General features: G+C 60.3%; 50 protein-coding genes and 1 tRNA gene (1 of these 51 running past the window's edge). 35 read left to right on the top strand and 16 right to left on the bottom strand.

The window, feature by feature from the left end:
* From NBH21_RS25020 to glpK, 13 genes are all read left to right on the top strand, one after another.
* A protein-coding gene (locus tag NBH21_RS25020; RefSeq protein WP_250912993.1) for an ABC transporter permease subunit crosses the window boundary here: on the top strand, positions 1–978 show its 3' portion. 27 nt of this gene lie to the left of the window's left edge; the window shows 978 of its 1,005 coding nt (coding positions 28–1,005); the start codon falls outside the window, past its left edge; its stop codon occupies positions 976–978.
* A gap of 119 nt (positions 979–1,097) precedes the next feature.
* Positions 1,098–2,006, top strand: a complete 909-nt coding sequence (locus tag NBH21_RS25015) for an ABC transporter permease subunit (RefSeq protein ID WP_250912994.1) — start codon at positions 1,098–1,100, stop codon at positions 2,004–2,006.
* 1 nt (position 2,007) lies between these two features.
* Positions 2,008–2,856, top strand: coding sequence for an ABC transporter ATP-binding protein (locus NBH21_RS25010; RefSeq protein WP_250912995.1), 849 nt, complete (start codon positions 2,008–2,010; stop codon positions 2,854–2,856).
* Entirely contained in the window at positions 2,853–3,716 is an 864-nt protein-coding gene (locus NBH21_RS25005; protein WP_250912996.1) for a dipeptide ABC transporter ATP-binding protein, read from the top strand. Before NBH21_RS25010 ends, NBH21_RS25005 begins: the two co-directional genes overlap by 4 nt.
* A gap of 169 nt (positions 3,717–3,885) precedes the next feature.
* Positions 3,886–4,650: a DeoR/GlpR family DNA-binding transcription regulator gene (locus NBH21_RS25000; RefSeq protein ID WP_250912997.1), complete on the top strand. Its 765-nt coding sequence runs from the start codon at positions 3,886–3,888 to the stop codon at positions 4,648–4,650.
* A gap of 120 nt (positions 4,651–4,770) precedes the next feature.
* The gene (locus NBH21_RS24995; protein ID WP_250912998.1) at positions 4,771–6,282 is read left to right on the top strand and encodes a glycerol-3-phosphate dehydrogenase; all 1,512 of its coding nucleotides are present in this window, start codon (positions 4,771–4,773) and stop codon (positions 6,280–6,282) included.
* Between the two features lie 61 nt (positions 6,283–6,343).
* Positions 6,344–7,426: an ABC transporter ATP-binding protein gene (locus tag NBH21_RS24990; RefSeq protein WP_250912999.1), complete on the top strand. Its 1,083-nt coding sequence runs from the start codon at positions 6,344–6,346 to the stop codon at positions 7,424–7,426.
* Positions 7,427–7,440: 14 nt separating this feature from the next.
* The gene (locus NBH21_RS24985) at positions 7,441–8,511 is read left to right on the top strand and encodes an ABC transporter ATP-binding protein (protein ID WP_250913000.1); all 1,071 of its coding nucleotides are present in this window, start codon (positions 7,441–7,443) and stop codon (positions 8,509–8,511) included.
* A 3-nt stretch (positions 8,512–8,514) separates the two neighbouring features.
* Positions 8,515–9,384 carry a carbohydrate ABC transporter permease gene (locus tag NBH21_RS24980; RefSeq protein ID WP_250913001.1) on the top strand — a complete coding sequence of 290 codons (870 nt, stop codon included), beginning with the start codon at positions 8,515–8,517 and terminating at the stop codon, positions 9,382–9,384.
* A 13-nt stretch (positions 9,385–9,397) separates the two neighbouring features.
* On the top strand, positions 9,398–10,213 hold the full coding sequence (locus tag NBH21_RS24975; RefSeq protein WP_099056034.1) for a carbohydrate ABC transporter permease: 816 nt from the start codon (positions 9,398–9,400) through the stop codon (positions 10,211–10,213).
* 12 nt (positions 10,214–10,225) lie between these two features.
* Positions 10,226–10,507, top strand: a complete 282-nt coding sequence (locus tag NBH21_RS24970; RefSeq protein WP_250913002.1) for a DUF2160 domain-containing protein — start codon at positions 10,226–10,228, stop codon at positions 10,505–10,507.
* A 79-nt stretch (positions 10,508–10,586) separates the two neighbouring features.
* Complete coding sequence (locus tag NBH21_RS24965; RefSeq protein ID WP_250913003.1) at positions 10,587–12,308, top strand: ABC transporter substrate-binding protein; 1,722 nt, start codon at positions 10,587–10,589, stop codon at positions 12,306–12,308.
* 180 nt (positions 12,309–12,488) lie between these two features.
* On the top strand, positions 12,489–13,985 hold the full coding sequence (gene glpK, locus NBH21_RS24960) for a glycerol kinase GlpK (protein WP_250913004.1): 1,497 nt from the start codon (positions 12,489–12,491) through the stop codon (positions 13,983–13,985).
* 3 nt (positions 13,986–13,988) lie between these two features.
* On the opposite strand, the gene NBH21_RS24955 is transcribed toward glpK, so the two are convergent.
* From NBH21_RS24955 to NBH21_RS24945, 3 genes are all read right to left on the bottom strand, one after another.
* On the bottom strand, positions 13,989–15,614 hold the full coding sequence (locus NBH21_RS24955; protein ID WP_250913005.1) for a cisplatin damage response ATP-dependent DNA ligase: 1,626 nt from the start codon (positions 15,612–15,614) through the stop codon (positions 13,989–13,991).
* A 7-nt stretch (positions 15,615–15,621) separates the two neighbouring features.
* Positions 15,622–16,632, bottom strand: a complete 1,011-nt coding sequence (locus tag NBH21_RS24950; protein ID WP_250913013.1) for a ligase-associated DNA damage response exonuclease — start codon at positions 16,630–16,632, stop codon at positions 15,622–15,624.
* Between the two features lie 201 nt (positions 16,633–16,833).
* The gene (locus NBH21_RS24945; RefSeq protein WP_250913006.1) at positions 16,834–18,579 is read right to left on the bottom strand and encodes a methyl-accepting chemotaxis protein; all 1,746 of its coding nucleotides are present in this window, start codon (positions 18,577–18,579) and stop codon (positions 16,834–16,836) included.
* Positions 18,580–18,892: 313 nt separating this feature from the next.
* On the opposite strand from NBH21_RS24945, the gene NBH21_RS24940 reads away from it, so the two are divergent.
* From NBH21_RS24940 to NBH21_RS24895, 10 genes are all read left to right on the top strand, one after another.
* Positions 18,893–19,213 carry an STAS domain-containing protein gene (locus NBH21_RS24940; RefSeq protein WP_250913007.1) on the top strand — a complete coding sequence of 107 codons (321 nt, stop codon included), beginning with the start codon at positions 18,893–18,895 and terminating at the stop codon, positions 19,211–19,213.
* Positions 19,210–19,578, top strand: coding sequence for a response regulator (locus NBH21_RS24935; RefSeq protein ID WP_250913008.1), 369 nt, complete (start codon positions 19,210–19,212; stop codon positions 19,576–19,578). Before NBH21_RS24940 ends, NBH21_RS24935 begins: the two co-directional genes overlap by 4 nt.
* A complete protein-coding gene (locus NBH21_RS24930; protein ID WP_250913009.1) occupies positions 19,575–21,611 on the top strand; it encodes a chemotaxis protein CheA in 2,037 nt (678 codons plus the stop codon). Before NBH21_RS24935 ends, NBH21_RS24930 begins: the two co-directional genes overlap by 4 nt.
* A 14-nt stretch (positions 21,612–21,625) precedes the next feature.
* A complete protein-coding gene (locus tag NBH21_RS24925) occupies positions 21,626–22,129 on the top strand; it encodes a chemotaxis protein CheW (protein WP_425340477.1) in 504 nt (167 codons plus the stop codon).
* Between the two features lie 18 nt (positions 22,130–22,147).
* The gene (locus NBH21_RS24920) at positions 22,148–23,851 is read left to right on the top strand and encodes a methyl-accepting chemotaxis protein (RefSeq protein WP_252759593.1); all 1,704 of its coding nucleotides are present in this window, start codon (positions 22,148–22,150) and stop codon (positions 23,849–23,851) included.
* 216 nt (positions 23,852–24,067) lie between these two features.
* A complete protein-coding gene (locus NBH21_RS24915) occupies positions 24,068–25,876 on the top strand; it encodes a methyl-accepting chemotaxis protein (protein ID WP_252759592.1) in 1,809 nt (602 codons plus the stop codon).
* A gap of 2 nt (positions 25,877–25,878) precedes the next feature.
* Positions 25,879–26,361, top strand: coding sequence for a chemotaxis protein CheW (locus tag NBH21_RS24910; protein ID WP_250912859.1), 483 nt, complete (start codon positions 25,879–25,881; stop codon positions 26,359–26,361).
* A gap of 20 nt (positions 26,362–26,381) precedes the next feature.
* On the top strand, positions 26,382–27,236 hold the full coding sequence (locus tag NBH21_RS24905) for a CheR family methyltransferase (RefSeq protein WP_250912832.1): 855 nt from the start codon (positions 26,382–26,384) through the stop codon (positions 27,234–27,236).
* 6 nt (positions 27,237–27,242) lie between these two features.
* Positions 27,243–28,334, top strand: a complete 1,092-nt coding sequence (locus NBH21_RS24900) for a protein-glutamate methylesterase/protein-glutamine glutaminase (protein ID WP_250912833.1) — start codon at positions 27,243–27,245, stop codon at positions 28,332–28,334.
* A gap of 160 nt (positions 28,335–28,494) precedes the next feature.
* On the top strand, positions 28,495–29,214 hold the full coding sequence (locus NBH21_RS24895) for a ParA family protein (RefSeq protein ID WP_250912834.1): 720 nt from the start codon (positions 28,495–28,497) through the stop codon (positions 29,212–29,214).
* A 45-nt stretch (positions 29,215–29,259) separates the two neighbouring features.
* On the opposite strand, the gene NBH21_RS24890 is transcribed toward NBH21_RS24895, so the two are convergent.
* The 7 genes from NBH21_RS24890 to NBH21_RS24860 all read right to left on the bottom strand — a co-directional run bounded on the left by NBH21_RS24890 (position 29,260) and on the right by NBH21_RS24860 (position 36,993).
* The gene (locus NBH21_RS24890; protein WP_250912835.1) at positions 29,260–30,690 is read right to left on the bottom strand and encodes a phosphomannomutase; all 1,431 of its coding nucleotides are present in this window, start codon (positions 30,688–30,690) and stop codon (positions 29,260–29,262) included.
* Positions 30,691–30,775: 85 nt separating this feature from the next.
* Complete coding sequence (locus tag NBH21_RS24885) at positions 30,776–32,086, bottom strand: ABC transporter permease (RefSeq protein WP_250912836.1); 1,311 nt, start codon at positions 32,084–32,086, stop codon at positions 30,776–30,778.
* A complete protein-coding gene (locus NBH21_RS24880) occupies positions 32,083–32,772 on the bottom strand; it encodes an ABC transporter ATP-binding protein (protein WP_250912837.1) in 690 nt (229 codons plus the stop codon). Before NBH21_RS24880 ends, NBH21_RS24885 begins: the two co-directional genes overlap by 4 nt.
* 4 nt (positions 32,773–32,776) lie before the next feature.
* A complete protein-coding gene (locus NBH21_RS24875; RefSeq protein ID WP_250912838.1) occupies positions 32,777–33,247 on the bottom strand; it encodes a hypothetical protein in 471 nt (156 codons plus the stop codon).
* 92 nt (positions 33,248–33,339) lie between these two features.
* Positions 33,340–35,094 carry an alkaline phosphatase gene (locus tag NBH21_RS24870; RefSeq protein ID WP_250912839.1) on the bottom strand — a complete coding sequence of 585 codons (1,755 nt, stop codon included), beginning with the start codon at positions 35,092–35,094 and terminating at the stop codon, positions 33,340–33,342.
* Between the two features lie 156 nt (positions 35,095–35,250).
* Positions 35,251–35,775, bottom strand: a complete 525-nt coding sequence (locus NBH21_RS24865; RefSeq protein ID WP_250912840.1) for a GNAT family N-acetyltransferase — start codon at positions 35,773–35,775, stop codon at positions 35,251–35,253.
* 468 nt (positions 35,776–36,243) lie between these two features.
* Positions 36,244–36,993: an SDR family NAD(P)-dependent oxidoreductase gene (locus tag NBH21_RS24860; protein ID WP_250912841.1), complete on the bottom strand. Its 750-nt coding sequence runs from the start codon at positions 36,991–36,993 to the stop codon at positions 36,244–36,246.
* Between the two features lie 204 nt (positions 36,994–37,197).
* Here NBH21_RS24860 and NBH21_RS24855 point away from each other — a divergent pair, with 204 nt between their 5' ends.
* On the top strand, positions 37,198–38,718 hold the full coding sequence (locus NBH21_RS24855; RefSeq protein ID WP_250912842.1) for an alkaline phosphatase family protein: 1,521 nt from the start codon (positions 37,198–37,200) through the stop codon (positions 38,716–38,718).
* Positions 38,719–38,848: 130 nt separating this feature from the next.
* On the top strand, positions 38,849–39,475 hold the full coding sequence (locus tag NBH21_RS24850; RefSeq protein WP_250912843.1) for a ribonuclease D: 627 nt from the start codon (positions 38,849–38,851) through the stop codon (positions 39,473–39,475).
* A gap of 48 nt (positions 39,476–39,523) precedes the next feature.
* On the opposite strand, the gene NBH21_RS24845 is transcribed toward NBH21_RS24850, so the two are convergent.
* Positions 39,524–39,880, bottom strand: coding sequence for a DUF6665 family protein (locus tag NBH21_RS24845; protein WP_250912844.1), 357 nt, complete (start codon positions 39,878–39,880; stop codon positions 39,524–39,526).
* A gap of 258 nt (positions 39,881–40,138) precedes the next feature.
* Here NBH21_RS24845 and NBH21_RS24840 point away from each other — a divergent pair, with 258 nt between their 5' ends.
* Positions 40,139–40,417, top strand: coding sequence for a hypothetical protein (locus NBH21_RS24840; protein WP_250912845.1), 279 nt, complete (start codon positions 40,139–40,141; stop codon positions 40,415–40,417).
* Between the two features lie 50 nt (positions 40,418–40,467).
* Here the strand turns inward: NBH21_RS24840 and NBH21_RS24835 are convergent, their stop codons facing one another.
* A complete protein-coding gene (locus NBH21_RS24835; RefSeq protein ID WP_250912846.1) occupies positions 40,468–41,874 on the bottom strand; it encodes a nicotinate phosphoribosyltransferase in 1,407 nt (468 codons plus the stop codon).
* Between the two features lie 280 nt (positions 41,875–42,154).
* On the opposite strand from NBH21_RS24835, the gene NBH21_RS24830 reads away from it, so the two are divergent.
* On the top strand, positions 42,155–43,885 hold the full coding sequence (locus NBH21_RS24830; protein WP_250912847.1) for a hypothetical protein: 1,731 nt from the start codon (positions 42,155–42,157) through the stop codon (positions 43,883–43,885).
* Positions 43,886–43,970: 85 nt separating this feature from the next.
* Here the strand turns inward: NBH21_RS24830 and rpsA are convergent, their stop codons facing one another.
* From rpsA to aroA, 3 genes are all read right to left on the bottom strand, one after another.
* Positions 43,971–45,674, bottom strand: coding sequence for a 30S ribosomal protein S1 (gene rpsA, locus NBH21_RS24825; protein ID WP_250912848.1), 1,704 nt, complete (start codon positions 45,672–45,674; stop codon positions 43,971–43,973).
* 160 nt (positions 45,675–45,834) lie between these two features.
* Entirely contained in the window at positions 45,835–46,473 is a 639-nt protein-coding gene (gene cmk / locus NBH21_RS24820; RefSeq protein WP_250912849.1) for a (d)CMP kinase, read from the bottom strand.
* Positions 46,470–47,837 (bottom strand): 3-phosphoshikimate 1-carboxyvinyltransferase, encoded by a 1,368-nt coding sequence (gene aroA, locus NBH21_RS24815; RefSeq protein ID WP_250912850.1) that lies wholly within the window; start codon positions 47,835–47,837, stop codon positions 46,470–46,472. The genes cmk and aroA overlap by 4 nt, the downstream gene beginning before the upstream one ends.
* Before the next feature lie 274 nt (positions 47,838–48,111).
* Between aroA and NBH21_RS24810 the strand changes: the two genes are divergently transcribed.
* The gene (locus tag NBH21_RS24810) at positions 48,112–48,498 is read left to right on the top strand and encodes a TIGR02300 family protein (protein ID WP_250912851.1); all 387 of its coding nucleotides are present in this window, start codon (positions 48,112–48,114) and stop codon (positions 48,496–48,498) included.
* Between the two features lie 153 nt (positions 48,499–48,651).
* Positions 48,652–48,727: transfer RNA gene (locus tag NBH21_RS24805), tRNA-Ala, on the top strand.
* A gap of 258 nt (positions 48,728–48,985) precedes the next feature.
* On the opposite strand, the gene NBH21_RS24800 is transcribed toward NBH21_RS24805, so the two are convergent.
* Entirely contained in the window at positions 48,986–50,116 is a 1,131-nt protein-coding gene (locus tag NBH21_RS24800) for a glycosyltransferase family 4 protein (RefSeq protein WP_250912852.1), read from the bottom strand.
* Between the two features lie 496 nt (positions 50,117–50,612).
* On the opposite strand from NBH21_RS24800, the gene NBH21_RS24795 reads away from it, so the two are divergent.
* The 6 genes from NBH21_RS24795 (at position 50,613) to NBH21_RS24770 (ending at position 57,248) form a co-directional block, all read left to right on the top strand.
* Positions 50,613–51,683, top strand: a complete 1,071-nt coding sequence (locus NBH21_RS24795) for an N-acetylneuraminate synthase family protein (RefSeq protein ID WP_250912853.1) — start codon at positions 50,613–50,615, stop codon at positions 51,681–51,683.
* Between the two features lie 82 nt (positions 51,684–51,765).
* Positions 51,766–52,269 (top strand): KdsC family phosphatase, encoded by a 504-nt coding sequence (locus tag NBH21_RS24790; RefSeq protein WP_250912854.1) that lies wholly within the window; start codon positions 51,766–51,768, stop codon positions 52,267–52,269.
* 1 nt (position 52,270) lies between these two features.
* A complete protein-coding gene (locus NBH21_RS24785) occupies positions 52,271–53,083 on the top strand; it encodes an SDR family oxidoreductase (protein WP_250912855.1) in 813 nt (270 codons plus the stop codon).
* A 12-nt stretch (positions 53,084–53,095) separates the two neighbouring features.
* A complete protein-coding gene (locus tag NBH21_RS24780; RefSeq protein ID WP_250912856.1) occupies positions 53,096–54,547 on the top strand; it encodes an aldehyde dehydrogenase family protein in 1,452 nt (483 codons plus the stop codon).
* A 1-nt stretch (position 54,548) separates the two neighbouring features.
* Positions 54,549–55,301, top strand: a complete 753-nt coding sequence (locus NBH21_RS24775) for an acylneuraminate cytidylyltransferase family protein (RefSeq protein WP_250912857.1) — start codon at positions 54,549–54,551, stop codon at positions 55,299–55,301.
* A 15-nt stretch (positions 55,302–55,316) separates the two neighbouring features.
* Entirely contained in the window at positions 55,317–57,248 is a 1,932-nt protein-coding gene (locus NBH21_RS24770) for a transketolase C-terminal domain-containing protein (protein ID WP_250912858.1), read from the top strand.
* Positions 57,249–57,671 lie beyond the last annotated feature (423 nt).

Raw genomic sequence — 57,671 nt, 5'->3', positions numbered from 1 at the left:
GCCGTCCTCATCCCGACATTCGTCGGGGTCTCGATCATAGCCTTCGCCTTCATCCGGTTGCTGCCGGGTGATCCGGTCGCTTTGCTGTCCGGCGAACGCGTTATGTCGCCTGAGCGGCATGCCCAGATCAGCGCCCAGCTCGGCCTCGACCGGCCGCTGGTCGTCCAGTATTTCGATTACCTGGGCGGTGTGCTGACCGGCGATTTCGGCTCCTCGATCGTTTCCAAGTCTCCGATCCTCAATCAGTTCCTGTCGCTGTTTCCGGCAACGGTCGAACTGTCCTTCTGTGCCATCGTCATCGCGATTGCGCTCGGCATTCCGGCCGGCGTCATCGCGGCGATCAAGCGCGGTTCGGTGTTCGACCAGTCGATGATGGGGGTCGCCCTCGTCGGCTATTCCATGCCGATCTTCTGGTGGGGCCTGCTGCTGATCATCCTGTTTTCCGGCATGCTGCAGTGGACGCCGGTGTCGGGCCGCATCTCGCTGATGTATTTCTTCCCGCCGGTAACGGGTTTCATGCTGATCGACTCGCTGCTATCGGGACAGAAGGGTGCTTTCACCTCGGCGCTCAGCCATCTCATCCTGCCGTCGATCGTGCTGGCCACCATTCCGCTCGCGGTCATCGCCCGCCAGACGCGTTCGGCCATGCTCGAAGTGCTGTCGGAAGACTATATCCGCACGGCCCGCGCCAAGGGTCTTTCGCCCTTCCGGGTGATTGGCCTGCATGCCCTGCGTAACGCCATGATCCCGGTCATCACCACGATCGGCCTGCAGATCGGCGTCATGCTCGCTGGCGCCATCCTGACCGAGACGATCTTCTCCTGGCCGGGCATCGGCAAATGGATGGTCGATAGCGTCTTCCGTCGCGACTATCCGGTGATCCAGGGCGGTCTTCTTCTGATCGCCGGCATCATCATGGTCGTCAATCTCGTTGTTGATCTGCTCTATGGCCTGATCAACCCGCGTATCCGCCACTAGCGCATCGGCCCGAAAATCGGAATCGATTTTCGAAAAGCTCGATGCGTAGATTCAAGATGTTAGAGCGTCCTTTGTGCGTCCAAATGGACTCACGGCGCTCTAAGAGGTGAAAAAACTCCATGGCTGAGACAACTCAGGGACAGACGGTTTCCAGCGCGGCGATGCGTCGCCAGATGCTGGCCGAATTCTGGTTCTATTTCTCCGAAAACCGCGGGGCGGTAATCGGTCTCTTCGTGTTCCTCGCGCTCGTGCTGATCGCGGTCCTCGCGCCGCTGGTCGCGCCCCATTCCCCGTTCGAACAGTATCGCGACGCCATCCTTGTGCCGCCGTCCTGGCTCGAGGGCGGCAACAGCACCTATCTTCTGGGTACGGATCCCGTCGGTCGCGACATCCTTTCGCGTCTGATCTACGGCGCCCAGTATTCGCTGTTCATCGGCGTCTTTGTCACCACGCTGTCGCTGACCGGCGGCATTCTCGTCGGTCTGATCGCCGGTTATTACCGTGGCTGGATCGATACCGTCATCATGCGTTTGATGGACATCATCCTGGCCTTCCCGTCGCTGCTTCTGGCGCTGGTGCTCGTTGCGATCCTCGGGCCGAGCCTGACAAACGGCATGATCGCCATCGCGCTCACCCTGCAGCCGCATTTCGTGCGCCTTACCCGCGCTGCGGTCATGGCGGAGAAGAGCCGTGACTACGTGACCGCCGCCCGCCTCGCAGGTGCTGGTCCCTTCCGGCTGATGTTCCGCACCATCCTGCCGAACTGCACCGCGCCGCTGATCGTTCAGGCGACGCTGTCCTTCTCCAATGCGATCCTCGATGCGGCCGCCCTCGGCTTTCTTGGCATGGGTGCCCAGCCTCCGGCTCCGGAATGGGGGACCATGCTTGCCGAAGCCCGCGAGTTCATCCTGCGCGCCTGGTGGGTCGTCACCTTCCCCGGTCTTGCCATCCTCATCACCGTGCTCGCCATCAACCTGATGGGCGACGGCCTGCGTGATGCGCTCGACCCGAAACTGAAGAGGTCCTGACATGGCGCTTCTCGATATTCAGAACCTGACCGTCGAATTCGAAACGGCCTCCGGCTGGTTCAAGGCGGTCGATGGCGTATCGCTTTCGGTGGAAGCCGGCGAAGTGCTGGCGATCGTCGGCGAATCCGGCTCCGGAAAGTCGGTCTCGATGCTGGCCGTCATGGGTCTTTTGCCCTGGACGGCGAAGATCACCGCCGACAGCATGGTCTTTCAGGGCAGGGACATCATGGGTATCTCGCCTGCCGAACGGCGCAAGCTAATCGGCAAGGATATCGCCATGATCTTCCAGGAACCGGTGGCGAGCCTCAATCCCTGCTTCACCGTGGGTTTCCAGATCGAGGAAGTTCTGCGCATTCATATGGGCCTCGGCAAGACCGCCCGTCGCGAGCGCGCCATCGAGCTCTTCCGGCTGGTCGGCCTGCCCGATCCGGCCGAGCGGCTCAACCACTTCCCGCACCAGATGTCCGGCGGCCAGTGCCAGCGCGTCATGATCGCCATGGCGATCGCCTGCAATCCGACGCTTCTGATCGCAGACGAACCCACCACCGCGCTCGACGTGACCATCCAGAAGCAGATCCTCGATCTTCTGATGGACCTGCAGGCGAAGAACGGCATGGGCCTGATCATGATTACCCATGACATGGGTGTCGTGGCCGAGACCGCCGACCGCGTGATCGTGCAGTACAAAGGCCGTAAGATGGAGGAGGCCGACGTGCTCTCGCTCTTCGAAGCGCCGAAGAACGCCTATACGCGCGCCCTTCTTTCTGCCTTGCCGGAAAACGCGACCGGGGATCGACTGACGACCGTTTCCGACTTCCTTGCAGGTTCGACCGCAGGAGAAAACGCATGAGCGACAAAACCACGACACAGACGCCGATGCTCGAGATCCGCAACATCAAGCGCGATTATCACGTGCCGACCGGCCTCTTCAAACCGGAGAAGGTCGTGCATGCGGTCAAGGGCGTGTCCTTCAAGCTGGAGACCGGCAAGACGCTCGCCATTGTCGGCGAAAGCGGCTGCGGCAAGTCCACCCTTGCCCGCATCCTGACCTTCATCGACGAACCCACAGCCGGCGAACTCCTGATCGAAGGCAAGACGGTCGACACCCGTCCGGGTCATCTTACCGCCGAGATGCGCCAGAAGGTGCAGATCGTCTTCCAGAACCCCTATGGATCGCTCAATCCGCGCCAGAAGATCGGCGATGTCCTGGGCGAACCGCTGGCGATCAACACGAGCATGTCGGCGGCAGAGCGCCGCGAGCGCGCAACCGAAATGCTGGTGAAGGTCGGCCTCGGGCCGGAGCACTATAACCGCTACCCGCACATGTTCTCCGGCGGCCAGCGCCAGCGTATCGCCATTGCCCGCGCGCTGATGCTGAAACCGAAGCTGCTAGTGCTGGACGAACCCGTTTCCGCTCTCGACCTTTCGGTGCAGGCGCAGGTTCTCAACCTGCTGGCTGACCTTCAGGACGAATTCGGCCTGACCTACGTCTTCATCAGCCACGATCTCTCGGTCGTGCGTTACATCGCCGACGAGGTGATGGTGATGTATTACGGTGAGGCCGTCGAATATGGCAGCCGCGACGAGGTCTTCTCTGATCCGAAGCACGATTATACCCGGACGCTCTTTGCCGCCACACCGCGCGCCGACGTGGACACGATCCGCGCCCGCGTTGCCGCGAAGCGGGCCGGTGCTCCGAAGGTCGCCTGATAGCGACCCAGCTATTGAACCGAAACTTGAAGGGTCGGTGCGAAAGCGCCGGCCTTTTTCTTCACCGGATCATATGCATTTCGCAATCCTCCCACGACGCACTTGTCCGGCTTTCGTTTTTCCGTAGGATGAAGAAAAACGAAAAAGAGAAATGAAAGGGAGGATCATCATGCTGCTTACCCCGCGTCAGGCGGAGATCGTCGCGCTCGCCAAGGAGCAGGGTCGCGTTCTGGTCGACGAACTCGCCACCCGTTTTTCGGTCACCCCCCAGACGATCCGGAAGGATCTGAATGACCTCTGCGACGGTCGGGCGCTGACGCGCATTCATGGTGGCGCGATCTTCCCGAGTGGCAACGAGAACGTCAAATACGAGGCGCGGCGGTCGATTGCAGCTTCGGAAAAACAAGCGATCGGAAGGGCCGCGGCCGCCCTCATTCCCGACAATTCCTCGCTCTTCATCAATATCGGAACGACGACCGAGGCCGTTGGCGAAGCGCTCACCGACCATCGGGAGCTTATGGTCATCACCAATAATATCAATGTTGCCAATCGCTTGAGGGTTTTCCCCTCGATCGAGGTGGTGATTGCCGGCGGCGTTGTCCGTGGCGCCGACGGTGGTATCGTCGGTGAGGCGGCTGTCGATTTCATTCGCCAGTTCAAGGTGGATTTCGCCGTCATCGGGGTGTCTGCCATTGATGGCGACGGCGCACTTCTCGACTTCGACTTTCGTGAGGTGAAGGTGGCGCAGGCCATCATGGCTAATGCCCGTCATGTCATATTGGTGAGCGATTCCAGCAAGTTCGAGCGCACGGCTCCTGTACGCATCGGTCATCTCTCGCAGGTGCACACTTTCATTACCGACCGCTGTCCGCTGGATGCCATCCGGACGATTTGCGCCGAAAACGACGTCAATCTCATCGAGACCGCGCCGTGAAACGTGGCCTTGTCAGGGGTCGATAAATCTTCGTTTGACATTCGATTTGATTTCGAATTAGATAATCACACTTTCGCAATTGCAAAAAATTGTGCAATGCGAAATCGGGTGGGGAAGATAATGTCAGGCGATACGGTTTTCGATCTGTTCGTGATCGGTGGCGGCATCAATGGCTGCGGCATTGCCCGCGACGCTGTTGGTCGCGGCTATTCCGTGGCGCTTGCCGAAATGAACGACTTCGCCTCCGGCACGTCATCAGGCGCGACCAAGCTCATTCACGGCGGCCTTCGTTATCTCGAACATTACGAATTTCGTCTGGTGCGCGAGGCGCTGATGGAGCGTGAGGTGCTGTGGGCCATGGCCCCGCATATCATCTGGCCCATGCGCTTTGTCCTGCCGTTCCAGAAGGGCGGCATCCGCCCCGCATGGCTGATCCGGCTCGGGCTTTTCCTTTACGATCATCTCGGTGGACGCAAGCTCCTACCGCCGACCAAGACGCTGGATCTTCGGCGCGATGCCGCCGGCAAGCCGCTGAAGCCGTTGTTCTCCCGCGCCTTCGAATATTCTGATGGCTGGGTGGATGATGCGCGCATGGTCGTGCTGAATGCCCGCGATGCCGCAGATCGCGGAGCCACCATCCTCAGCCGTTCCAAGGTCGTTTCCGCCCGCCGGGACGGTGATGTCTGGGTGATCGAGGTGCGCAGCGAGCAGACCGGTGCCGTGACGACCTTCCGGTCGCGCATGCTGGTCAATGCCGCCGGTCCCTGGGTGGATCAGGTTCTGGCCGGGGCTTTCGGGCGTAATAATGTCCATAATGTTCGCCTCGTGCAGGGCAGCCATATCGTGGTGCGCAAGAAGTTCTCCGATCCGCGCGCCTATTTCTTCCAGAATCCGGATAACCGGATCATCTTCGCGATCCCCTACGAGAAGGAATTCACGCTGATCGGCACCACGGACCGGGACTATTCCGGCGATCCGAAGAGCGTGAAGATCAGCGACGAGGAAACAGCATATCTTTGCAACGCCGCAAGCGAGTATTTCGCCGAGCCGGTCCGCCCCGAAGATATCGTCTGGACCTATTCGGCCGTTCGTCCGCTTTATGATGACGGCGCTTCCAAGGCGCAGGAAGCGACCCGCGACTATGTGCTGAAGCTCGACAGCGATGCGGCCGGTCCGCCGCTCCTGAACGTCTTCGGCGGCAAGCTCACCACCTATCGGCGACTTGCCGAGCATGCGCTGGAAAAGATCGGCGAAGCCATCGGCATTAAGGGTTCGTCCTGGACAGACAAAAGCCGCCTGCCGGGCGGCGATTTCGCTCCGACCGGCTACGAAGCGGAAGTGTCGAAGCTTGCGAAATCCGCGCCGTTTCTGACGCGACCGCATGCCGAACGACTCGTCCGCTGTTACGGCACGCTTGCGGGCGCAATCATCGGCGACGCGTCGCGGCCGGAGGATCTTGGCCGCTTCTTCGGAGGCACGCTTTACGAAGCGGAAGTGCGCTGGCTGATCGAGAAGGAATGGGCGCGCACGGCAGAGGATGTGCTGTGGCGGCGCACCAAACAGGGATTGCTCCTGACGGCCGGGGAGGCCGCGGGACTTGAGGAGTACATGGCGGGCGCCGTCGTTCACTGACGCACCCGCAGCAGGCTGATCTGCATCTATCACCGACGGTTGGAGGAGGCCCGAGGAAACAATGCTTGAATTGCGCAATGTGTCGAAGATGGCGGGAGGCGAATTCCATATTCGCCCCACCGACCTGACGTTACGGCGGGGAACGCTGAACGTCCTGCTCGGGCCGACGCTCTCCGGCAAGACCTCGCTGATGCGTCTCATGGCCGGCCTCGACAAGCCGACCGAAGGCACGATCCATTTCGACGGCGAGGACGTGACCGGCGTGCCCGTGCAGAAGCGCAACGTCGCCATGGTCTACCAGCAGTTCATCAACTACCCGGCGCTGACCGTTTATGAAAACATCGCCTCGCCGATGCGGATTGCCGGAAAGGATCAGACGACCATCGATCGTGAAGTGCGAAAGGCTGCAGATCTTCTAAAGCTTGCGCCCTATCTCGACCGCACGCCGCTCAATCTTTCCGGCGGCCAGCAGCAGCGAACGGCGCTGGCGCGCGCAATCGTGAAGAATGCCAATCTGGTCCTGCTCGATGAACCGCTGGCAAACCTCGACTACAAGCTGCGCGAGGAATTGCGCGAGGAACTTCCGAAGATCTTCGCAGAATCCGGCGCGATCTTCGTCTATGCCACGACGGAACCCTCCGAGGCCCTTTTGCTCGGCGGCAATACGGCAACGCTCAGCGAGGGCCGCGTCACCCAGTTCGGCCCGACGATTGAGGTCTATCGCCGTCCGGTCGATCTCCTGACCGCCAGGACCTTTGCCGACCCACCGCTCAACACCATCGAAGCCGTCAAGGCCGATGGCGTCTTCCGGGTTGGCGGACAGGCCGCATTGCCGGTGCCGCCGCATCTGCTCGGCGTGGCGAACGGCCCGGTGACCGTCGCATTCCAGCCGCACCACCTCGCGCTGCGCCGCCAGCATGATGGCGTTGTGAGGGTGACCGCCCGCACGCTGATTTCCGAGATCGCGGGTTCGGAAAGCTTCATTCACGTCGATTTCGCCGGTGCCCGCTGGGTCATGCTGGCCCATGGCATTCATGACATTGAGCCGGATCGCGAGATCGAGGTCTATATCGATGCGCGCCATCTGATGGCGTTCGATGCCGAGGGCCGCGCGCTGGGCGCTTCGGCTCCCGGGACGGTGTGAGGGAGGCGGGGATCATGGCACGTATCAATCTCAAGCATATCCGCCACGCTTATAACGCCAGGGCGAAAGCCGCGGGCGACTACGCGCTCAAGGAAGTGCATCACGAATGGGCCGATGGCGGAGCCTATGCGCTGCTCGGCCCATCCGGTTGCGGCAAGACCACTTTGCTCAACATCATTTCCGGGCTGCTGCATCCGTCCGATGGACGCATAGAGTTCGACGGGGTCGACGTGACCGAACTTTCGACCGAACAGCGCAATATTGCTCAGGTCTTCCAGTTTCCGGTCGTCTACGACACGATGACGGTGTTCGACAATCTCGCCTTTCCGTTGCGCAACCGGCATGTTCCGGAAGCGGAGGTGCAGCGCCGCGTCGCCGAAATCCTCGAAATGATCGACCTTGGCGGCATGGCGAAGCGCCGCGCGCAGGGATTGACCGCCGACCAGAAGCAGAAGATCTCGCTTGGTCGCGGTCTGGTGCGCTCCGACGTCAACGCGATCCTCTTCGACGAACCGCTGACGGTGATCGATCCGCACATGAAATGGGTGCTGCGTTCGCAGTTGAAGCGGCTGCACCGCCAGTCCGGCTTCACCATGGTCTATGTCACCCACGACCAGACCGAGGCGCTCACCTTCGCCGACAAGGTGGTGGTGATGTATGACGGCCAGATCGTCCAGATCGGAACGCCGGCCGAGCTTTTCGAGAAGCCGAGTCACACCTTCGTCGGCTATTTCATCGGCTCTCCGGGCATGAACGTCATGCCGGTCGCGGTTGAAGGCTCTTCGGCCCTGATCGGCGATCAGGTCATTCCGCTTGCCGGAGCGCCCAAGGTTGGCGCCGGCGGCAAGATCGAGCTTGGCATCCGCCCCGAATTCATCCGTCTCGGACGCGAAGGCATGCCGGTCCACGTGAACAAGGTCGAGGATATCGGCCGTCAGAAGATCGTTCGCGCCACATTCTGCGGCCAGTCGCTGTCGATCGTCGTTCCGGAGGATGACGAAGTGCCGACAGAGGCGCGAATTACTTTCGAACCGAAGGCAATCGGCATCTACGCCGACTCCTGGCGCGTGGGCACGGAGGGCTGAGTCATGGAAAAGACCTGGAACAACAAGGCCTGGTTCATGGTGTTGCCGGTACTGGTGCTGGTGGCCTTCTCGGCGGTTATCCCGCTGATGACGGTGGTGAACTATTCGGTGCAGGACACCTTCGGCAATAACCAGTTCTTCTGGGCTGGTACCGACTGGTTCACGCAGATGCTGGAATCCGACCGCTTCTGGGACGCACTGGCCCGAAACCTTTTCTTCTCGATGGTGATCCTCGCGATCGAGGTGCCGCTCGGCATCCTGATCGCACTCAACATGCCGAAAACGGGTCTCGGCGTCCCCGTCTGCCTCGTGCTGATGGCGCTGCCGCTGCTCATCCCGTGGAACGTCGTCGGCACCATCTGGCAAGTCTTCGGCCGTGTCGATATCGGCCTTCTCGGCCACACGCTGACGGCGCTCGGCATTTCCTACAACTATACGCAGGACCCAACCGCGGCATGGATCACCGTCATCGTCATGGACGTATGGCACTGGACCAGCCTCGTCGTGCTGCTCTGCTATGCAGGTCTCGTTTCGATCCCGGATGCCTATTACCAGGCCGCCAAGATCGACGGTGCTTCCCGCTGGTCGGTGTTCCGCTACATCCAGCTGCCGAAGATGAAGCGCGTGCTGCTGATCGCCGTGCTGCTGCGCTTCATGGACAGCTTCATGATCTACACCGAGCCCTTCGTCGTCACCGGCGGCGGCCCCGGCAACTCCACGACCTTCCTGTCGATCGACCTCGTCAAGATGGCGGTCGGCCAGTTCGACCTTGGTCCGGCGGCGGCCATGTCGATCATCTACTTCCTGATCATCCTGGCCCTGTCCTGGATTTTCTACACCGTCATGACCATCAACGACGCACCGCAGAAGTGAGGGAGGCAGGACCATGAACCACGATACCCGCGGCAAGCTCTCCTTCCTCGTTCCGACGATCTACATCCTCTTCCTGATCCTGCCGATCTACTGGCTGGTCAACATGAGCTTCAAGGAAAACAGCGAGATCCTCGGTGCACTGTCGCTCTGGCCCAAGAACCCGACGCTCAGGAACTATACGGTGATCTTCACCGATCCCTCCTGGTACAAGGGCTACATCAACTCGATCATCTACGTGGTGATGAACACCGTGATCTCGGTCACGGCGGCCCTGCCGGCGGCCTATGCCTTCTCGCGATACCGCTTTCTCGGCGACAAGCATCTATTCTTCTGGTTGCTGACCAACCGCATGGCGCCGCCGGCGGTCTTCGCGCTGCCTTTCTTCCAGCTCTATTCGGCCTTCGGCCTGATCGACACTCACATCGCGGTGGCCATCGCCCACTGCCTGTTCAACGTGCCGCTCGCCGTCTGGATCCTCGAAGGCTTCATGTCCGGCGTGCCGAAGGAGATCGACGAGACCGCCTATATCGACGGCTATTCCTTCCCGAAATTCTTCGTGAAGATCTTCATGCCGCTGATTGCCTCCGGTATCGGTGTCGCCGCCTTCTTCTGCTTCATGTTCTCGTGGGTCGAGCTCCTGATCGCCCGCACGCTGACCACGACGGATGCCAAGCCGATTGCCGCGATCATGACCCGTACGGTCTCGGCTTCCGGCATGGACTGGGGCGTGCTGGCCGCCGCCGGCGTGCTGACCATCATTCCCGGCGCGCTCGTCATCTACTTTGTCCGCAACTACATCGCCAAGGGCTTCGCCCTCGGCCGCGTGTGACAGGAGGCTGCTATGGATTTCTCATGGATGGCCTGGACGCTTCCGACGGCCCTCTTCTTCATCATCATCTTTACGCTGATCGCGGTGATGGGGGTGTGGGAGTATTTCTCGCCGGGCGGCAATCCGCGCGTCGGTATACTGCGCTTTGAAACCACCCGCGGCGACCGCCTGTTCGTGTCGCTGCTCGGTTCGGCGTTCATTCATCTTGCCTGGCTGGGACTTGGCGGTCCCAGCCTCTGGTGGGCTCTCGCCTTGTCAGTGGTCTACGCGATCGGCGTATTCCGCTTCGTGTGAGGCAGAAAGAACGGGTGGCGGGGAGGTTCGCCATCCACGACGACGAAAACTGCAATCGCAAACCCTTGGGAGGACAATCATGCGACGGCATCTTTTGACAACGACGGCAGCCATGCTGCTGGCATTGACCGGTACGGCTTTCGCCGGCATGGACGAGGCAAAACAGTTCCTAGACAAGGAGGTCGGCGACCTTTCGGCGCTGTCTCGCGCCGACCAGGAAAAGGAAATGCAGTGGTTCATCGACGCTGCCAAGCCGTTTGCCGGTATGGACATCAAGGTGGTCTCGGAAACCATCACCACCCATGAATACGAATCCAAGGTTCTGGCGCCCGCCTTCACCGCGATCACCGGTATCAAGATCACCCATGATCTGATCGGCGAAGGCGATGTCATCGAGAAGCTGCAGACACAGATGCAGTCGGGCGAGAACATCTATGACGCTTATGTCAACGATAGCGACCTGATCGGCACCCATTGGCGTTACCAGCAGGCACGTTCGCTGACCGACTTCATGGCCAATGAAGGCAAGGACGTCACCAATCCCGGCCTCGATATCGACGACTTCATCGGCAAGTCCTTCACCACTGCCCCGGACGGCAAGCTCTACCAGCTTCCCGACCAGCAATTCGCCAACCTCTACTGGTTCCGTTACGACTGGTTCAACGACGCCAAGAACAAGGAAGACTTCAAGGCCAAGTACGGCTACGACCTCGGCGTTCCGGTCAACTGGTCGGCTTACGAGGATATCGCCGAGTTCTTCACCGGCCGCGAGATCGACGGCAAGAAGGTCTATGGCCACATGGACTACGGCAAGAAGGACCCGTCGCTCGGCTGGCGCTTCACCGACGCCTGGTTGTCGATGGCTGGCAACGGCGACAAGGGCATCCCGAACGGCCTGCCGGTCGACGAGTGGGGCATCAAGGTCGACGAGAAGTCGCGTCCGGTCGGCTCCTGCGTTGCCCGTGGCGGCGATACCAACGGCCCGGCTGCAGTCTATTCGATCCAGAAGTATCTCGACTGGTTGAAGGCCTATGCTCCGGCTTCCGCCGCCGGTATGACCTTCTCCGAATCCGGTCCGGTGCCGTCTCAGGGTGAAGTCGCCCAGCAGATGTTCACCTACACGGCTTTCACGGCCGACTTCGTCAAGGACGGTCTGCCGGTCGTGAATGCGGACGGCACGCCGAAGTGGCGTTTCGCCCCGTCTCCGCATGGCGTCTACTGGAAGGACGGCATGAAGCTCGGCTATCAGGACGCCGGTTCCTGGACGCTGATGAAGTCGACTCCTGACGACCGCGCCAAGGCCGCATGGCTCTATGCCCAGTTCGTCACCTCGAAGACGGTAGACGTCAAGAAGAGCCATGTCGGCCTGACCTTCATCCGTCAGTCGACGCTGGATCACCAGTCCTTCACCGATCGCGCGCCGAAGCTCGGCGGTCTGATCGAGTTCTACCGTTCTCCGGCTCGCCTGCAGTGGTCGCCGACGGGCACGAACATTCCCGACTATCCGAAGCTCGCCCAGCTCTGGTGGCAGGCAATCGGCGACGCCTCTTCCGGCGCCAAGACCGCGCAGGAAGCCATGGATTCGCTGTGCGCCGAGCAGGAAAAGGTTCTTTCTCGCCTCGAACGCTCCGGTGTTCAGGGCGACATGGGCCCGAAGCTCGCCGAGGAGCATGATATCGAGTACTGGAACAAGGATGCCGTCGCGAAAGGTAACCTTGCGCCGCAGCTGAAGATCGAGAACGAGAAGGAAAAGCCCGTAACCGTCAACTATGACGAACTCGTCGCCAGCTGGAAGAAGTAAATCCCGGTAAACCGGGAGAAGGACCGGGGCGCGTCAAGTGCCCCGGTCACCTGTTGTTAGGGAAGGAAGACTTCCCGAAGAAATGCGTAGCGGCCTTGCGTCCGTAACGGCGCAGGACAGAGAAAAAAGGGCAGGGCAGGCGATCCCGTTTCACCTGTCATGCGAAAGGGAGCGAATTCCATGGGTGGTTATATCCTCGCCATCGACCAGGGAACCACATCCAGCCGCACCGTCGTCTTCGATGGAGACATGACGATCGCAGGCGTGGGCCAGCAGGAATTCACGCAGCATTTCCCGTCTTCCGGCTGGGTGGAACACGATGCCGAGGAAATCTGGAGAAGCGTTCTCGCAACCGTTCGAACCGCACTCGCCAAGGCAAGCGTATCCGCCGCCGACATCACAGCGATCGGCATCACCAACCAGCGCGAGACCACAGTTGTCTGGGACCGCAGGACCGGCGAGCCGCTGCACCGCGCGATCGTCTGGCAGGATCGCCGCACGGCCCGCTTCTGCGAGGAACTGAAGGAAAAGGGTCTCGAACCGAAGTTCACCGAAAAGACCGGCCTGCTGCTCGACCCCTATTTTTCCGGCACCAAGCTCGCCTGGCTGCTGGAGAATGTCGAGGGACTGCGCGCCCGTGCCCAGGCGGGCGAGGTCTGCTTCGGCACGGTGGATAGCTGGCTCATCTACAAGCTGACCGGCGGCAAGGTGCATGTCACCGATGCCACCAACGCGTCCCGAACGCTTCTTTACAATATCGGCGAAAACCGCTGGGACGACGAACTGCTGTCGATCCTCGGCATTCCCGCCGCCATGCTGCCGGAGGTCAAGGATTGCGCCGCCGATTTCGGCGTGACCGATCCGTCTGTGTTCGGCGTCGCCATTCCCATTCTGGGTGTCGCGGGCGACCAGCAGGCGGCGGTGATCGGCAATGCCTGCTTCGAGCCTGGCATGATGAAGTCCACCTATGGCACCGGCTGCTTCGCCCTGCTCAACACCGGCACCGACCGGGTTGCATCGTCGAACCGGCTGCTGACGACCATCGCCTACCGGCTGGACGGGGTGACGACCTATGCGCTGGAAGGCTCGATCTTCATCGCCGGTGCGGCGGTGCAGTGGTTGCGTGATGAACTCGGTTTCATCGGCGTTTCTTCCGAGGTGGGCGCGCTGGCCATGAAGGCGGACCCTACCCAGCGCGTCTACCTCGTGCCTGCCTTTACCGGCCTTGGAGCTCCTTATTGGGATGCGGATGCGCGCGGCGCGATCTTCGGCCTGACGCGCAGCACCGGGCCGGAGGAATTCGCCCGCGCGGCACTGGAAAGCGTCGCCTATCAGACCCACGACCTTCTGGAGGCGATGAAGAAGGACTGGAACGGGGCAGCCAACAAAACCGTGCTGCGCGTCGATGGCGGCATGGTCGCCTCCGACTGGACGATGCAGAGGCTCGCCGACATTCTGGCAAGCCCGGTCGACCGGCCGGTGATTCTTGAAACGACGGTCCTCGGCGCCGCATGGCTCGCGGGCTCCCGCGCTGGCATCTGGCCGGATCGCAAGGGCTTTGCCGAACGCTGGCGCCGCGATCATCGTTTCGAGCCTGCCATGCCGCAGGCCGAGCGTATTGCGGCTATTGCCGGTTGGCACGACAGCGTGTCGCGCTGCCTGACCAAGCGGCGTTGACGCTCAGCTTGCCCTGTCGATCATGCCGACCAGCGTTTCCAGCCGGTCGGCCTCGCGCGGCAGCTTGTCCTGCCGCAGCCGTGCGATGCGGGGGAACCGCATCGCGACACCCGACTTGTGCCGGCCGGATCGGGAAATGCCTTCGAAGGCCACTTCCACGACGAAACCGTGATCCGGTTCAGCGCGAAGCGCCCGCACCGGGCCGAACCGATCGACGGTGTTGTTACGCACATAGCGGTCGAGGACTTCGAGTTCCGCATCAGTAAAGCCGAAATAGGCCTTGCCGACGGGAACGAGTATGTCCCCCTGTTCCGGATCCGCAGTCCAGACCCCGAAGGTGAAATCGGAATAGTAGCTCGAACGTTTGCCGTGGCCGCGTTGTGCATACATCAGCACGGCATCGGCATTCATCGGGTCGCGCTTCCATTTGAACCACGGACCCTTGGCGCGTCCGGCCTGATAGCTGCTGTCGAGCCGCTTGATCATCACGCCCTCGATCACGGGATCGGGGGGAGTGGAGCGCAGGCGGTCGAGTTCCTCCCAGGAGGAAAACGGCACCAGCGGCGAAAGGTCGAAACGCGTTGGTGCGGTATTATCGATCATGCGAGTGAGCCGCTCCCGCCGGTCGAGAAATGTCTCGCCGCGAATGTCGGCATCGCGATCGAAGAGCATGTCGTAGGCCCGGATAAAGGCCGGGTATTCGCGGATCATCTTGCCGGAAACGGTCTTGCGGTTCAGTCGTTGCTGAAGGTCCGAAAATGTCCGGGTCGGCTGGTTCGAGCGTAGTGTCCCGCCGATCAGGAGTTCCCCGTCGATCACGCCCTCGAATTCGGCGGCCTCCAGCACATCCGGGAACGATGCGGAAATGTCGTCGCCCGAACGAGAATAGAGCTTTCGTCTCCCGCCGAAATGCGAAAGCTGTACGCGGATGCCGTCCCATTTCCACTCGGCGGCGAAATTCTTCGGGTCCAGCCCCTCCAGATCGCGGTCGCCGACGGGATTGGAAAGCATGACCGAATGAAAGATCGCCGGCGTCGCGAGGACCGGCTTGTCATCTCGACCTTCCAGCCAGGCGAACAAAGGCTCATAGGGTGGCTCGAGCCCGTGCCAGAGCGTTTCGATCTCGGTGATGTCCTTCTGGCCGAGTTGGGCGAGCGCCTGCTTGGCAAGGCGGGTCGAGACCCCGATCCTCAAGCCCCCGGTCACCAGCTTCAGGAATGCGAAACGCCCGGATGTGTCGAGCACGTCGAGAAGCCCCCGGACGACGCCGCGTGTATCGCTGCGGCTGGCATTCTGCAGGGCATGGATCACCTCGGAAAGCCGTGGCTGGCTTGTGAGCGAACGCTGGGTGACCCGGTCGCCGTCCCAGACCAGCGAGATGGTTTCGGCGAGATCTCCGACGTAATCATAGGAATAGCGGAACAGTTCCTCGTCCATGCGCTCCAGCACCAGTTCGCGCAGGAGAGCCGGCTTCACATTGGCAATGTCTAGCGTGCCGGCGAGGACCGCGAGCCCATAGCCCCGGTCGGGATCGGGGGTCTCGCGGAAATAGTCGGTGAGCAGCGTCAGCTTGCCGTTGCGCGCGGGCGTCAGCACGAGGCGATCGAGCAGGTCGGAGAGGGCTTTCATGGCGTCATCAATCTCCCTCGTCCTCATAGCCGACAAGATGCAGCGGCCGGGCTGCGATGCCGTTCAGCTCACACCAGCGTACCAGCGCCTCCTCGCGCCCATGGGTGACCCAGACCTGCTGAGGTGCGATTTCCCGGATCGTGGCGGTCAGTTCCGGCCAGTCGCAGTGATCGGAGATGACGAGCGGAAGTTCGACGCCAAGCTGCTTGGCCCGCTGCCGGATCATCATCCAGCCGGAGGCGAAGATGGATAGCGGATCGTTGAAACGCCGGGCCCAGCGGTCGTTGAAGGCGGATGGCGGACCGATAACGACCTTGCCGCGAAATCCGTCCGCCGCCATCGCGTCGTCGGTTGCCGGCCTGAGTTCGCCAAGCGGAATGCCCTCGCTCGCATAATATTCGCAAAGCCGGGAGAGTGCGCCGTGGATATAGATCGGCTCGTCATACCCAGCGCGGCGAATGAGCGAGATCACCCGCTGCGCCTTGCCCAGCGCATAGGCGCCGACCAGATGGCTGCGATCCGGAAACTGCGCGAGCGAGGTGATGAGCTTGCTGATTTCGCGCATGGGATCGGGATGATGAAAGACCGGAAGCGCGAAGGTGGCTTCGGTGATGAAGACATCGCATGGAACGGGCTCGAAAGGCGCGCAGGTGGGATCGCTGCTGCGCTTGTAATCGCCCGAGACGATGATCCGCGCCCCCTCTTTCTCGATTGCGATCTGGGCGGAGCCCAGCACATGGCCGGTGGGATGAAAGCTGACGGTGACCCCGTTCACTTCAAGGGATTGCCCCAATGCAATCGCCTGTTCGCTGCCGCAGAAATCCGGTCCGAGACGAATGCGCATGATGTCGAGCGTCTGCCGGGTGGCGAGCACCTTGCCATGGCCGGGCCGGGCGTGGTCGGAATGGCCATGCGTGATCAAGGCCCGCGAAACCGGCCGGACCGGATCGACGTAGAAATTGCCAGGCGGGCAATAAAGGCCCTCCGGCGTCGGGTGGAGCAGGGCTTCCGGCTTGATCATCCTGTTTCACATAGGGTGGCGGCATCTGTCCCGCCAGTGCGGTTCATGGGCAGACCGTGTCACGGTGTGAGATATTCTGACACGCCCCTGATCTATCCGCATAACCCGGGGCAGACGTTACCCGGGTTACAAAACGAAAGTGGGACCTGCATCCTGCGATGCAAGTCCCGTCGATGGGGTCATTTCGCCGCAGGGACCTTAGAAGAAGGCGGATTCGAAGAGATCCTCGTCGTCATCCGCGGAAGACGCTGCAGCGACCGGAGCGGCTGCGGTCGCGGGAAGCGGAAGAACGGCTGCGTGGATCTCGCGTTCGGCAACCATGGTGTAGGTGCGGTAGATCTGGCTGCCGATGACCTCGATGGCGGGGCCGAGATCCGAAAGATCCGGCTGGGCGCCCTGGACGGCCTCGGCGATTTCGCCCGAGCAACGATCGAGGATGTCGCCGAGTTCTGCCTTGTAATCGAGCTGGACCATGGCCTTTTCCATGCGCTCGGCGGCGTCGCGTCCATCCTCGCCAAGGCGAGCAAGATCCTTCTCCATGCCGTCTCCGGCGTCATGGATGCGCGATGCTGCTGAATGCAGGCGCTTGCCGAGGTTTGCGTCACCGTCGGAACCATCGGTTCCCTCGGCCATTTCGGCTGCTGCCTCCTGAAGCGCGTGCAGCGCGGTCAGGATGGCTTCCGCTGTCTCGTCCATCTGGCCGGCGAAATTGCGCAGTTCAGCGGTGACGACATTGATGGCGCGGCCTTCCTCGCCGATGCGGCTGCAGCGCAGGTTGGTGTTCAGCGCCATGTATTGGATATCGGTGCGCACCACGCGGACGATCTCGATGCCGGAAACCAGTTCGCCGACCAGTTCGGCGGTGCTGCGGCTGAGGTCGGTGGCTTCGAGCGAGGCCGCCTCCACGGTCGTCACGATCTTCCGGGCGGCGGCGACGTTCTGTTCAAGCTGCCGGATTGCGCGGCTGTTGCCGCTTTCGCCGTTCCCGGCCATCAGGTCGCGCAGGGACAGCATTTCGCCGATATCGCCGCTGAAGCTTCCCATCGTGTTGACAATTTTCGTCGTGTCGCGACCGAAATCTCCGCTCGTTTGTTCGAGCTGGCGGGCGACCAGACAGGTAATGGCGAGCGAAAGCCTGTTCTTCTGATCCTCGGAAAGCGAGCGTCCCTCGCCGGTTTCAAGATAGTCGCCAAGGATTGCGAAGGCTGACTGGCAATGCTCGATGCGCTGGCGGGAAATATCACCGATCTGCATGGCGGAAAGTACGGTGGCGAGCTTCATCTGCACACCGCCGGCAAGCTTGCGCACGCGCTGGGCGGTGGCGCCGAGTGTGCGGTGCTGCTCGGTCAGGAGTTCGCTGCTCTGGGCGAGATCCTTGACGATGCCGGGAACAACGGTTTCGAACTGCTGCAGGATCTCCCGGCCGCGGGCCGCCGCTGGATCGAGGCGCTTGCCGAGCTGGTCGAGCGTTTCGGCAAATTTGTCGACCTGGTTTGCGCCGTACTGGATGCGCTCGATGATTTCTTCGGCAAAGCCGGCAAAATCCGCGATGCCGGCGCCGGTGATCTTGGCGGTGATGGCGAAGGTGCGCAGGTAGCGCAACGTCTCGCGCATCGTCACGACCTTGTCGCGCAGACCCTTCTCGATCGTTGAAATGGTGGCAAGCGCCGTCTGGCGGCGGCTTTCCCGCTCGGGTAGCGCCGAAAGCTCCGTCATGGTTGCCTTGAGTTCGCGGCCTGTGGCCTCGGCGCTGCCACCGTCAAGCGCGCCGGTCACGGCATCCAGCGTCGCCGCCAGCTTGTCGATCGATTCCAGCACCGAAAGCAGGATGGTGCCGCCCTCGAGAAAGCGCTTCTCGATGGCCGTGCGGGCCTGTTCGAGATCCGTCGAAATCGTGCCGGTGGTGGGAGCTGCGAAGTCATGGCTCAGTCTGGCGTGCTGCATTCTGTCTAATCCCCGCCCGTTTCAGGTCTTCTCGGCGCATTTTGAAATCCTGCGCTCTTTTGAAAGTCGAATTTGGCTGCTCACTATTTCGGTGGCTTTTGGACAACCGAGGCCATGCTGCCTGAAGAAGTTTAAGCCATCCACAACGGGGGGACATATTTGTCGCCATTGGTAAAAGTCGACTTTTCAACTTTGGTAAAAGTCTAACGAATATCGGGGAGTTAAAATTCGTTGCAGTCTGTTTACGGCACATTAACCGTCCGATGAGAGCGTTTTTGCAACGCAGTAACTGCTTCGCTTGCTTGGAGAAACGATGTCGCCCGGTGCCGCAATACTCAAACTGGATGGTCCTTGTACGATCCGAAACGCGACAGATATTCACAAGGATTTATTAGATTTCATTGGTAATAACGAACGTATTTCGTTGGAAATAGCCGGAAATGCCGACGTTGACGTCAGTTTCGTGCAGTTGATCGAAGCAGCCCGAAACTATGCCACCGGGCGCGGCAAGTCGCTGGCTCTCAGCCATCCGGCGAGCGACAGGCTTCTCGACGTTCTCGAACGGGCCGGCCTTCTCGACGACCCTAAATCCGCAACATCCAGTTTCTGGCTCAATGGAGGAGACCTTCGATGAGCGCCAAAATTCTCACGGTGGATGACTCCGCCAGCGTTCGCCTGACCACCCGCATCGCACTGACCAACGCCGGCTATCAGGTGACTGAAGCCGTCGATGGCACTGATGGCCTTACCAAGGTGAATGGCGGTCAGTTCGACCTCATCATCACAGATCTCAATATGCCGAACATGGACGGGCTGACCATGATCAGGGAACTGCGCAAGGTTCCAGCCAACACCGGTATCCCGATCATCTTCCTCACCACCGAATCCGATGGTGACATCAAGCAGCAGGCAAAGGCCGCCGGCGCGACCGGCTGGCTCACCAAGCCTTTCGATCCTGAAAACCTCGTGAAGGTTGCAAAGAAGGTCCTCGGCAGATGACAGACGTCGATCCAATCGCAGTCTTCCTGACGGAAGCGACTGAATTGCTTGAACAGGTCGAGGCGGGTTTGCTCGACCTCACCAGCCGATTGGACGACAAGGACCAGATCGACGCTGTCTTTCGTGGTCTGCACACCCTCAAGGGTTCCGGCGCGATGTTCGGCTTCGACGCGCTGGCAGCCTTTACCCATCATTGCGAAACGGCGTTCGACCGGGTGCGCAAGGGCGATGTGCCCGCCACCCAGGAACTCGTAACTGCCGTTCTCGCCGCCCAGGACCACATGCGCGCTCTGCTCGAGACGCCGAACGGCGATCATGAGGAAAAGAGCGCGGAACTGCTCGCCGTTTTGCATGCCGCCGTCGCCGTTTCGGGTGGCGCGGTTGAGGTAGCCCCGGTGGTCGCCGGGGTTCAGGCAGCGCAGCAGGACGACGAAAAGGGTGGCGCCTGGCGCATCCGCTTCAGTCTGCCGCACGATTCCATGGCGAATGGCACCAACCCGCTTGGCCTGCTCGACGAATTGCGCGATCTCGGCGAGTGCCGGATCGTTGCCGACACCAGCAAGGTTCCCCCGCTCGATGCACTTGTGCCGACGGAAATGCATCTCGCCTGGGATGTCCACCTCGTTACCGATGGCGGACGCGAGGCGATCGAGGATGTCTTCATCTTCGTCATGGATGAGATGGAATTGTCGATCGAGCGCCTGAAGGGCGAAGCTTCCACGCCGGCAGCGACCAAGGAGCAGGCTTCTGCCGCGCCCGCTATCGCGCAGCCGGTTGCTCAGGCTCCCCAGGCTCCTGCCAAGACAGCCGAAAATACGGTGCCCGCCGCGGACAACAAACCGCAGCAGCAGGCCAAGGCCGCGGAAAACGTGCGTGTTCCCGCCGAACGCCTCGACGAGTTGATGGACCGGGTTGGCGAACTCGTAATCGCCCAGTCGCGCTTGTCGCAGCTTGCCGATGCGACCATGGAAATTCAGCTGCGCGCGGTTTCCGAAGATATCGAACGCCTTTCGGGCGAGCTGCGCGATACCATGATGGTTCTGCGCATGATGCCGGTGGCAAGCCTCTTCGGCCGCTTCCGCCGCCTCGTTCACGATCTCTCCCGCGAGACGGGCAAGAAGATCGATCTGGTGACCGAAGGCGAAACCACCGAAGTCGACAAGACCGTTATCGACCGTCTGGCCGATCCGCTGGTGCATCTGGTGCGCAACTCTATCGACCATGGTCTGGAACTGCCTGAGGATCGTCGCAACACCGGCAAGGCCGAGACGGGCCGCATCATACTCTCGGCGCATCAGTCGGGCGGCGAAGTCATCATCACCATCAAGGACGACGGTCGCGGTATCGACCGTACCCGCGTCAGGGCCAAGGCGGAATCCTCCGGCCTGATCCAGCCCGGTGCCACGCTGACCGATCCGGAACTGTTGCAGATGATCTTCCAGCCGGGTTTCTCGACGGCCGCGACCATCACCAATCTTTCCGGCCGCGGCGTCGGCATGGACGTCGTCAAGAAGACCGTCGAGGCTCTTCGCGGCACCATCGACATCACCAGTACGCCGGGCGAGGGATCCGAGATTTCCCTGCGCATTCCGCTGACGCTGGCAATCATCGACGGCCTGCTCGTCCGGGTCGGCAACGCGCCTTATGTCATCCCGCTTTCGGCGGTTGAGGAATGCCTTGAGCTTTCTGTCGAGGACGACATGCGTTCGCGGGGCCGGAGCTTCATTTCGCTGCGTGAAAGCCTGGTGCCGTTTATCCGGCTGCGCGAACTTTTCCAGACCGGCACCAAGCCGGATCCTTTCCAGAAGATCGTCGTCATCTCCACCGGTACCGAGCGCGTCGGAATGGTCGTCGACCAGATCATCGGCGACCACCAGACGGTGATCAAGTCGTTGTCGAAGCTGCATCATGATGTGGCGACCTTCTCCGGCGCTACGATCCTCGGGGACGGCAGCGTCGCCCTTATCCTGGACGTCACCCATCTGGTGGCTTCGGGTCAACATCAGGAGGCGCAGTTGCGCGCGGCAGGATGAGCGGAGCACTGAAGATGGTAACGAACGGCTACTGGGGCAATGCCGACGAGGCGGAGGTTCTGACCTTCGAAATGGCAGGTGAAACCTTCGCCTTCGACGCGGTCATCGTTCAGGAAATCCTCGATCTTCTGCCGGAGACGGCTGTGCCGGGGAGCAGGCCTTTCGTCGGCAGTGTCATCAATTTTCGCGGCAAGGTCATACCACTTGCCGATATAAGGCTGGCCTTTGGCATGGAAGCCATGCAGCCGACGATCGATAGCCGGATCATCGTGATTGAACTGGATATCGAGGGCGAACCGACTTTGATCGGCGTCCGGACTGACAAGGTGAATGAAGTCACCACACTCAATCGCGCCGCCAGCGAACCGCCGCCGAGCGTCGGCATGCGTTGGCGCCCAGACTTCATCCACTGCCTGGTGAAGAGGGGCAGCGATTTCATCATACTCCCGAACCTGGAAGCGATCTTCTCCCAGAAGAGTGAACGCTCACAGCTTCATCTCGCCAATCTGTCCGCGTGACACAAGGATTCCGATTTCATGCGCTTCACCATTAAACTCAAACTCGCACTGGCCTTCTCGGCAGTCGTCCTTCTGCTGGCTGGCGTGGCTTTCTATGCCGTCACCAGCCTCTCCAGCCTGAACCACGCGCTTGATTCCGTGATCAAGGGCCCGGCAAAGCAGCTGCAATATGCCATGCAGGTGAATATCGAGCAGGCAGAGCAGGTTCGCGCCCAGCGCAACGCCATGCTGCGCGCGACTGCGGAAGAAACGGAAGCCGACTATCGCAACGCCGAGCAGCGCACGCAGAACCTTGCCGATGTCATCGAGAAAGGTCTTCCAAATGCCAGCGAGGAAGGTCGCCCGATGTGGCTCGAGTTGCAGACGACGACCAAGGCCCTTGGTGAAGTGACCAAGAAGATCGAGCAGATCCACAAGACGCAGGGTCGCGATCCCGCTCTGGCCTACGCGACCGTCGAACTGGGTAAGGTTTCGCTGCCGCTGCGCGAACTCGCCATCAAGCTGCAGGATCAGGCCATCGCCAACATGGATAGGGCGCAGGTTGAGGCAGCTCACAGCTACGAACAGACGCGCGCCCTGCTGCTGACTGTTGCCGGCATTGCCTTTGCCATTGCCGTTGCCGCTGCCCTCTGGCTGTCGCTGACGATCAGCCGTGGTCTGTCGCGTGCAGTGACCGCCGTCCGCAGCGTTGCTGAAGGAGATCTCACCCGCACCGCGCAGGTTACCAGCCGCGATGAAGTCGGTGACCTCCTGACGTATGTGAACGAAATGGTCGAGCGTCTTCGCGGCGTGGTCGGTGACGCACTGTCGGCCTCTGACAACGTATCGTCTGGCAGCCAGGAGCTTTCTGCGAGCTCCGAGCAGCTTTCGCAGGGTGCGACGGAACAGGCGGCTTCGGCTGAAGAAGCGTCCGCTTCGATGGAGCAGATGGCTGCCAACATCAAGCAGAACGCCGACAATGCCGCCCAGACGGAAAAGATCGCCCGCCAGTCCGCCAAGGATGCAGAGGCAAGCGGCGATGCGGTGAACCGTGCGGTTGCCGCCATGCGCACGATTGCCGAGAAGATCTCGATCGTGCAGGAAATCGCCCGCCAGACGGACCTTCTGGCGCTCAACGCCGCCGTCGAGGCCGCTCGTGCCGGCGAACACGGCAAGGGCTTCGCGGTCGTCGCTTCGGAAGTGCGCAAGCTTGCCGAACGCTCGCAGTCTGCCGCTGCCGAAATCAGCGCCATGTCGGGCGAGACCGTGCAGTCCGCCCAGGATGCCGGTGAGATGCTGAACCGTCTGGTTCCGGATATCCGCAAGACGGCGGAACTGGTTGCCGAGATTTCGGCCGCCTGCCGCGAGCAGGATATCGGTGCATCGCAGATCAACGAAGCGATCCAGCAGCTCGACAAGGTGACGCAGCAGAACGCCGGTGCATCGGAAGAAATGTCGGCGACCTCCGAAGAGCTTGCAGCCCAGGCCGAGGAACTGCAGACATCCATCGCCTTCTTCAAGGTTGATAATGCGGCTTCCCGTATCGACCAGCGACCGGTCGCCCAGCGGGCTCCGGTTTCGGCTCCGGCTCCTGCGGCACGCGCTCCCCAGCGCAAGCCCCAGAAGGCGGCTCCTGCAGGCATGAACGTCGCTGCCCAGCAGGCTCGGGCCAAGGGCTTTGCCCTCGACCTGACCATGGGCGGACCGGATGCCGGCGATGCAGATTTCAGGGAAAGCGCATAAGCTTTCCCGCAGGTAGACAGTTGAGTTGGACGCTCTCGTTTCGAGGGCGTCCGTACGAGGCCCGCGTGTGAATGCGCTGGTGTCGATGATCGCCGGGAGTCGGCGAATGCAGGCGTGAATGTTTCGCCATCCTGCTTTCGTTGCCGGTTGTCAAAGCAACATCACGAAACGGGGGCATGCGCCTTGCATGCCCGTTCACAAGTGCGGGGTAGGGATATGCGCGTTACGATCAAACTGAAACTGGCTCTGGCCTTTGGCTTCATGGTGCTGATGCTGCTGGTAGCATCGGCTTACGGCATTTTGAGCCTTGCCGATTCCAAATCTAACATGGACGAGGTGATCGAGGGCACCGTGGTGCGCCTCGACAAAATCCAGCAGTTGAACGCGATTTCGCTGACCATCGTTCGTGCGCAAAAGAACATGATCCTGGCGACGACGCCGGAAGAGGTGAAGAAATACATTGATCTCAGCTTGGAGGAACAAGCGACCTTCAGCCAGATGTTCGAGGAAATGGCATCGACTGCAAGTGCCGCGACCCGGGATTACTGGCAGCAGTTGCGCGTCGCCATCGACAACTTCGAAGCCAGCGACAAGCGCATTCACCAGCTCGTCAGCATGGGCAACACGACAGAGGCGTCGCGCATGTCCGCGAACGAAGGCCGTGAAGATGCCAGTGCACTGACCAAGAAGCTTGAGGAAGGCGTGCAGATGAACCGCGATCGCCTTGAGGAGGCCAAGGCTGACGCTGACGCCGAATATCAGTCGACGCGCACACTGTTGATAGCTCTGTCCGTCTTCGCCGTTATCGTGGCTTCTATCACCGCCTTCTGGATCGCGCTCGGCATCAGCGCCGGCCTGCGCAAGATCACTCATGTGGCTGAAGCTGTCGCTATCGGTGATCTCAACCAGAGTGTCGAGATCAAGACCAACGACGAGATCAAGGATCTGGTCGACACCATCAATCGCATGACCGGTAACCTCAAGGAAATGGCGACCGTTGCCGACATGATTTCCAATGGTGACCTGACCGTCACGCCGAAGCCGCAGTCCGATAAGGACACGTTGGGCCTCGCATTGTTGCGCATGGTCGAGCGCCTGCGTGGTGTCGTGGCCGATGCGCTTTCCGCTTCGGACAACGTATCGTCCGGCAGCCAGGAACTTTCGGCGAGCTCCGAGCAGCTTTCGCAGGGTGCGACGGAACAGGCGGCTTCGGCTGAAGAGGCCTCTGCTTCGATGGAGCAGATGGCCGCCAACATCAAGCAGAACGCCGACAATGCCGCCCAGACGGAAAAGATCGCCCGCCAGTCCGCCAAGGATGCAGAGGCAAGCGGCGATGCGGTGAACCGTGCGGTTGCCGCCATGCGCACGATTGCCGAGAAGATCTCGATCGTGCAGGAAATCGCCCGCCAGACGGACCTTCTGGCGCTCAACGCCGCCGTCGAGGCCGCTCGTGCCGGCGAACACGGCAAGGGCTTCGCGGTCGTCGCTTCGGAAGTGCGCAAGCTTGCCGAACGCTCGCAGTCTGCCGCTGCCGAAATCAGCGCCATGTCGGGCGAGACCGTGCAGTCCGCCCAGGATGCCGGTGAGATGCTGAACCGTCTGGTTCCGGATATCCGCAAGACGGCGGAACTGGTTGCCGAGATTTCGGCCGCCTGCCGCGAGCAGGATATCGGTGCATCGCAGATCAACGAAGCGATCCAGCAGCTCGACAAGGTGACGCAGCAGAACGCCGGTGCATCGGAAGAAATGTCGGCGACCTCGGAAGAGCTTGCTGCCCAGGCCGAGGAACTGCAGACTTCCATCGCCTTCTTCAAGGTCGATGGCGCGTCCGCTCGCGCCGCACAGAAGCCTGCTGCGCAGCGCGCGGCGGTTGCTCGCCCCGTGGCTCCACGTGTGCCGCAGAAGCCGGCTTTCCACGGTGGAATGAATGTCGCCGCCCAGCAGGCCAAGGCCAAGGGATTTGCCCTCGACCTGACCATGGGCGGACCGGATGCCGATGATGCAGATTTCAGGGAGAGTGCTTGAGCATGGCGCCGATCCAGTCCGAATCCCAGTTCGTTACCTTTGCGCTCGGCGAAGAGATCTTCGCCGTGCCGGTGGAAGTGGTGCGCGAGATCCTCGATCATGAAGAGGTTTTCAAGATCCCGAATGGTCCCGATTACCTGATGGGCCTTCGCGATGTGCGCGGCCAGGGTGTCCCGACCATCGACCTCCGGCTGAAGCTCGGTCTGCCGAAAACGGTGCCGACGTCGAACACGCGCGTTCTCGTGCTCGACATTCCCTTCGAAGATCGTTCGCTGACGCTCGGCATGGTGGCCGACCGCGTTTTCGAGGTCACGCCCTTCCGGCGTGACCAGATCGAGAATGCGCCGGAGATCGGCGTTGCCTGGAATTCCGACTACATCGCCGGTGTTGTCCGTCGTGCCGAAGGCTTCGTCGTCATCATCGACCTGACGCGGCTTCTTTCGAGCAACGACACGGCGCTCCTGTCGTCCAGACGGGCGGCGTAACGAAATCGGAGACGCGGACTTTGGCACTGGCGAGTTACAGCGAACCGTCGAGCGACGATCATATCAACAAGCGCAATTTCGATCGTCTCGCACGCTTCATCTACGAGTATAGCGGCATCAAGATGCCTGCGACGAAGCGAACCATGCTCGAAGGCCGCCTGCGCCGGCGGCTGAGAGCGACGGGCATTTTGAGCTTCGATGAATATTGCGACTACATCTTCAATCATGACGGTCTTGAGCACGAGACCGTCTACCTGATCGATGCGGTCACCACCAACAAGACGGATTTCTTCCGGGAACCCAATCACTTCCAGTACATGCGAGACCGACTGCTGCCCACCCTGCATGCGGCAGGAACCAGCCGTCTGCGTGTATGGAGTTCGGCATGTTCGACGGGTGCGGAACCTTACACTCTGGCCATGGTTCTGGAAGACTTCCAGAGCCGTGCCGGATCTCCCGACTACACGATCCTTGCGACTGACCTCAGCACGGATGTGCTGTCGACGGCGCTTGCCGGTGTCTACAATGCCGACATGGTTGCCCCGGTGCCGACGGCGTTGCGTCAGCGCTTTGTCATGGAGCATATGCAGAAGGGCCGGCGCGAAGTGCGCATTCACCCACGCCTGCGTTCGAAGATCGGTTTCGGCCGGCTGAACCTGATGGACCCCCAGTACACCGTCGGTGATCCGATGCACATCATCTTCTGCCGGAATGTTCTGATCTATTTCGACAAGCCGACGCAGCACAAGGTGGTGTCTCGTCTATGCGATAACCTGGTGCCGGGCGGACATCTGTTTATCGGTCATTCCGAGACCGTCTCCGGCTTCGACCTGCCGCTGAAGCAGGTCGCAAATACTGTATTCCAGCGCGTTTGAGGCAGCATGGGAAAAAAAGTCCGCGTCCTGATCATCGATGATTCCGCCAGCGTCCGACAGACCCTGACGCGAATATTCGAGTCCGATCCGGAGATAGAGGTGATCGGGGCCGCCTCCGATCCATTCATGGCGGCCCGCAAGCTTCAGGAGGATGTGCCCGACGTCATCACGCTCGACGTCGAGATGCCGCGCATGGATGGCATCACCTTCCTGCGCAAGCTCATGGCGCAGCACCCCATCCCCGTCGTCATGTGTTCGTCGCTGACCGAGCAGGGTTCCGAAACCCTGCTTCAGGCGCTCGAGGCCGGTGCGGTCGATGTCATTCTGAAACCCAAGATCGCTGCGGCCGACCACCTGGCGGAAACCGGCATGCGCATCTGCGAGGTGGTGAAGAGCGCCGCCCATGCGCGCGTGCCGGCCACGCGCCGCCGCTTAGGCGGTTCGGCGTCGGCCAGCGGCCCAGCACAGAAGCTGACGGCGGATGCGGTGTTGCCGCCGCCGACCGGCAAGGCAATGGCAAAGACGACCGAAATGGTGGTCTGCATCGGCGCGTCCACCGGGGGAACGGAAGCCTTGCGGGACCTGCTGGAACGCCTGCCGGCCAACGCTCCCGGCATCGTCATCGTCCAGCATATGCCTGAAAAGTTCACCGCGGCCTTCGCCCGTCGTCTCGACAGCCTTTGCGAGGTTGCCGTGAAGGAAGCCGTCGACGGCGACCCCGTGCTTCGCGGCCATGTTCTGATCGCACCCGGCGATAAGCATATGCTGCTGGAGCGGCAGGGCGCGCGCTATCACGTTTCGGTCAGGACCGGACCGCTGGTCTCTCGCCACCGTCCCTCGGTCGATGTCCTCTTCCGCTCTGCTGCCCGCTCCGCCGGTACGAACGCCATGGGCGTCATCATGACCGGCATGGGTGACGACGGTGCGCGCGGCATGGAAGAGATGCATCAGGCAGGTGCGTTCAACGTTGCGCAGGACGAAGCAAGCTCCGTCGTCTTCGGCATGCCGAAGGAGGCGATTGCCCGGGGTGGCGTCGACCGCGTCGTGCCGCTGGATCAGATCGCCAGGGAGATCCTTGCTGCTGATGCAAGGCGCTAAGGTCCAATCCGGCCGGAGTGAAGCGCGCTCCAAAGGCGTGATCTCGTCTTCTTTGTTGTGATTTTGTTAACCATGTTTGGCAAGGATAGGTGAAACGATACCATGCGTCGGTATCGCTTCCGAGCGATGACCGGCTCACCAGGATCCCGGGGTTTCGAGCATGGCTGTGATCACTTTCGCCAATACCAAGGGCGGCGCCGGAAAGACCACGGCGGTTCTTCTGCTGGCCACCGAACTGGAGCGCAAGGGTTATCGCGTCACGATCCTCGATGCCGATCCGCAATACTGGATCCATCGCTGGTTCGAGGCCTCCCGCGGCCGCACCAGCATCAATGTCATTTCCTATGTCACCATGACCTCGCTGCAGCGTCACGTCGATGAAGCCCGTTCCCGCTCCGACTTCGTGCTGATCGATTTGCCGGGTGCGCGCAGCCCGCTGCTTGCCAAGAGCGTCGGCTTCTCCGACCATGTGATGATCCCGATCCAGGGATGCGCAATGGATGCGCAGGGCGGCGCCCATGTCATCGAGCTGCTGCACTACCTTGAGGAAAAGGGCAATATCTTCATTCCCTTCTCCGTGGTGCTGACCCGGGTGAATTCCATGGTCACCACCCGCGCCATGCAGGTGGTGAAGACGCTTCTCGCCGAACGCCGCGTTCACGTTCTCAATACGCCGATCATCGAGCGCTCGGCCTTCCGCGATATCTTCGATTGCGGCGGCACGCTTTATTCTGCCGATCCGGGTCGGGTCAGCAATCTGGCAAAGGCTCGCGAAAACGCCAGTGCCTTTGCGGACGAAGTGATCGAATCGCTGGAGACGCGCGTGCGCTTCCAGATCCCCGCACCGCGCGCTGCGGCCTCCATTCGAACCGCAGCCTGAATCAAAAGGATGTCCGGCTAATGATCGTCCGGTGAGCGGCGATCGTCAGGCGGTTCCCTGCCAGCCGCCGAGCAGGCCAAGACCCTTTGCGAGAAGGGCTTCCGCCGCATCCTGATCCCTGGCCTCGACATAGCAGCGCATCTCGGGCGCATTGCCCGATGGGCGGAAGTGAATGACGCTGTCATCGCCGAGCGTCACCCGCAGGCCGTCGATATCGCTAGTCGATTTCACCGTTCCGACGGGGGAAAGGAAGCTCGAGAGATTGTCTTTGCTGCCGCGAAGATGGGCCATGAGCGAGGCGCTGCGTTCGCTTGCATAGTTCTCCAGCCGGTCGGCAACCGCCACGGGCAGGCTGAAGGTCTTGGCGATGGCCGATAGCGTCAGGCCGCTTTCCGCCGCCATGCCGAGGACAGCGAGCGCCGGCAGGAAGCTGTCGCGCGTGGGCAGGGCCTTCAGCACCGTCGATCCGACCAGGAAATCGGAACCCAGCATCAAGCCGCCATTGGCCTCGAAGCCGATGACCTTGCTTTCCCCGGCAGCGAGCGCCTCGTCCATTGCCGCGATCACGAAGGGCGATCCGACGCGTGTGCGCACGACCTTGAAGCCGCCCGCAGCTTCCAGTCCCGAATTGGAGGTCACGGGCGTTGCAACGACGTGGGCGCCGAGGAAACGTGCTGCGACGAGACCCAGAAGGTCACCGCGCAGCGGCAGGCCGTGCTCGTCGGCAACCAGTGGGCGGTCGCCGTCACCATCGGTGGAAATGGTGGCGTCGAGGGCGAGTTCATCGCTCCATTCGGCCAGCAGACGGATGGTGTCGTCCGAAACAGCTTCCGTATCGACGGGAATGAACTGCTCGGACCGACCGAGCGGGAAGACGGTCGCGCCATAATGCTCGAACACTTTGACCATCATATCGCGGGCAACCGTGCTGTGCTGGTAGATCCCGATGCGCTTACCCTTCAGCGCTCCGGCCGGGAGGATGGCGATGTTACGCTCGAGGAAGAGGCGGGTCGCCTCTGTCTCATGGTTTTCGGCAGTCCCCGCTTCAACGTGATTGGCATCCGCGTCATCGGCAAGAGACGCAGCCGCTTCGGTAATCGCGGTCTCGTCGGTCTTGGCGATCTCGCCGTCCGGCCGATAGAACTTGATGCCGTTACGATCGGCGGGGATATGCGAGCCGGTGATCATGATGCCGGCCGCGCCGATCGACTGGCCGTAGAGCGCCAGCGCCGGCGTCGGGATCGTACCGCAGTCGATTGGCTTCAGGCCGGCGCGGATCAGCGCCGCCATGACGGTCGAGGCAATTTCCGGGCTGGATTGGCGAAAGTCCCGCGCCACCACAACCGGGCCGCCGGGAGAGGCAAGCCCTCCGGAAAGCAGGAATTGTGCGAAGGCCGTGGAATAGAGGGCGGAAACGCTGCCGACGAGTTCCGAAGAAAGACCGCGCAGCCCACTCGTCCCGAATTTCACTGACATGCCTTCTGCTCCCTTGCCTTTGGTTCAGAGCTATATAGAACGGTCTCCGGAACCGCTCAAGCCATGGCGCAAACAGTATGCCGGCTCAGGATCTGAGAGCCGATGCGGGGGATTGCCGATAGGCAAGCCATGCAGGAAGGGTTGCGAGGAAAGCCCCGAAGGCGAGCATCCATCCGGCCTGCCAGAGATCGGGTCGCGCGAAGGAAACCGGCAGCACGACGCCGCTCTGGGCGGTGAGAAGATTGGCGATGAAAACGGCGGCTCCATATCCGATCAGGTAGCCGATGCCGATACCGGCCAGAACCAGCAGGAAGAGTTCTGACCAGACAATGCCAAACACTGCGAGGCGCGGGGCACCGAAGGCGCGAAGCGCTCCGATCTGCCGCCGGCGCTGCCCGACATGCAGGATCGTGACCAGCAGCAAGGCCGCAGCCACCAGCACCTGTGCGCCGACCGAGACGGCAGAGAGCACCAGCTTGGCGTCGCCGAGAGTTGCATAAAGACGAGTCAGGACCTCGCCGGGGAAGACGGCGAGCGTCGTTTCCGCGCGATATTCCTGCCTGAGCTTGTAGGCGTCTCCGATGGTCTTCGGTTTGACCAGAATGGCAGACAGGCCCGGCATATGCTCATCGAAGGTTTCGACGAGGGGCGCGTCGGCGTCGATCCCGCCGTGATGATGCCCGTCGCCATCCTCTTCGTCATGATGTTCAGCTTCGGCGCTTGAAGCCCCACCCGCCGCCGGAGCGCCTACATCTTCAGATGCATGATCGTGGTCGTGGCCCTCGCCCTCGCTGCCGAGACCGTGGATGTGCCAGACGGCTTGCACCGGCACGAGGATCGCTCGATCCCAGGACGTATTCGTCGGCTTCAGCCGCCCGACCACGTGATAGGCGAGTTCCGTATGGGTATGCCCGCCTTCGCCGGCATTGCCGTGCATCGGCTTCACTTCGTCGCCGATGCGCAGCTGGACGGCAGCACCGATCACGGCCTCGCCTTCCGCGGCGAACATCGCCCCTTCGCTGAAGCCCGGAGTGGTGTTGCTGATCAGCGTCGTCGTGGTGCCGACGAGCGGATAGCCGTTGAAGCTGTCACCGAATGCGACAGGTGCTGCCCAGGCGACGCGCGGATCTTCGGAGAGCGCGTGCAATACCTCTCCTGACAGGAGCGGCAGCGGCGCTGCCTGCAGGAAGACGGAGGAGAGAACCAGCTGCGTCTCCGAACCGGCCGCACCGACCACGAGGTCGAACTTGTCGGCGGCTCTGGCGCTGCCGAGCCGCAGGGACCGTTCCTGAAGCGTGACAGTGACGCCAAGCGCGGTCGCCAGCGCAACAAGCAGCACAACCACCACGGAGCCTGCCCAGAGACGGCGCAGGTCGGCGAGAATGAACCGGATCATGCGTCCACCTCTGCTTCAGCCGTGTCGGAGACGATCCGTCCGTTGGCGAGCACGATCCGTCGGTTCAGACGCTCGACGAGCCGCGGATCGTGGGAAACGACGATCAGCGTGCGCCCCTCCGTGGATGCGAGGTCGAGCAGGAGTTCGGCCACCGCATCGCCGCTTTCGGGATCGAGGCTGGCGGTCGGTTCGTCCGCGACGATCACGCCGGGTTGCCTTAGCAGCGCGCGGGCGACGGCAACGCGCTGCATCTCCCCGCGTGACATGGTTTCCACCGGCTGGTCGGGCCGCGAAAGCCCGACGCGGCGGATGAGTTCCGCGGCTCTTGCTGCATGGTCGGTGCCTGCTGCCCGCGCCAGCCGCGAGGGTAGCAACACGTTGTCGATGGCCGAAAGGCCGGGGAAGAGATGAAAATCCTGCATGACGAGACCGACATTTTGGGCGCGCCAGCGGTCGCGTCCGCCTTCGGAGAGGGTTGCGAGATCGGTGCCGTTCCAGTCGATGCGCCCGTTCTGAACTCTCTCAAGCCCGGTGATGAGATTGACCAGCGTGCTCTTGCCCGATCCCGAGGCGCCGGTAATGGCGACATGTGAACCGCCCGGGATTGCAAGAGCTTTTATGTCGAGCACGGGAGCACCGAGGCCGGGATAGGAGACGCTGACGCCGTCGAGGTTGAGAGAGAGCATCGTGTCAGACCGTGCCGTAGGAGGCTTGGCGAATGCGCAGCAGGCTAACGAAGCCCGTTTCGGGGTCCGTCCAGGATCCCATCTCCAGACGGCCGGTCACTTCGATCTGGGTGCTCGGTTGCACGAAGGTCTGCTTCTCGTCGAGATAGACGACCACGATATTGTCGGGCCAGTCCGCATCGGAAGAGCAGAAGGGGCAAAGCGCCATCGGCACTTCGGTCAATACGAAGAATGTCGCTTCGGCCTTCAGGGGCGGGGCCATGAAGCCGCGCATGGCAACCTCCTGGCCGTTCAATTCCTTGACCTTGGACGAGAATTCGAGCCCGAGGACGCTGACCTTGCCATAGAGTTCATCAAAGGTGAGATCGGCGGTTGCAGCGAAGCTTGGCCGGCTTTTGAGGCAGAGTGCGGAAAGCAGAAGGCCGCCGATGAAATGACGGCGGTCGAAAGGGGAGGATATGAAAGTTTTGGTCATGAAAGGTCTCCCGCAGTTGCGCCTTCTGGCTGCTTCCGCATGAAACGGAAATGGCCCGGGCGTTTTGCGCCCGGACCGGTATTGTCGGAATATTACTGCGTCTGTTTTGCGCCGAGCGCCATGGCGTCGGCCAGAACGCGGTAGACGTCGCTCTGTTCCATGTAGCCACGGAAGCCTTCGGCACCGGGACCGGTCGCCTGCAGCACGACGTCGTCGACGGCGTGAACGCCCGAATCGCCGTCCTTCGGAATGTTGCCCTGCACGAAGACGGCGCCGGGAACATCCTTGTAGGCTTCGTTGGCGACATATTCCTTGTTCTCGTTCTGGATGGCCGGAACGAACGGACCGTCAAGCTTCGGACGGAAGGTTTCGTAGTGATCCGGGCCGTTGTTGGCAGCAAGGAACAGGCGGCGCGAAACGTCTACGCGGTCCGGATAGCCGTCGCCGTCCTTGTCCTCGTAGTTCGGGAAGCCGGCGTCGTCATAGGTGCCGACCTTTTCGCGCATTTCCGTGCCTTCCTTCTCGTCATCGACGGTGCCGATGATCGAAACGCCATGGGTATGGTCGCCGGTGACGATGATCAGGGTATCGGGGTTCTTCTCGGCGAATTCTCGGGCAACGCCGACGGCCTTGTCGAACTCGATGGTGTCGACCACAGCGCGGTCCCAGTCGAGCGGGTGGCTCATCTTGTCGATCGAAGCGCCTTCGACCATCAGGAAGAAGCCGTCCGGGTTCTTGGAAAGCTCGCCAAGTGCGGCCTTGGTCATGTCGACCAGGCCCGGCTGGTTCGGGAACTTTTCGACGGTGCCCTTCTTCAGGAATTCACGGTCGAGCGTCACGTCCATGTTGCCGGTGTGGAACAGGCCGAGAAGCTTGCCGGTATTGGTGCCGGTGGCGGCGGAAAGCTCGGTCTTGTCGGTTGCGAGCGTATAGCCGGCTTCCTTGAAGAGCGTGATGTAGTCCTTGTCGTCCTTGCGCTTGGAACCAGGTACGTCCTTGGCGAGGAAGTAGGCGGAACCGCCGCCGAGGACGACTTCAGGCTTCAGGCCGTAGAACATGCCGACGATGTCGGCCTTGTCGCCACGGGCGCGGGTATGGGAAACGACGGCGGCCGGCGTTGCATCCTCGATCTCGGCGGTGGAGACGATGCCGATCGACTTCTTCGTCTGGCGGCGCAGGGCTTCTGCCACGGTCTCGACCTTAGGGTCGTCCTGGGTGGCCGGCGTACGGTCGGCATAGACGCCGAGCGCGTTGACGCGCGACTTGTGGCCGGTCATGTAGGCCGACATGGTGTTGGCGCTGTCGGTGGCGATCGAATGGGTCGAGGACGTGCCGATGAAGGCGACCGGCGGAACGTCGTCCATGGCGAGGCGACCGTCAGCCTTGCCCTCGGTCATGCCCTTGGACATGATGCGGGCGGCGGTGCGGTGCGCGACGGAAAGGCCGTCGGCGATCAGGAAGATCACATTCTTGGCGGCCGGTTTCTCAGCGGTGGCATAGACGTCCCAGTTGACCGACTTCGTTTCGTCGCCGGCTGTAACTTCCACCTTGTAGGCGCCGGCCGGCAGGGAAACGCCACGCAGGATCAGCGCGGAGCCGAGGACCTTGTCTTCCTTGCCCTTTTCTTCGGCCACGAATTCCGCCTCGGCGCCGAGCACCGACTTGTAGTCCTGACCGTTCACGGTGATCTTGACGTCTTCCGGCTTCACGACGTTCTTCAGTTCGACCTTGAAGTCGAACGGCGAACCCGAAAGGATGGTGGCGCGGTCGAGCGGATAGACGGTGGCGGCATTGGCGGCACCGGCGAGCATCGTAGATGCCACGAGGGCTGCAAAGAGCGTGCGCATGGGTTTTTCCTCGCAAAAATGTTTAATTGGAAAAGGCAGGCCTGCTATAGTCGCCCTGGATGACACTTGGATGACGTGGCCGGATCCAAGGCTTCGCCTTTGCCGTTGCGAGGGCTGCAGCTGCTGAAATCTTCCCGAACAGGCGGGAAGGGGCGTTCAGGACCCGGCATTTTCTTCGCGATTCAAATTTCCCTTGCGAGCGAAGTCGGAGAAGTCCTCGCCCTTGATCATGTGGATCTGTTCGTCGCGCGAATGGGTGATCCCCAGACGCTCATAAAAGGCCTGCGCGCGGTTGTTGCCGGTATCGACCGATAGACGCAGGTATCGGGCTCCCTTTTCGAGGCCGCGCGCTGCGGCGGCCTGCAGGAGCCGTTCGCCGATCCGCATGCCGCGAAAGATCTCTTCGACATAGAGATCCTGCACATAGATCCCCGACTCGCCCCGAAACGTCGAAAAGCTCGCGAATGTCAGGCACATGCCGGCGAAGCGACCCTCGACCTCGGCAATCAGGCCATCGAAGGCCGGCCGTTCGCCGAAGCCATGAAGAAGCAGGTCGGCCGGTGTGCTGAGCACCTTGTGCTGGCTGCCGACATGGCGGGCGAGCGCCAGGATGCCGCAATGCAAGAGGTCGACGTCCTCGCGGCGGGTATCGCGTATGGTGACGGATCTCTGATCGGGCATGGTCGTTCCTCTGATGACGAAGCGTCGGAACATCCACCAGCCGGGATCATTTTTCAAATGGAAGGTTGGGAAGGCGGATCAAAAGGTCGCCCAAAATGAAAAGAGCCCGGCGCGGGAGGAGGTGCGCCAGGCTCTTGAACTTGATCGGCAATTGGGAGGAGGAGTATTGCCGATCCTATCTCGCGACGCTGGGAGGAGGAGTGCGCCGCTTCGATGATTTGAATATAGTCATATCGCTTTGAATGAATAGTCCCGTTGCTGCAATGCACCAATGCATTTAATGCATAGCTATCTGTCGCAAAGCTGAACCGGAGCGCTTTGGATGGGCCGATTAAGCGTTTTCATATCCCACGAAAGTCAAAATTGCCGTACCTGGAGGCAATTTTGACTTGAAAATGGTCAATCGGGCTCTCGAAACGCATGAATCGGCGAAAGAACTGCGAGCCAGCCCAAACGGAAAACCGTTCGTTATTTTTCCCTGTGAACCTGAAAACCCGCCCATGACTGGCTGACGGGCATGATTTCCAGGCTGTTGATGTTGATATGGGCGGGCTGGGAGGCGACCCAGTGGATGGTGTTGGCGATATCCCCGGGCTGGATCGCATGCGCGCCGCCATAGAGCGCATCATAGGCATCCTGATTTCCGCCCGTTCTGACCAGTGTGAATTCGCTTTCGCAGAGGCCGGGCTCGATCGAGGTGACGCGAACGCCCTTGCCATGCAGGTCGGAGCGAAGCCCGAGCGAAAACTGGCGCAGGAAGGCTTTGGTTCCCGCATAGACATTGCCGCCGGAATAGGGCCAGTGGGCCGCAACCGAGGAGAGGTTGACGATCATGCCGCGTCGCTCGATCAGGGTCGGCAGCAGGTGATGGGTGATCGCCAGGAGGCCGGTGATGTTGGTGTTGACCATTGTCTTCCAGTCGGCGAGCGGAACCTGTGGCGCGGGTGCGGTGCCGAGCGCAAGCCCGGCATTGTTGACGAGGATATCGATACCCGCAAAGGCTTCCGGCAGGCCGGTCAGCGCGTCGCGCATGCCGTCTTCATCCGTGATGTCGAAGGCGAGGCCGTGAAATTCGCTGCCCAGTTCGGCGGCAAGTTCGTCCAGCCGCGCCTGACGCCGGCCGGTGCCGATGACCCTCCAGCCCTCGGCGACGAAGCGCCGCGCCGTTGCCGCGCCGAAGCCGGCGGTTGCGCCGGTGATCAGGATTGTGCCGCTCATGTCCGTATCCTCATGTCGAGATTGCTGTCTCTTCCGGTTTTAAGGCGCTGGCCGCCTCAGGCAAGTGGGCGTAGGTTCCTCAAGGTGAGGCCGCCATGCTTTTTCATTTGCGTGTTGCCGGATGACGGGAAAATGTGAGGCCCGGACGCAATAGAATCGACAGCGAGTTGAGACTGCGCCGCAAGAACATATGGAGGGCCGCTCATGAAGCCGAACATCCTTTTGATTACGGCAGACCAGTGGCGAGGCGATTGCCTGTCGGCGGTTGGACACCCTGTTGTCAGGACGCCGAATATCGATGCGCTGGCGGCCGAAGGCGTGCTTTTCCGCCGCCACTATGCCGGTGCTGCGCCCTGTTCGCCGGCCCGGGCCTCGCTCTATACCGGGCTTTACCAGATGAACCATCGGGTCTGCCGCAACGGTTCGCCGCTCGATGCCCGTTTCGACAATATCGCGCTTGCCGCCCGGCGGGCAGGTTATGACCCGACAGTCTTCGGCTATACCGATGTTTCGCCGGATCCACGGCCGCTCGATCCCAACGATCCGGTGCTGACCTCCTATGAAGGGGTTCTTCCCGGCTTCACCGTCGGTCAGATCCTGCTGGAGCACGAGCGTCACTGGCTGGGCTGGTTGCGGGCGAAAGGACATACCGATGCCGTCGACCGCGGTGTCCACCGGTCCGCTTCGCCGGGTGATAGCCGCATCGGCAACGATTCGCCCGCATACTCCAAGGACGAAACCCAGACGGCCTTCCTGGCGGAAGCCTTCCTGAACTGGCGCGAGACGCAGGATCGTCCCTGGTTTGCCCATATCTCCTTCCTTCGCCCGCATCCGCCCTTCTGCGTGCCCGAGCCCTACAACAGCATGTTTGCGAGCGGCGACGGGCCGGCCTATGCCCGCGCCGACAGTCGCGCCGAAGAGACGGCGATCCATCCGTTCACGCGCTATGCGATGGGCGGCCTGCAGAAATCGAGTTTCGTCCATGGCGCGACAGGCCCGTTGAGCGAATGGCGAGAAGAAGACTTCGACCGCATCCGGGCGATTTATTTCGGCATGATCGCCGAGGTCGATGCCCAGATCGGGCGCATTTTCGATGCGTTGCGCGCCCGTGGAGACTGGGAGAAGACCGTCGTCGTCTTCACCTCGGACCACGGCGAGATGATGGGCGACCATTGGGCGCTGGGCAAGGGCGGCTATCACGACGGCAGCTACCATATCCCGCTGGTGATCCGGGATCCTGCGGCAACCGTGTCGGCAGGAAAACACATCGAGGCCTTTACCGCCGCAGCCGACATCATGCCGACACTCTGCGAGCGGCTCGGCCTTGTTGCCCGTAATCATCAGGATGGCGCGTCTCTCACGCCGTTCCTGCGTGGTGACCAGCCGGGCCGCTGGAGGGACGCAGCCTTCTTCGAGTTTGATTTCCGTGAGGTGGCAACCGGTGCCGCGGAGAAGCATTTCGATCTGCCGTCGAACCTCTGCAATCTCGCGGTCATCCGTGACGCGGCTTTCAAATATGTTCATTTCGCCGGCCTGCCGCCGCTTCTGTTCGATCTCGAAAGGGATCCGATGGAGTTGCATAATGTTGCCGGAGAGCCGGACTATGCCGGAACCCGGCTGCGCTATGCGGAGAAGCTCCTGACCCTGCGCGCGGCGCATCTGGACCAGACGCTCGCCTATACGGAGCTGACTGAGACCGGCCCCGTCAGCCGGCCGAGGCGCTGACAGTTTCGAAAACAGTAGTGCTCCCATCCGCTATGGTTTATAGCCGGACCAACGACATAGAGCATTTCCGGGCGTAGAACCGGTCCCCGCTTTTGCTGGAATTGCTCCATCCGCGATCTGGAGAGCATGAATGGCCGCGACGATTCGCTATCATGAGGGTGACATTTCCGCGGCCGACGCCGCCCGTTACACGGGCGCGATCGCGATCGATACCGAAACGCTCGGTCTCGTTCCGAGGCGCGACCGGCTCTGTGTCGTGCAGCTTTCCTCGGGCGACGGCACCGCCGATATCATCCGGATCGCAGCCGGCCAGAAGGAGGCTCCCAACCTCGTCGCGATGCTGGCCGATCCCGCCCGCCAGAAGATCTTCCACTATGGTCGTTTCGATATCGCCGTGCTGTTTCACACCTTCGGTGTCACCACCACGCCGGTCTTCTGCACCAAGATTGCCTCCCGCCTCAGCCGTACCTACACGGACCGGCATGGCTTGAAGGACAACCTGAAGGAGATGCTGGAGGTTGATATCTCCAAGGCTCAGCAGTCTTCGGATTGGGCGGCGGAAACGCTCTCTCCGGCACAGCTCGAATATGCGGCATCCGACGTCCTTTACCTGCATGCCCTGCGCGACAAGCTGACTGCGCGCCTGACACGTGATGGCCGGATGGCCCATGCCGAAGCCTGTTTCGAGTTTCTGCCGACCCGCGCCAAACTCGATCTGCTTGGCTGGGAGGAAACCGATATCTTCGCCCATAGCTGACGGATTTCCGAAAAAACCCTCGGGGTATCCGGCTTCCTTGAAAGTTGATCAGGCGTCGCCAGTTTCGTTTGTCGCGCTTTCAGGCTTCCTGCGCACGCCAACGCGGATAAGAACCTCCCGGGGTATCAGGTAGCGGCGCACGGCATCCGCCTGGCTGCGGAAGCCCGAAATTTCCCTCTGGATGAAGAAGGCCCAGATCAGTTCCGCAGCCTCATCGATGAGTTTCTCGCAGTGTTCACGCGGAGCCTTCTCCGCCTGAGCAGCCGAAAGAGCCTCGAGCGCCGCCTCGACTTTCCTGCCGATCCGGCCGAGCGCATCGGCCTTTTCGGCCGCAAGCTCATAATCCAGCGCCGACAGGACTCCGGCCCCGGTGGGGGAGAAAAGGGAGGGCGGACGAAAACTCATGAAAGCCTCAACGCCATGGTGACCGACCGAAGATGGCGTCTGAAATGTCTCTCGGCAAGAGGGTATTGAAGTTCGTCAATCAGGCTTTCTTAATCCCTCAGGCTCATCATAGGTCAGACAGGATATCCTCCTGCCGGCCCTCCCGATTGTCGGGTTGGCGGCTGACCAAGCGGTACGAATGCGACCATGATGGAAGCGCCTAAGGTTTCCTTGCCGGGTGTCACGCGGACCCCCGAAGGCCTTGAAAATGAACGATCCTTGCCTGCAACATCCTCCGTTGCGGCAGACATGCTCAGAAACTGGCTGGAACAACCCGCCACCGAGACCCTAGCCTTCGCGGAAGGACACAGTGCGTGGGACGAGCCATTCCCTCCGGTGAGGGAACAGTTGCTGCGGCCACGCGGAAGCTGGCTTGATGCCGTGGCCGGTTCGTTGCCCGCCTCGCAGGACATGACACGGGAAGCCATCGTCTCGCTCAATGCGGATGACAACGGCGTCTACGGCCTCTTTCGGGATGTTATCTTCAAGGATGCGTAAAAGGCTCGATCCTTAAGCGTATCGCGATCTTTCGGGATGGCTCGATGCGCCTATCGCCACTGTGCTCCGGCGGTAGCCGCAAGCTTGCGGATCTCGTCGAAGCCGAGGTCGCGCAGCAGCTTTCCGTTTTCCCAGACCGGTTGCAGCAGGTTCTGTCTCGGCCCCAGTTCGCCTAGCGGCACCGCGAAGACATCGCCATCTTCCAGAACCACGGCCTGACGGCCGAGAGCCGGCAGTTTCTCCTGCGGGTTGCCAGGCCTGCGGCCAATGTCGAGCCAAGCGCCGCTTTTGTCCTGCAACGCGCTCGCACGCATGGTGAAGGAAAGCGTGTCGCGGCTCACTTTCTGCAGGAGTGACGACCCCATGCCGAAGGAAATGTTTTCCGAGGAAAAGCCCATGCCCTCAAGGCGGCCGAGGATCATCTGGATGTCCTGCAGCGAAACGCCGTCCGACTGGATGACGCGCACGTTGTCGTCCAGAACCTTGAAGCCCTTGCCGTTCAGATGCGTGCCGAAGGCATAGGCAAGCTGCGCCACCACCTGGACCGGTGTATCGATCGGATCGCCGCTGTCGGAGCGAACGACCAGTGTGGCGTTGGCCGCGCGAATCTTCGTCTGCAGCTTCTTGCCGAGCGTATCGGCCACCGAATTGTGGAGATCGAAGCTGTCCGCCACGATCGAAAAGGCACCGAACCGGGCGAACTGGTCGATCATGTTGGAATAGGCGTCCGCTTCGCGTGCCTGTCCCCAAGCGGTGACCGTGGTGTGCTCCGATGCGGGAACGGAACGGCCCGCCATCAGCGCGCCGTAGTAGCGGCGCGCATGCAGGATGCCGGCCAGTGAATCGCTGCTGGTGAAATGCAGGAGATGGGCGGCTCCGCCAAGTCCGGTTTGTTCGAGGCTCGTCGTTCCCCTGGAGCCGAAGTCGCTGATGCTGGTCTCGATCAGTTCTTCCGCCCGGTCCGATGTGCGTTCAAGGAAGGGCCAGATGGCCTGCTTGATCCGCCATGCCATGGTCGCCACGGTGGAGGGGTACCAGATGGCCCGCAAGAGCGCGGTCTCGATGTAGGAGGTGAGCCACGGAACATTCGGATCCGTGTTGACGACCTGCGCCACGGGCACGTCGCGACGGACGGCAAAGCCTTCCTGCAATGCCTCGATTTTCAACGGCAGATATCCGCTATGGGTATCGACGATATGCGTCCAGCCTGCGCGGTCGAAGGGCTGGCCATGCAGCGTGGCGACTTCTTCCGCTTCATCGATATCGGATCGTGTGATAGCCCGGGAAAGATATTCCTTGAGGAACATCTGCAGCCCGAAAAACATCACGTCGGGTCGGAAAGAGTTCCCGCGGGTTGTGACATAGGCGCTGATGGCGCGGGTGCCGGCGGGATACTGCAGGAAATGCCCCAGCTTGTAGCTGTCGGTGTTCAGGATGGGATTACGGTCATTCGGCATTCAGCACCCATCTGTTGGCCGCAGCATCGCAAACAAAGCGGCCCGGTATTTCATTTCGTCAAAGATGTACGCGAGCCTTTCGGAGGCGGCAAGACGCGACAATCGCAATTATGGTTAGCGAATTGTTTACGTCTCGCAGGCATCATCAAGCCTACTAGACTGGCGATCTCCCCTATTCTTGAAGCCCACCGGCAGGATGGCCTGGCGGGACGGGGCCACCGCGTGCGCGGTTTCGAATTGCCGATGTTTCCCTGCAATCTTTGCATGAAGAGGAGTTCCCATGCTGCCTCCGGTTCAGGCAATTTCGAATTCCGGAACGTCCTATCCCGACTCCAGGAAACCGCAGGAGACGTTGATCGAGAGCGCTGCCCGCTCGGCAACAAGCGCGCAGCCCGCAGCCCAGGGCCTCGAACAGAACAGCGCAATCGCCGGCCGTCTCAACATGCTGCTGCTGTCCGGCCAGGAGCAGGAGCGCACGTCGCAGAATCTTGCTTCCCTGATCGACCTGCTTGGCCGTACCATGAAGGTCGAGCGCAACGACGGTGAAAGCCTGGGCGGCTATGCCACGCGCCTTTTCCAGACGCTCGCGAGCCTGTCGCCGGAGGATCGGCAGACCGTTCAACGCCAGCTCGCCCAGCTGTTCGGCGGCCTGCAGCTTCGCACGCTGATCGAGGCGTTCCGCAATCCGACCGGCCCCGAGGCTGCCATGCTGTCGATCTATCTGGAGCTCCATCGCAACAAGGATCGCGATCTCGCCGCCCGCTCGGCCGTGACGTCCTATCGCCAGAATGCCGGCGAGCAGAAGCAGGCGATGGGGCCTCTGCCGCAGCAGCCTGTCCCCACGCCGCCGCAGTCATCGAAACCGTCAGCCTTGCAGGCAGCGAACCAGCCGCCGGCTCCGCCGGAGGAGGGATTGGCAGAGGATGTCGCCCAGCCGGTCGGCAGGGATGCCATGGCGCGTTCGCGCCCGGACCGTGACATGAGCAGCGACACTGTGCGCAACGCCATGAAGCCGGCAGTCGCCACGGACAGTGCCAACCTCACGCGCAGCACCGCCGCCGCCCAAGGCACCGCGGATACCGATGCGGATGATATCCGGACATTGCAGGATCGCCTTCGCCATAATTTTGATTTCGGCGACGAGCCCGAGACCTCGCCGGCTTCGGCGCGTGCAACTCCGGTCCCGGCAGACGCGGCGCGATCGGTGTCCGATGCTTCTCGTGCGATACCGTCAAAGGAGGTCACGCAGCAGAGCAGTGTTCAGCGGACCCCGGACGCGGATCCAGAAATCGCGGCCACGCAGGGCGGACTTCAGGATGCCGCCGATGGCGTCGCCGATCAGGCGTTCAACGCTCTGAGGAGCTGGAAGGACACGGTTATGAGGACGCTTGTCCCGAATCCGGCGGAACTGTTGCCGCAGTCCGCGGAAGAGGGAGACCATGACGGGCTTGCAGCATCTGCGCTGCCGGCTCCAGCCGGCGAGGCGGATGACGATCAGACACCCTTCGATGCAGCGCATCGCGCTTCCAGCATGGCAAGGAGCGACGCTGCGCAGCCGGCGCTACAGGCACCTGGCGGCGATGAACCCGATCAGGCGACGGCCAGTACCCCGCACGGTGCAAGAATTGAAAACCTAGCCGCGATGCCTGTCACGAACGATAGTGATCATGAGGCCTTGCGCCAGAGCATGATGCTTCGTGAGGGCGTGCCTCTGCCTGTCATCAACTATCTGATGGCGCAGGATGAATATGTCGAGGACGAAAAGGAACTGAGGCACCGCTACGAGGAGGAAGATGGCGAGCATGGTGACGACCGCTCCGAGCCGGACGACGAAAGCGGAAAGGGTCAGGGCGAGGCTGAAGGAGAAGCCGCCACGCAGGAAGACGTTCCGGCCGAGCCTTCGCCCGTAGCAGAAAGCAAACCCGATGGTCCCGTGCCCCTGCTCGCGGCCGATATGGCGGATGGCCTGCCCGTAGCCGATCTTTACCATCGTATGGCCAACTGGGCCTGACCTGCAGCGAACGTTCCGGCTCGAACGAAAAAAGCCCGCCGATCATGCGATCGGCGGGCTTTCTGATACGTATTGAACCCTAGCCTTATTCGGCGTTGCGGTTCTTCAGGGCTGCGCCCAGGATGTCGCCGAGCGAAGCGCCAGAGTCGGAAGAACCGAACTGTGCGACGGCTTCCTTCTCTTCAGCGATTTCGAGCGCCTTGATCGAAAGCATGACCTTGCGGTCCTTCTTGGAGAAGTTCGTCACGCGGGCGTCGAACACCTGACCGACCGAGAAACGCTCCGGACGCTGATCATCGCGATCACGGGCCAGATCGTTGCGGCGGATGAAGGAGGTGATGTCCTCGTGGTTGACGAGCTTCACTTCCACGCCACCGTCGTTAATGGCGATGACTTCGCACGAAACGACAGCGTTCTTGCGCAGGTCGCCGGAGGCGGCAGCTTCGCCGACCGAATCGCGGCCGAGCTGCTTGATGCCGAGCGAGATGCGTTCCTTCTCGACGTCGACATCGAGAACGACAGCCTTGACCACGTCACCCTTGTTGTACTCCTCGATGACCTGTTCGCCCGGACGGTTCCAGTCGAGGTCGGAGAGGTGAACCATGCCGTCGACATCGCCTTCAAGGCCGATGAACAGGCCGAATTCGGTCTTGTTCTTGACTTCGCCTTCAACTTCGGTGCCGGCCGGGTGGCTATAGGCGAATGCCTGCCACGGGTTTTCCAGCGTCTGCTTGAGGCCAAGCGAGATACGGCGCTTGGACGGATCGACTTCGAGAACGACGACGTCGACTTCCTGGCTCGTGGACAGGATCTTGCCGGGGTGTACGTTCTTCTTGGTCCAGGACATTTCCGAGATGTGGATCAGGCCTTCGATGCCCGGCTCCAGCTCGACGAATGCACCGTAGTCGGTGATGTTCGTGACGGTGCCGGAAATCTTCTTGCCGACCGGGTACTTGGCGGCAATGCCATCCCACGGATCCGACTCGAGCTGCTTCATGCCGAGCGAGATGCGGTGGGTTTCCTGGTTGATGCGGATGATCTGAACCTTGACCTGCTGGCCGATGGACAGGATCTCCGACGGATGGTTGACGCGGCGCCATGCCATGTCGGTAACGTGCAGCAGGCCGTCGATGCCGCCGAGGTCAACGAACGCACCGTAATCGGTGATGTTCTTGACGACGCCGTCAACAACCTGGCCTTCTTCGAGGTTCTGAACGATTTCAGAACGCTGCTCTGCGCGGGACTCTTCGAGAACCGTACGGCGCGAAACAACGATGTTGCCGCGACGCTTGTCCATCTTAAGGATTTCGAAGGGCTGCGGGTTGTGCATCAGCGGGGTGACGTCGCGGATCGGACGGATGTCGACCTGCGAACGCGGCAGGAAGGCAACAGCGCCGTCGAGATCGACGGTGAAGCCACCCTTGACCTGGTTGAAGATGACGCCTTCAACACGCTCGCCAGCTTCGAACTTGGCTTCGAGCTTGATCCAGCTTTCTTCGCGGCGAGCCTTCTCGCGCGACAGAACGGCTTCGCCGAGAGCGTTTTCGATGCGCTCGACATAGACCTCGACTTCGTCGCCGACCTTCAGCGAACCGTCCTTGGCCCGTGCGCCGAATTCCTTGAGCGCGATGCGGCCTTCGACCTTGAGGCCGACGTCAACGATAGCGACGTCCTTCTCGATGGCCGTGATAATGCCCTTGGTGACATAGCCTTCTGCCAGATCGGTCTTGGCAAACGACTCTTCGAGCATTGCTGCGAAATCATCGCGCGTAGGGGTAGAAACAGACATGAAATCTCCTAGTCGCATCCAATCTGGACGCGGTATGCACCGGGGGTTCGAGTTGTACATGGCCAGAAAGATCGTCCGCCCTTCGTGAAGGGCTGTCCGGCGCGGGGACGTTCGTTTCGGCTGGTCTTTGCGGAAACCGGCTGGCCGGGTTCCGTATCGATTATGTCTTCAGGGCAGCATCGATAAAGGTTCGGGCCGCCTGAAACGCCGCCTCTATACTCATTTCCGACGTATCAAGCAAGTGCGCATCGTTCGCGGGCTTCAGAGGGCTGTCGGCCCGGCCCATGTCCCGCTCGTCGCGCTTCTTCACGTCAGCAAAGACGGCGTCGAAATCGGCGCTGCCGCCGCCTGAGACGATCTCGTCATAACGCCGTCTGGCGCGAACCTCGGGCGATGCGGTAACATAGAGTTTTACCGGCGCTTCCGGGCAGACGACGGTGCCGATGTCGCGGCCGTCGAGTACGGTGCCGGGCGTCTTTGCTGCAAACTTGCGCTGCGCCTCGACGAGCGCCCGCCGGACCTTCGGCATGACGGCGATCTTCGAGGCGGCCTCGCCGATCTGGTGTTGCGAAAGAACGGAACGATCGAGTCCGGCCAGGTCGATCGCAAGCGCCGTCTCTTCGGCGACCGTCTCGTTATCCAGCGGCTGGCCGGCATCGAGCAGAGCCTTGGCGACGGCACGGTAGGTCAGCCCGGTATCCAGATGATGAAAACCGTAATGCGAGGCGATCTGCCGGGACAGAGTTCCCTTGCCGGCCGCTGCCGGTCCATCGATGGCGACCGTGAAGGAGGTGCTCATGCAGCCTTGCCTTCGCGGGTTTCGATCTTCGCGCCAAGCCCGCTCATCAGGTCCATGAACTCAGGAAAACTGGTGGCGATCATGGTGGCGTCGTCGACGGTTACCGGATGCTCGGACACGAGACCCATGATCAGGAAGCTCATGGCGATACGATGGTCGAGATGAGTGGCGACCGCCGTGCCGGACGCGTTGCCGAGGCCCTTGCCGTCAGGCCGGCCGCGAACGACGAGGGTGGCTTCACTCTCGTCGCAATCGACGCCGTTAAGCTTCAGGCCGTCGGCGACGGCGGAAAGACGGTCCGATTCCTTCACCCTGAGTTCCTCGAGGCCGAGCATGGTGGTCGTCCCCTCGGCAAAGGCGGCCGCGACGGCGAGCACCGGATATTCGTCGATCATCGACGGTGCGCGATCTTCCGGCACGGTGACGCCCTTCAGGTTGGATGAACGCACGCGCAGGTCCGCCACATCCTCGCCGCCGGCCAGCCGTGGATTGAGGATTTCGATGTCTGCGCCCATTTCCTGCAGCGTCAGGATGAGGCCGGTGCGCGTCGGGTTCATCAGCACATTCAGGATGGTGACGTCCGAACCCGGAACGAGCAGGGCGGCAACCAGCGGGAACGCCGTGGAGGACGGATCGCCCGGCACGTCGATCACCTGGCCGATGAGCTTGCCGCGTCCCTCGATGCGGATCGTTCGGACACCTTCGGCATCCGTTTCGACCGTCAAGTTCGCGCCGAAGCCCTGCAGCATCTTTTCCGTATGGTCGCGGGTCATGATCGGTTCGATCACGGTGGTGATGCCGGGCGTATTGAGGCCGGCGAGCAGCACGGCAGATTTGACCTGCGCCGAGGCCATCGGCACGCGATACGTGATCGGGGCTGGCGTCTTCGGCCCATGCAGCGTTACCGGCAGGCGGTCGCCCTCGGCGGATTTCACCTGCACGCCCATTTCACGCAGCGGATTGAGCACGCGGCCCATCGGGCGCTTGGTAAGGGAGGCGTCGCCGATGAAGGTGCTGTCGAAATCATAGACGCCGACCAGACCCATGGTGAGGCGGCAGCCGGTGCCGGCATTGCCGAAGTCGAGCGGCGCTTCCGGTGCGAGCAGGCAGCCATTGCCGACGCCGTCGATGATCCAGGTATCTCCGTCCTTGACGATCCTGGCGCCCATCGCCTGCATCGCCTTGCCGGTGTTGATGACGTCTTCGCCTTCAAGCAGGCCGGTAATGCGCGTCTGCCCGGAGGCAAGGCCACCGAACATGAAGGAGCGATGGGAGATGGACTTGTCGCCGGGAATGCGGATGGTACCGGACAGGGCGGGCGATTTCCGCGAGATGGCCGGTCTGGGCAGGGCTCCATGCGACATGAACGTGTTTCCTCCAATCGGGCATTCTTGTGCGCCAACCATGCCCGGCTGCATCCTGCCGGTTGCCATGGGCGCCGATTTCCGCGCTCGTTAGCATAAACCGATTTGATGGTCATCCCTCGGTTGCCAAAAAGCCCTGGGAACGCGGTGTGAAGTTTGCCTTTGACAGAACGGGTTGCAACGATTAAGGGACCCCGCTAGCAATTTGACCGGTCAGGGACCGGATTAACGGCACTTGCCGGCACATTCCTCAAGACATCAAGAGGCTTCGACAGTGGCGAAAGCAGAACTTGGCACCAAGCGGACCGACCCGGATACGGGCAAGAAATTCTATGATCTGAACAAGGATCCGATCGTATCGCCCTACACGGGCAAGAGCTGGCCGCTCTCTTATTTCGAAGAAACTTCTGTAGCCTCCATCATGGAGAAGGCTGAAGAAGAGGAAGTGGCAGAAGTCGATGCCGAAAACACGGAAGTCGAACTCGTGTCCCTCGAAGACGCTGACGACAACGGCGGCGGCGACGATCTTCCGGATATGGGCGATGACGACGTCGAACTCGACGACGATGATGACGATACCTTCCTCGAAGCCGATGAAGACGATGACGATGACGACATGAGCGACATCATCGGCGTTACGGGCGATGAGGACGAAGTCTGATTTTTCAGACACCTGGACCCGGAAATGCAAAAACTTTTCCGGGTCTGCGATTTTTCGGCTTGCCATCTCCGAAAACCGGAAGTAATAAGCCGCCACCCGCCGGACAGCACGCCCGGCAGGTTCCCGGAACCGGCACTGCCGGACCCATGGTTTGGGGCTATAGCTCAGCTGGGAGAGCGCTTGCATGGCATGCAAGAGGTCAGCGGTTCGATCCCGCTTAGCTCCACCAAATTCTTACCAAAGCAAAAATATCTTGATAATTCCAAAACTTTATTTTGTTGATGGCCATCCTGACAGATCGACCATGCCAACTACGACAGCCGTGTGCTTCGGTCCTTCGGCGAATCTCCAAATATCGTCGGGCTGCTCCAAGGATGACTGCATTCTGAGTGTCTGAGCAACTCGCTTTTTCGAGAGGTGCGTTGCCGTCTCTAACCAGGTTCAGGCGCTGCAAAATCTGAAAATCGATTTGGGGCGCAGTTGGTGTTTATCGTGTGGCGGATGATTTTTTTCGAAGAGCAACTTCATAGACTGAGGCGTATCGTTCGCACATCTTGTCCGCGGTGAATTGAGCCTCGAATCTCTTCCGCGCATTTGCGCCTAGTTGGTGCATTCGCTCCGGTTGCTGGAGGCAGTCTTGCATCGCCTGTGCCAGTGCATTGGCGTCATCCGGGCTGACCACGAAGCCGGTTTCGCCGTCAAGGTTCACGTAACTTGTGCCGGTTCCGATATTGGTTGAAATCATCGGTTTTCCGAACATGGACGCCTCGACCAGCGACAGGCCAAATGCTTCGGAACGAAGATGAGAAGGAAATGCGAACGCAGTGCAAAGCTCGAGCAGGGCGCTCTTTGAGGCGTCGGGCAATGATCCAAGGAAATGGACATTGTGAAGGCCCAGTTGCTCACTCATTGCTTTCAGCGATTTTTCCATGGGACCGGCGCCAACAATCAATATGTCAGCGTCCACCTTCTTTGCTGCCACGAGAAGGGTATGCAGGCCCTTGTAATATCGAAGGACGCCCACGAACAGGAAGAACGGATGTTTGAACTTTTGCTGCCATCTAAGGAGCTCCTCGGGGGTGGCGTGCGGATAATCTGCTTCATCCAGGCCGAGGGGTATAACGCTTGTCTTGTCCTTGTATTCGCTCAGGACTGGGCTCGTTTCAGTATAGGCGGGCGAGGTGGCGCAGATGCAATCAACGCTTCCCAAGAATTTATGCATTATCGGTTTATAAAGCTGAAGTAGAAATTTCTGTTTCACGATGTCCGAATGATAGGTCACGACCGTTGCCGCTTTGGGGCTCGTCCATAGGTGAACAAGATCCATGAACGGCCAGGGAAAGTGGTAGTGTATTACGTCTGCCTGCGCGCTTAATTCCTTGAAGCGGCTGAAGGCCTCTGTCGAAAAACCAGTCGAGGCGAACTGAAAATCAAGTTTTGCTTTATGTGCAAAGCTTCCGTCAAAATTCAGTGAGTTTTGTTCCGGATTAGTGCTCAGGGAAAGAATCTCGGCGTCGATACCATATTTGCGACCGCCTCTTGCGATGGCGTGGATCGTCCGCTCGACGCCTCCGAACGTGTCAGGCCAATAGGTTTTGAAAAAATGCAGTACTCGCACAGTTTAACCCTCGGAGAATTTCGTATCAGCGATCGTGCCACAGATCCGATTGTCTGTTGACCTTGGGTCTGTGGGCTTTTGGGTGTCGGTGAATCGTCTCTACATCGGACTTTTGTGCCGATGGAAGCGTTGTTCGCATTCGTGTCCTCAGTGAATTTGAATGTCCATTGCCTATGAGCTCTTCTCGCGGTTCTGCACATGCTACAGCCCGACCTATCTCATGGCGTGGCTGAACTCCAGACTGCAACGCGATCCCGGCATGAATTGCGTTAGTCGGCAACAGGTCCAATGATAACTGAGGGTGAGACGGCAGACCTGTTTCCTTTGGAGCGGCCCCATGACTTCGCTTCCGGTGCGGATGTCGGCTTGGCACGCCTATAATCAGCCGCTATATGAGGCTCGGAAATGCCGAGCGGCGCTGACGGATTGGGGCATTGGGTTTGGAATATCGTCATCCGACCATATAAGCGGCGTCCGATGCATCCGGTGAATACACATGGCCGGAATTCAACAGTTACAAGAAGAACACAAGGAGACACTTTTGTTCAAGGAACTTAATGGGGCTTTCGTTATCGCCGAGGTTGGGCAGAACCACCAGGGCGATTTGGATCTGGCTCGCGAATACATCAAGCTCATGGCCATGGCAGGTGCTGATGCAGTCAAATTTCAGACCCGCAATAACAAATATCTGTTCTCTCAGGATGCTTACGAGGCTGATTACGCTAGCGAGAACGCATTTGCGTCGACCTATGGCGCACACCGCGAAGCTCTGGAACTGAAGCTTGAGTGGCTGCCAATCCTGAAGAAGGATTGCGAGAAGTACGAGATTAAGTTTATGTCGACACCGTTCGACGAGCCCAGTCTTGAGGCGTTGATGGATATCGATGTAGATATCATCAAGATCGCTTCCTTCGATCTTGGCAACTTGCCCTTCATTCACCGTATCGGTGCAACCGGCAAGCCGGTCGTGATGAGCGTAGGTGGTGGAAAGGCCGATCAGATAAAGTCCAGCGTCGAAGCGCTATTGCAGCACGACAATGCCGACATCGCCATCCTGCACTGTGTTTCGGAATATCCTTGCGCGCACAATCGCCTTGGCCTCTCTGAGATCCGCAATCTCATTAAGGAATTCCCCGGCTGTACCATTGGCTCGTCTGACCACTTCAACGGAACACTTTCTGGTCCGGTGGCCTACATGCAGGGTGCAAGGGTTTTCGAAAAACACGTGACGCTAAACCGCGCATGGAAGGGGACGGATCACAGCTTTGCGCTGGAGCCTGAAGGCTTCCGCAAGTTCGTGCGTGACATCAAGCGCACACCTGAAATGCTGCCACCCAAGCCGAAGGATGACATCGGTAGCGAACCGGTATTCAAAAAGCTTGGTAAGTCGTTGATCGCTAACCAGGCCATTGCTGCAGGTGAAGAAGTTACGATTGACAAACTGTCTGGTCGGATCTTCCGTCAGACCTACATTCCCGTTCGCGAATCCAATCAGGTCATCGGGAAGACGGCGGTTGAAGGTTTTGCCGAGGGCGATCCGATCGATTATGCAAAGCTGTCCGGCTGATCGCGCCGAGTCAATATAAGTTTCGGCGCCTGAGCCTCTGGATGGGGCGCCGAACAGTCTGTTGTGACGGGGCATTTTAATCGTGACGGATTTTGAGAAGCTTTTGGAGAAGGTCGAGCTGATTGTGTTCGATTTCGACGGCGTCTTCACCGACAATGCAGTCTGGATAGCGGCAACAGGTGTCGAGACTGTCCGCTGCAGCCGAAGCGATGGCCTGGGCATCTCCAAGCTTCGTTCCATAGGGATTCACATGCATATTCTCTCGACCGAGACGAACAAGGTTGTGAGTGTGCGTGCAGAGAAATTGAAGCTTCCAGTGTGTCAGGGTGTCGAGGACAAGTCGGAAGGGTTCCTCTCGATTTGTGCCGAATACGGCGTCGCTCCTGCCAATGCTGCCTTCATGGGCAACGACATCAATGATATTCCTGCCCTGAAGCTGGCCGGCATTCCTATTGCCGTTGCGGATGCCCACGAAGACATTCTGCCTTATGTGCTTCTCAAGACGACAAGAGCAGGTGGGTATGGTGCGGTCCGGGAATTCTGCGACCAGATCCACAAAATCAAATCCGCTAGTGGAAGTTACTGATATGACGACTGATCAGCTTTTCGACGTCAAGAACGAGATTGTTGTTGTTACCGGCGCAGGCGGACAGCTCGGGCATCGGTATGCACAGGGCTTTCTGGCCCGCGGCGGCAAGGTTATTGGCCTCGACGTTCGTCCCTCCTCTCGAATTGAGGAGTTGAGTGCTTCATATCCGGGGCAGTTCTTCTTTTACGAATCGGATATTACCAGCAAATCCGGTTTGGAGAGCGTGCTGAACTCGATTAAGGCGACGGTTGGCGTTCCGACGGTCCTGGTCAACAACGCTGGCTTGGATTCGCCGCCCTCCGCGCCGCCGGAGGAAACCGGACCGTTTGAGGATTATCCCGAAGAATCATGGGACCGGGTGATCGACGTCAATCTGAAGGGCGTGTTTCTCTGCTGTCAGGTTTTCGGTGGCGCGATGGCCGCAGCCGGGAGGGGCTCGATCATCAATATTGCCTCGATTTACGGCGTTGTTTCTCCCGACCAGTCGATTTACGAGTATAAGAGGCAGCGTGGCGAAGTGTTCTTCAAGCCTGTTGCATACTCGGCGTCGAAGGGTGGTATCCCGAACCTTACGCGCTACCTAGCAACCTACTGGGCGAAGAAAGGTGTCAGGGTGAATACCCTGACCATCGCCGGTGTATTCAACAATCAGGATGATAATTTCCTTCAGGCTTACTGTGGTCGTATTCCGATTGGCCGCATGGCAAAGGATGACGAGTACACAGGCGCGGTCCTTTTTATGGCAAGCCCGGCATCAAGCTACATGACAGGCTCCAACATGGTGCTCGATGGCGGCTGGACGGCAATCTAACGGACGGATAACATGAAGATCTACAACTGGATCAATAACGCTTCAGCGGCCCCTCGAAGCGACCGCTGGGTTGAAAAGTTCAATCCTCATACTGGCGCGGTTATGTCTCAGTTCGCGGCCTCTGACGCGACGGATGTCGAAGCGGGAATATCTGCTGCGACGGTAGCTTTCGGGGAATGGTCTGCGTTAACCCCGGTGAAGCGCGGTCAGATGATCGGTGATTTCGTCGATTTGCTGAAGAAGCACAAGCAGGAACTGGCTGATTGCATAGCCGAAGAGACAGGCAAGCCGCCGCAGGACGCGTTGGGCGAATTGGGCGGTGCCATCACGCAGGGCGAGTATTTCGCCGGTGAGGGAATGCGCCTTTACGCGCGCTCCCTGACTTCGGGAACCCCGGCCAAATACAGTCATACGGTGCGCTGCCCCCTGGGCGTGGCCGGGCTGATCGTTCCGGCCAACACTCCGGCCGCGAATCTTGCATGGAAGATCTTCCCTGCTCTCGTTTGTGGTAACACTGCAGTCGTCAAATCAGCGGAAGATTCGCCTCATATCGCCGTCAAATTTGCCGAGATTGCTGCAGAGGCTGGTTTGCCTGCTGGTGTCTTGAACGTTGTTCATGGTGTGGGTAGTGAGGCAGGTAGTTGTCTCGTAGAGGATCCCCGCATAGCGATCATAAGTTTTACTGGCTCGACCCCGGTCGGTCGGCAGATCGCCGAAAAAGCAGGCAGGCGATTGGCTCGAGTTTCGTTGGAACTGGGCGGCAAAAATCCCTTCGTGGTCTGCGACGATGCCAATATTGAAAACGCCGCCCACTGGGCGAGCCTTTCGGCCTTTAGTAATGCTGGGCAGCGCTGTGCTGCCGGTAGCAAGTTTCTAGTCTTTGAAAAGGTGTATGACGAATTCCGGGATGCTTTTCTCGCGAAAGCGAAGACGCTGAAGCTGGGAATTGCCGCCGATTGCAACCTTGGGCCGGTGGTCAGCAAGCGTCAGCAGGAAAAGGTTATCTCGCTGATCGAGGGTGCGAAGGTGCAGGGCGGCAAAGTCCTCTGTGGCGGCGGTGTTCCGACAGATGACCGTCTCGCTGGCGGATATTACGTCGAGCCGACGATCATCGACGGATTGGCGAGAGATGCTGATATCTGCCGGCAGGAAATTTTCGGACCGGTCGCGACGCTGCATCCTGTATCTTCCATGCAGGACGCACTCGAAATGGCCAACGCCACGGAATACGGATTGACTGCCTCCATTCACACGACAAGCGTCGATCGGGCTATGTGGTTTGCTCAGCGCATCCGTGCTGGCGTTGCAAATATAAATGGCGGTACCTATGGCAGTGAACCGCATATGCCGTTCGGTGGCTTCGGAGCCTCGGGCAACGGGACACGTGAGCCTGGCGCGGAAGCGCTGGACGTATATTCGGAGTTGAAGAACATTTCGTTTTTTGTCCGCGAAGGATTGATTTAGAATGGCTGAACGGGTTGTTGCATTCATACCGGCGCGTTCCGGCTCAAAGCGAGTTAAGGACAAGAACATCAGGGAATTGGGCAACCACCCGGTGATGGCCTATTCCATTCAAGCTGCCGTACAGTCTGGCGTGTTCACGGATGTAATCTGTGCGACGGATAGTGAGAGATATGCCGATATTGCCCGTCATTATGGTGCCGAGGTGCCGGTGTTGCGCGATGAGAAGATATCCGGCGACACTTCCCCGGATATCGAATGGGTCGTATGGCTTCTTCGTTATCTCGAGCAGCAGGGACGAACTTACGATGCCTTCAGCATCCTGCGTCCGACCTCTCCGTTTCGCCTCCCGCAGACCATACGTCGTGCTTGGGCAACCTTCTCCGGGGATGGACAGGCCGATTCGCTGCGCGCCGTCGAAAAGTGCAAGCAGCATCCGGGCAAGATGTGGTCGATCCGGGGCAATCGCATGTTGCCCTTGATGCCGTTCAATCAACCGGATGGTACGCCGTGGCATTCAAGCCAATACGCTTCGTTGCCAGAAATCTACGTTCAGGATGCAAGCCTCGAAATCGCCTGGACGCTGGTGGCTCTTGAAAAGAATTCGATTGCCGGGGACGTTATTATTCCGTTTGTCAGCAAGGATCTTGAGGGTTTCGATATCAATAATCCGGAAGATTGGTGGCTTGCAGAACGAATTATTGCGAGCGGCGATGCCGAACTCACCCAAATTTCCATTCCGCCCTACCAATTCTAAATTAAGGAGCTTCCCGTGGGAGATCTGATCGGCGAAGCCGTAGAAGGCACGCTATATTACATCACGCCCGACCAGTTTGACGCTGTTCGCAATGCAAACCTCAAGCGGCTTGATGTGGCGGGCCTCTTCGCTGATATGTGCCGTCTGAATGCTCTCTACATGATCGCGCGAGCTGGCTCAGGCCACATCGGCTCATCATTTTCTTCGATGGACATTTTCAGCTGGCTGCTGCTTGAAGAGTTGAAAGAGGGCAACGGACGCGATACGACCGATGATGTTTTCTTCAGCTCCAAGGGACATGATGCGCCCGGCTACTACTCTGTGCTCATGGCGCTCAAGAAGCTGCCCTTCGATCTGATCCACAAGCTGCGCGACATTGAGGGATTGCCAGGACATCCGGACGTCGGTACGCCTTCGATCGTCACCAACACTGGGTCGCTTGGAATGGGGATTTCCAAAGCAAAGGGTATGGTTGCCGCCAACCGTCTCGCCGGCAAGAAGGGCCGTGTCTTTGTACTCACCGGAGATGGTGAACTGCAGGAAGGTCAGATCTGGGAATCGCTGGGTTCCGCGGTCAATAGCGGTCTTGGGGAAATCGTGGTCATCGTTGACCATAACAAGCTGCAATCCGACACCTTTGTGAAGAACGTTTCCGATCTCGGTGACCTTGAGGCCAAATTCGAATCGTTCGGTTGGCGCGTGGCTCGTGTTGATGGCAACGACCTTTCTGCGTTGAGTGAAACTCTCCGTAATCTTGACGGCGAGGCGCGGCCAAAGGTCATCATTGCGGACACGGTTAAGGGCAAGGGCGTTTCCTTCATGGAGCACACCTCGCTTGATTCCGATGTTGATACATATGCCTACCACAGCGGGGCGCCGAACGCGGATGCCTATCGACTTGCCGCGCAAGAAATCATGGCGCGGCTGAGCGCCAACTGCAAGAAGCTGGGCATCGCTCAGCTTCTTTGTGAAAAGATGGAGCGCGTGAATCCGCCCGCGGCGATTGGTACTGTTCAAAAGCTTATCCCAGCCTATTCTGATGCTTTGCTCGCCGAAGCTAGGAAGCATTCTGAGCTGGTAGCGCTGGACGCGGACCTCGTCCTAGACACGGGTCTCATCCCCTTCCGGGAAGCCTATCCCAAGCGCTTCTTCGAATGCGGCATTGCTGAGCAGGACATGGTGTCCACCGCGGGAGGAATGGCAATTAATGGCCTTCTGCCGGTCGTTCATTCCTTCGCCTGTTTCCTTTCTACTCGTCCGAATGAGCAGATTTACAACAACTGCACCGAACAGACCAAAATCATCTATGTCGGATCGCTGGCGGGCGTTATTCCGGGCGGTCCCGGCCATTCCCATCAGTCAGTACGTGATATCTCCGCGCTCGCCGCGATGCCGGGCATGACGCTGGTCGAGCCCTCCTGTGCAGCGGAGGTCGGACCTCTGCTATCTTGGTGTGTCAATGACAACGATGGCTCAAGCTATATGCGGCTTGTCTCCGTACCTGTTCACGTGTCCTTTGAGCTGCCAGCTGGCTACAAACCAGTGAAGGGTCAGGGAAGTGTTCTGCGCGAAGGCAAGGACATCGCGATCATTACTTACGGCATGGTGTTGTTGAACAACGCTTATAAGGCGGCGGTAAACCTTGCCGAACAGCGAAACGTAGAGGTGAAGGTCATCAACCTGCCTTGGCTTAATGCAATCGATTCTGACTGGCTGGCAGGAGCGCTGGAAGGCTTCTCGACAGTCATCTCCCTTGACAATCACTATGTTGTGGGTGGTCAGGGCGATGCCATCGGCCGGGAAATCGCCAAGCGGTCCGACATCCAGGCGAAGCTTGTTCAGGCCGGCGTCGAATCCATACCGCCGAGCGGCACAAACGATCAGGTGCTTAAGGCCGTTGGCTTGGATGTCGCTTCGATCGAAGCGCTTGTTCTGGCAAATATCTGAAGGCTTGTTTATTGAAGTCACATGCTGCGATGGGGGTAGCCGCTTTCGCAGCATGTGGCTTTATCACGTCCCCCTGTCGTTGGACCGGACATCCAGCTTGCCTATTGTTAGGCCCATGCCTGTCGCAAGCTGGTCGAGATTACTCTTAGCGTAAGCGCACATTTCCCTGCACCTGTTCATTGAAAAGCGCATGAGAGATTCTGTGTCCACAAGGGAGGCTGTGGACACAGAATGGCTGTCAATAGTCGTCGTAACGGGACCCCTTATCGGCTTCCAAAAGGGAACCCTAACTCTGGTGACCTGCTCCCCTGGAATGTCCTCGGTTTGAGGTTAGTCTGTTCTCCGGAGAAGGAGACAGAGAATGAAGCGTTCCCGTTTCAGCGACGAGCAGATCATCGGTATTCTGAAGGAGCATCAGGCCGG

This window comes from Ciceribacter sichuanensis (genome assembly GCF_024055605.1).
Classification (GTDB): Bacteria; Pseudomonadota; Alphaproteobacteria; order Rhizobiales; family Rhizobiaceae; genus Allorhizobium; species Allorhizobium sichuanense.
Note: the sequence above shows the minus strand (reverse complement) of the source record. Positions and strands in the feature narration are given on the sequence as shown.

What these genes read in the sequence shown, in the direction of transcription:
- NBH21_RS25015 (WP_250912994.1), top strand. Translation starts at nt 1,098, where the DNA reads ATGGCTGAGACAACTCAGGGACAGACGGTTTCCAGCGCGGCGATGCGT.
- NBH21_RS25010 (WP_250912995.1), top strand. Translation starts at nt 2,008, where the DNA reads ATGGCGCTTCTCGATATTCAGAACCTGACCGTCGAATTCGAAACGGCC.
- NBH21_RS25005 (WP_250912996.1), top strand. Translation starts at nt 2,853, where the DNA reads ATGAGCGACAAAACCACGACACAGACGCCGATGCTCGAGATCCGCAAC.
- NBH21_RS25000 (WP_250912997.1), top strand. Translation starts at nt 3,886, where the DNA reads ATGCTGCTTACCCCGCGTCAGGCGGAGATCGTCGCGCTCGCCAAGGAG.
- NBH21_RS24995 (WP_250912998.1), top strand. Translation starts at nt 4,771, where the DNA reads ATGTCAGGCGATACGGTTTTCGATCTGTTCGTGATCGGTGGCGGCATC.
- NBH21_RS24990 (WP_250912999.1), top strand. Translation starts at nt 6,344, where the DNA reads ATGCTTGAATTGCGCAATGTGTCGAAGATGGCGGGAGGCGAATTCCAT.
- NBH21_RS24985 (WP_250913000.1), top strand. Translation starts at nt 7,441, where the DNA reads ATGGCACGTATCAATCTCAAGCATATCCGCCACGCTTATAACGCCAGG.
- NBH21_RS24980 (WP_250913001.1), top strand. Translation starts at nt 8,515, where the DNA reads ATGGAAAAGACCTGGAACAACAAGGCCTGGTTCATGGTGTTGCCGGTA.
- NBH21_RS24975 (WP_099056034.1), top strand. Translation starts at nt 9,398, where the DNA reads ATGAACCACGATACCCGCGGCAAGCTCTCCTTCCTCGTTCCGACGATC.
- NBH21_RS24970 (WP_250913002.1), top strand. Translation starts at nt 10,226, where the DNA reads ATGGATTTCTCATGGATGGCCTGGACGCTTCCGACGGCCCTCTTCTTC.
- NBH21_RS24965 (WP_250913003.1), top strand. Translation starts at nt 10,587, where the DNA reads ATGCGACGGCATCTTTTGACAACGACGGCAGCCATGCTGCTGGCATTG.
- glpK (WP_250913004.1), top strand. Translation starts at nt 12,489, where the DNA reads ATGGGTGGTTATATCCTCGCCATCGACCAGGGAACCACATCCAGCCGC.
- NBH21_RS24955 (WP_250913005.1), bottom strand. Translation starts at nt 15,614, where the DNA reads ATGAAAGCCCTCTCCGACCTGCTCGATCGCCTCGTGCTGACGCCCGCG.
- NBH21_RS24945 (WP_250913006.1), bottom strand. Translation starts at nt 18,579, where the DNA reads ATGCAGCACGCCAGACTGAGCCATGACTTCGCAGCTCCCACCACCGGC.
- NBH21_RS24940 (WP_250913007.1), top strand. Translation starts at nt 18,893, where the DNA reads ATGTCGCCCGGTGCCGCAATACTCAAACTGGATGGTCCTTGTACGATC.
- NBH21_RS24935 (WP_250913008.1), top strand. Translation starts at nt 19,210, where the DNA reads ATGAGCGCCAAAATTCTCACGGTGGATGACTCCGCCAGCGTTCGCCTG.
- NBH21_RS24930 (WP_250913009.1), top strand. Translation starts at nt 19,575, where the DNA reads ATGACAGACGTCGATCCAATCGCAGTCTTCCTGACGGAAGCGACTGAA.
- NBH21_RS24925 (WP_425340477.1), top strand. Translation starts at nt 21,626, where the DNA reads ATGGTAACGAACGGCTACTGGGGCAATGCCGACGAGGCGGAGGTTCTG.
- NBH21_RS24920 (WP_252759593.1), top strand. Translation starts at nt 22,148, where the DNA reads ATGCGCTTCACCATTAAACTCAAACTCGCACTGGCCTTCTCGGCAGTC.
- NBH21_RS24915 (WP_252759592.1), top strand. Translation starts at nt 24,068, where the DNA reads ATGCGCGTTACGATCAAACTGAAACTGGCTCTGGCCTTTGGCTTCATG.
- NBH21_RS24910 (WP_250912859.1), top strand. Translation starts at nt 25,879, where the DNA reads ATGGCGCCGATCCAGTCCGAATCCCAGTTCGTTACCTTTGCGCTCGGC.
- NBH21_RS24900 (WP_250912833.1), top strand. Translation starts at nt 27,243, where the DNA reads ATGGGAAAAAAAGTCCGCGTCCTGATCATCGATGATTCCGCCAGCGTC.
- NBH21_RS24895 (WP_250912834.1), top strand. Translation starts at nt 28,495, where the DNA reads ATGGCTGTGATCACTTTCGCCAATACCAAGGGCGGCGCCGGAAAGACC.
- NBH21_RS24890 (WP_250912835.1), bottom strand. Translation starts at nt 30,690, where the DNA reads ATGTCAGTGAAATTCGGGACGAGTGGGCTGCGCGGTCTTTCTTCGGAA.
- NBH21_RS24885 (WP_250912836.1), bottom strand. Translation starts at nt 32,086, where the DNA reads ATGATCCGGTTCATTCTCGCCGACCTGCGCCGTCTCTGGGCAGGCTCC.
- NBH21_RS24880 (WP_250912837.1), bottom strand. Translation starts at nt 32,772, where the DNA reads ATGCTCTCTCTCAACCTCGACGGCGTCAGCGTCTCCTATCCCGGCCTC.
- NBH21_RS24875 (WP_250912838.1), bottom strand. Translation starts at nt 33,247, where the DNA reads ATGACCAAAACTTTCATATCCTCCCCTTTCGACCGCCGTCATTTCATC.
- NBH21_RS24870 (WP_250912839.1), bottom strand. Translation starts at nt 35,094, where the DNA reads ATGCGCACGCTCTTTGCAGCCCTCGTGGCATCTACGATGCTCGCCGGT.
- NBH21_RS24865 (WP_250912840.1), bottom strand. Translation starts at nt 35,775, where the DNA reads ATGCCCGATCAGAGATCCGTCACCATACGCGATACCCGCCGCGAGGAC.
- NBH21_RS24860 (WP_250912841.1), bottom strand. Translation starts at nt 36,993, where the DNA reads ATGAGCGGCACAATCCTGATCACCGGCGCAACCGCCGGCTTCGGCGCG.
- NBH21_RS24855 (WP_250912842.1), top strand. Translation starts at nt 37,198, where the DNA reads ATGAAGCCGAACATCCTTTTGATTACGGCAGACCAGTGGCGAGGCGAT.
- NBH21_RS24850 (WP_250912843.1), top strand. Translation starts at nt 38,849, where the DNA reads ATGGCCGCGACGATTCGCTATCATGAGGGTGACATTTCCGCGGCCGAC.
- NBH21_RS24845 (WP_250912844.1), bottom strand. Translation starts at nt 39,880, where the DNA reads ATGAGTTTTCGTCCGCCCTCCCTTTTCTCCCCCACCGGGGCCGGAGTC.
- NBH21_RS24835 (WP_250912846.1), bottom strand. Translation starts at nt 41,874, where the DNA reads ATGCCGAATGACCGTAATCCCATCCTGAACACCGACAGCTACAAGCTG.
- NBH21_RS24830 (WP_250912847.1), top strand. Translation starts at nt 42,155, where the DNA reads ATGCTGCCTCCGGTTCAGGCAATTTCGAATTCCGGAACGTCCTATCCC.
- rpsA (WP_250912848.1), bottom strand. Translation starts at nt 45,674, where the DNA reads ATGTCTGTTTCTACCCCTACGCGCGATGATTTCGCAGCAATGCTCGAA.
- cmk (WP_250912849.1), bottom strand. Translation starts at nt 46,473, where the DNA reads ATGAGCACCTCCTTCACGGTCGCCATCGATGGACCGGCAGCGGCCGGC.
- aroA (WP_250912850.1), bottom strand. Translation starts at nt 47,837, where the DNA reads ATGTCGCATGGAGCCCTGCCCAGACCGGCCATCTCGCGGAAATCGCCC.
- NBH21_RS24795 (WP_250912853.1), top strand. Translation starts at nt 50,613, where the DNA reads ATGGCCGGAATTCAACAGTTACAAGAAGAACACAAGGAGACACTTTTG.
- NBH21_RS24785 (WP_250912855.1), top strand. Translation starts at nt 52,271, where the DNA reads ATGACGACTGATCAGCTTTTCGACGTCAAGAACGAGATTGTTGTTGTT.
- NBH21_RS24780 (WP_250912856.1), top strand. Translation starts at nt 53,096, where the DNA reads ATGAAGATCTACAACTGGATCAATAACGCTTCAGCGGCCCCTCGAAGC.
- NBH21_RS24775 (WP_250912857.1), top strand. Translation starts at nt 54,549, where the DNA reads ATGGCTGAACGGGTTGTTGCATTCATACCGGCGCGTTCCGGCTCAAAG.